This is a genomic window from Microbacterium hydrocarbonoxydans (assembly GCF_011752045.1).
Taxonomy (GTDB): Bacteria; Actinomycetota; Actinomycetes; order Actinomycetales; family Microbacteriaceae; genus Microbacterium.
Genome location: NZ_JAAKXW010000001.1, coordinates 1,130,958 through 1,186,625, shown reverse-complemented (window position 1 = coordinate 1,186,625; position 55,668 = coordinate 1,130,958). Strand labels below are relative to the sequence as shown.

Below are 55,668 nucleotides of genomic sequence, written 5' to 3'. Positions count from 1 at the left end.
AGGCGGTGCGGATACGCCCGCTCAGGGCCACGACCACCACAACGGATGCCCCGATCACCACGACGATCAGGATCAGAAGGATCGGGTCGATGAGGAGCATCGCCACGAGGGCTCCGAGGAAGAGGATCGCATTGCCGACGGCATCCGCCAGGCCCTGGGTGAGCACGGCGTACAGAAGCGTCGTGTCCGTGCCGACCCGGGAGACGAGGTCGCCGGTGCGGCGCGCGTCGAACTCGCTGATCGGCAGGTGCAGGATGCGGGCGATGAGCTTGCGGCGGCTGCTTCGGACCACGGCCGTGCCGGTGCGCTGGAGCAGATAGTGCTGGTATCCCGAGATGATCGACGACACGACGACGAAGCCGATGAGCAGCCAGACGAGGACGCCGAAGGTGCCGTCGGACTGCACGGCCTCGATCACCCGTCCGACCAGGAGCGGCTGGACCAGGGAGGTCGCGGCGCCGAACACGCTGAGTACGGCGACCACGATGAGCGTGCGCCTGTGCTCGAAGAGGAAGGGGAGGAGCTGGCGGAAGGTGGCGCGCGGGCCGTCCTGGGGCGCGCTGCGACCGCGCCGGCGTGACGTCGCCGTGCTGGACATGCTGAACCTCGCTCTGTTCGATGGGGTACTACGACCGTACTTCCTGGGACGGGGGATTCTTTGCGCGGGCTGAGTGCCGAGAGGCCCGCCGCCCCTGTACGCACGGGATCCCCGTCTCAGGGATATGAGACGGGGATCCCGTGCTGTGTTCAGCGTGCGATGGTCACGCGGTCGGCGCCGGCGGTGCCGGGGGTGCCGGCGGGGTCGGCGGCGCTGCCGGTGGAGCGGCCGGGGCAGTGGGCGCCGCCGGTTCCGTCCGCGCCGCGTCCGCGGCGACTGTGCTCATCTCGGACTCCATCGTGCCGAGCCATTTCTCCCACCGCGACCGCATCGGTGCGATGAGGCCGCCGCCGATGCCCACCACGGCGATGCCGACGACGGCCGCGAGCACGGCGATGAGGATCGGCATGGTGACGGTGACCGCGATGCCGATCTGGTTGAGGGCGGCGATGACGCCCATCGCGATGATCGAGATCGTCACGATCCGCGTCAGCACCGCGCCGAAGCGGAACTTCGCGAGCGCCGGACGCATGATGTCGGCGACGAAGTTCGCGATCGCGGCGACGATGACCACGATCACGATCGCGACGAACACGCGCGGCAGCCAGCCGATGATCTCCTCGACGATGCCGGACACCGGGTTGCTCGGCCCGAACGCGCCGAGCGCCAGCAGCAGGGCGATCAGCAGGATGAAGTAATAGACCAGCTTGACGACGAGCGTCAGCGGATCGATCCCCGTCGGGGCGAGCAGCCTCGAGATGCCTGCTCTGTCGAGCAGACGCTGGAAGCCGATCTTCTTGAACAGGAATTCGAGCGCCTTGGCGACGCTCTTCGCGATGAGCCATCCGATCAGCAGGATGACGAGGAACACGAGCAGTTGCAGGACGAAGTTCCCGATGCCGGCGAGCATCCCGCCGATACCGAGTCCGAATCCGGACCAGTCCATGATGTACCTCCCCTTTCAACGCCACCGAGGGCTGTCCCCGGTGAGGGTTGACTCCGGTCTAGCGGCAGCCCCGGGCACCGACAACCGGATGCGAACTCGCCGGAAATGGGGTAGAGGGCGTGCCGCAACGGCCGAAGCGCGTCGCGCAGGACGGGTGCCAGACTGAACGGATGCTGTCCGCACCGAAGCCCGTCCCCGGCGACCGCGTCGCCGTCCTCTCGCCGGCTTTCGCCGCTCCCGCCGTCGCGCCGGAGCTGCACGAGCAGGCGCTGCGACGCCTTCGGGAGGGCACCGGCCTGATCCCGGTGGAGTACCCGACCACGCGCCGGCTGGATGCGAGCCCGGAGGAGCGTGCGGCCGACGTGAACGCGGCGTTCGCGGATCCGGGCATCCGGGCGGTCATCGCGACGATCGGCGGGGACGATCAGGTCCTGGTCGTCCCTCATCTCGACGACGCCCTCGCGGTGGCCGACCCGAAGCCCTTCTGCGGATACAGCGACAACACCAACATCCTGAACTGGCTCTGGGGTCTCGGCATCCGCTCCTTCCACGGCGGATCGACGGCGGTGCATCTCGGCCCCGGTCCGGCCGTCGACGACATCCACCTCCGCTCTCTGCGCGCGGCGCTGCTCACGGGCGGTGAGCTCGAGATCGCCGAACCCGGGGAATCGGAGGATGTCGGGAAGCGCTGGGCCGACCCGCGGGCGCTGACCGAGTACGGCGACCGCGTCGGCACGGAGGAGTGGACCTGGTCCGGTCCGGGGACGCGAGTCGAGGGGGCCACCTGGGGCGGCTGCCTCGAGGTGATCGACGGCCTCGCCTTCGTCGGCCGGCTGCCGGAGGCGTCCGCGCTCGAGGGCGGCATACTCCTCATCGAGACCAGCGAAGAGCGGCCGCCCGCCGGCTGGGTCGCGCGGTGGCTGCGCGGGCTGGGGGAGCGCGGCATCCTGGGTGCCGTCGCGGGAGTCGTGGTCGCGCGTCCGCCGGTCGGCGACTTCGAGTTCCACCCGTCGCCGGCCGAGGCGCGGGCGCTCCGCGAGGCGCAGCGCGACGCCGTGATCGACGTGGTCGGCCGCTACAACCCGGATGCCGTCGTCTGCGTCGGCGTGCCCTTCGGACACACCCGCCCGCAGTGGATCCTGCCGTACGGCGGCTCGATGACCCTCGACGCGCGGAGCAGGACGATCACGGCCGACTACCGCTGACGACGACGGCCGCACCCGGCGGATGCGGCCGTCGTCCAGGGCGCGGGCTACAGCTCGACCGCCGCGGCGAGGCCGAGGTCCTCCTCGTAGTCGTGATCCTTCGTCTCCGGTGTCAGGATCAGCGCGACGAAGGTCGGCACGCCCATCACGGAGAGGTAGAGGCCGACGAGCCAGGGCGAGCCGTTCTCGCCCAGCGACCACAGCCAGACCGCGATGAGCGGGGCGACCGCCGCGCCGAGGATGGACGAGACGTTGTACGCGATCGCCGATCCGGAGTAGCGCACGTTCGTCGGGAACAGCTCGGGCAGCAGTGCGCCCATGGGCCCGAAGGTGGCGCCCATGAGCATGAACCCGAACACCAGGAACGCCTGCACGAGCGCGCCGGTGAACTTCGGGTCGAGCGCCGGCAGCAGGAACGCGTTGAACGTGAGGCCGAACACGATGATGAGGCCGGTGACCCACAGCAGCAGCTTGCGCCGGCCGACCGTGTCGGCGATGGGCCCGGAGAGCATCGTGAAGACGCCGAAGAACACGACGCCGATGATCTGCATCAGCACGAAGTCGGTGTAGCCGAAGCCGAGGCCGGGGTAGAAGGCCGCCGCGAACGCGGCCGCATCGAACTCCTTGCCCGTCGCCTCGGCGGCGGCCTGGGCGGCGGCGGATGCCGTCTCCAAGGATGCGGCCTTCGTGCCGTAGGCGAGTGTGAAGTTCGTCATCAGGTAGAAGAGCACGTACGTCGCCAGCATGATGAACGTGCCGAGGATCAGCTGCTTCCAGTGGTGGCGGAACACCGTGGCGAGCGGCAGCCTGCGGATGACGCCCTTCTGCTCGGCCTTCTTGAAGGTGTCGGACTCGACGAGCTTCAGCCGGACCCAGAGGCCGATCACGACCATGACGGCGGAGAACAGGAACGGGATCCGCCAGCCCCAGGAGAGGAACGCCTCCGACTTCAGCGCCGGGTTCTCCGCGTGCGGCAGCAGCCAGTTGATCGCGAGGAAGAGGAAGTTCGCGATGATGAAGCCGAGCGGGGCGCCCAGCTGCGGGAAGGTTCCGTACCAGGCTCGCTTGCCCTTCGGCGCGTTCTCCGTCGCCACCAGCGCGGCGCCGGACCATTCGCCGCCGAGCGCGAAACCCTGGGCGAGCCGGAGGATCAGCAGCAGGAGAGCGGCGACCCAGCCGATCTGCTGGTACGTGGGCAGCACGCCGATGAGGAACGTCGCGATGCCCATCGTCAGCAGGGAGGCGACGAGCGTCGCCTTGCGGCCGAACCGGTCGCCGAAGTGCCCGAACACCATGGCGCCGACAGGGCGGGCCACCATGGCCGCGCCGAACACGCCGAACGAAGCGAGCAGCGAGGTGGTGTCGTTCCCGGTCGGGAAGAACAGCACGGGGAAGACGAGGACGGCCGCCGTGGCGTAGGCGTAGAAGTCGTAGAACTCGATCGTCGTGCCGACGAGGCTCGCCGTGATGACGCGCGAGCGGGGGTTCGCGGGCGCGGTTGAAGTACTCAAGATGCTCCTCCGATCATCGCTCCGAGCGGAGCACGTGGGAGTTTACGCCTCCCTGAGCGTTTCCTGTGCGAAGCACGGCGTCGCGTCACTCCTCGGTGGCGCCCAGTGCCGGAGCGGAGACGAAGGCCGCGATCGGCTCGAGCAGGTGCGCGAGCTCGAGCACGACGATCTCGTTCGTCCCCTGCCTGGTGGCGGGCGCCGGCACGCACAGCGTGCGCTGCGGGCCGTTGCGCCAGTAGCGGCCGAGGAAGAAGCCGTTGACGAAGGCATAGCCCTTGGTCCAGGCGGACGTGTCCAGGAACAGATCGGCGGGGGAGTCGAGGTCGAACTCGGCGGTCCACGCCGACGGGCCGTTCTCTGCCGTGCCGAACACCTCGGAGGCGGCGATCGCGGCCACGTCGAGCGGCGTCGAGCGCCATCCGGTCAGCGGCGCGCCGTCGAGACGGGGGACGCCGATCAGCCCCTTCTCCTCGCCGAGCCGGTGGTCGTAGTTCACGCGGCCCTGATCCTCGACGAGGATGCTGAGCACGCGCCCGGCGGGGAGGGCGATCGCGCGGTTGTGGCGTGTCCGGGCGAGCGTGCCCACGTGCTGGCCGTCGACGCTCACCCACGCGAGGTCGCGGACCTCGTCGACGATGAGGAGGCCCCCGGCGGAATCGGGGAGGTCCACGTCGTAGCGCACCAGCGCGCTCAGGTGCCCGAGCTCGTCGAAGGTCCGCGGCCGCTCGCCGGGCTCGCCCGTGGCGGCGGCATCCGTCCACGTCCCGGCCCGGCGCAGGGGAACCGTGAGCTCCGGCGCAGGGGAGGCGGGCGCAGGCACCTCTGCGGGAACCGGTGCGTATCTGGAGATGACCTCGCGGAAGGCGTGGAACTTCGCCGTCGGATTCCCGGCTTCGTCGAGCGGGGCGTCGTAGTCGTAGGAGGTGACCAGTGGCAGGTAGCGGCCCTTGTCGTTCGCGCCGTTCGTGAGACCGAAGTTCGTGCCGCCGTGGAACATGTAGATGTTCACCGAGGCGCCGGCGGCGAGGAGCGCATCGAGCTCGGAGGCCGCGGCTTCCACGTCCGTGGTGTGGTGCACGCCGCCCCACCAGTCGAACCAGCCGTCCCAGAACTCCGAGCACATCAGGGGGCCGGTCGGCTGATGCTCGCGCAGGGTCGCCAGGCGCTCCAGGCTGCGCGAGCCGAAGGAGCCCGTCTTGTGCAGCGAGGGGAGGCTGCCGTCGGCGAGCATCTGGTGCGTGGGCTGGTCCACCGTGGTGAGCGGCACGGTGATGCCGGCCTCCCTGGTCACCCGCACCAGCTCCTCGAGGTACGCCTTGTCGGCGCCGTACGCGCCGTACTCGTTCTCGATCTGCACGAGGACCACGGGACCCCCGCTGTCGATCTGACGCGGCGAGACGATCTCGTAGACGCGCCGCAGATAATCGGAGACGTCGGCGAGGAAGGACGGCTTCGAAGAGCGCAGCGCGTGCTCGCCGCCGGTGAGCCAGACGGGCAGGCCCCCGTTGTGCCACTCGGCGCAGATGTAGGGACCGGGGCGCACGATCGCGTCCATGCCCTCCGCGTGCACGAGATCGAGGAACCGCCCGAGGTCGTTCCACCCCGTCGCGTCCCACTCGCCGCGCCGGGGCTCGTGGGCGTTCCACGCCACGTACGTCTCGATCGTGTTCAGGCCCATCAGGCGCGCCTTGCGGATGCGGTCCTGCCACAGGTCCGGATGCACGCGGAAGTAGTGGATGGCGCCGGAGATCACGCGGTGCGGCTCGCCGTCGCGGAGGAAGTCGGTGTCGCCGATGGAGAAGGAGGTCACGGGAGTGGTGCTTTCGTGCGAGGCGGGTGCGCCGGGGCCTGCGAAGAGGACCCGGCGCACCCTGTCGGGGGATTACTTGTTGACGGCGAAGCCCTGGTCGTCGCCGTACGAGACGAGCGCGTCCTGCCAGGCCGTGAGGCCCTCGTTCAGGTCGGTGCCGTTCTGGTACGACTGGCCGACGGTGTCGCCGAAGATGCTGTTGGCGTACACCTGGTAGGGCAGGTAGCTCCAGCCCTCGACGACGTCGTCGGCCGCAGCGGCGAGGACCTCGTTGATCTTCTGCCCGCCGAAGTACTCCGGCGCATCGGCGAGGAAGTCCTCGCTGGAGAGCTCGGCAGTGGTCGAGGGGAAGCCGCCCGACTCGAGGAAGATCGAGATGCTCTCCTCGGAGTTGTTCAGCCACCACAGGAAGCCGGCGGCCAGGGCGGGGTTCTCGCTCTGCTTCGTCACGGCCTGGCCGCCGCCGCCGTTCTCGGCGCTCGCCGGAGTGCCGTCGTACGTGGGCATCGGGGCGACGCGCCAGTCGCCGGCCCCGTCAGGAGCGCCGGTGATCAGGTTGCCCGGCATCCACGCGCCGATCACGAGCGTAGCGAGGCTGCCGTCGCCGAGCGCGGTGAACCACTCGTCGCTCCAGCTGCCGTAGGGGGCGAGCAGGTCCTCCTCGACGAGGCGGTTCCAGTTCTCGGTCCACTTCTGCGAGCCGGCATCCTGCAGGTCGATCGTGACCTCGGTGCCATCCGTGGTGAACGGCTGGCCGCCGGCCTGCCAGATCATCGACGTCGCGAAGCCGGCGTCTCCGGTGTCGTTGGTGATGTACGCGTCCGGGTTCGCGGCGTGGATGGCCTTCGCGGCCTCGTAGTACTCGTCCCAGGTGGTCGGGACGGCGACCCCGGCGGCGTCGAAGACGGCCTTGTTGTAGAACAGTGCCATGGGTCCGGAGTCCTGCGGCAGGCCGTAGATCGCGTCGCCGTCGGTGACCGAGTTCCACGTCGACGCCGTGTAATCGTCCTCGAAGTCGGCGAAGCCGAACTGGGAGAGGTCGGCGAACGCGTCGGTCAGTGCGAACTGCGGGAAGGCGTAGTACTCGATCTGCACGACGTCGGGTGCGCCGGATCCGGCCTTGATCGCGTTCTGGAGCTTGGTGTACTCCTCGTTGTTCGTGCCGGCGTTGACCAGGTTCACGGTGACGTTCGGGTACGCCTTCTCGAACGCCGCGACCTGTGCCTCGGCGGACGGGGTCCACGACCAGTAGGTGATCTCGCCGCCCTTCTCGAGCGCCGCCTCGACGGAGTCGAACGTGCCGTCGCCGGTCGCGCCGCCGCCCGCATCGCCGCCGGTGCTGCATCCGGCCAGCGCGATCGCGGCCGCGGTGCCGGCTGCCAGGGCGGCGAGGGCGCGCCGCGCGGCAGGGGAGGGAAGGTGCTTCATTGCTGTGTCCTTTCGGGTGGGCCGGTCCGACGTCGGACCGAGGAGGTGGGGCTGAGGGGCGGGACTACTGCTTGACGCTGCCCGCGGTGAGACCCGACTGCCAGAAGCGCTGCAGGAGCAGGAACGCGGCGACGATCGGGATGATGGTGAGGAGCGAGCCCATGATCACGAGGTTGTAGATCGGCTGGGATCCGGCCCCGATCGCCTGGGCGCTCCACTGGTTGAGGCCGACGGTGAGGGGGTACCAGTCGGGCTCCGACAGCATGATCAGCGGGAGGAAGTAGTTGTTCCAGGTCGCGACCACGGTGAAGAGGGCGACGGTCACGATGCCCGGGGCGAGGAGCCTCATCGAGATCGTGAAGAAGGTGCGGAACTCGCCGGCGCCGTCGATGCGCGCAGCCTCCAGGAGCTCGGTGGGCACCGACTCGGTGGCGAACACCCAGATCAGGTACAGGCCGAACGGGCTGATCAGCGACGGGATGATCACCGCCCACGGCGTGTTCGTGAGCCCCAGCTCGCTGAACAGCAGGAAGGTCGGCACGGCGAGGGCGGTGCCGGGGACCGCGACCGCTCCGAGCACGACGGCGAAGACCGCGCGGCGGCCGGGGAAGCTGTACTTGGCGAGTCCGTAACCGGCCATCGTGGCCAGCAGCGTCGCCCCGCCGGCGCCGACGACCACGTACAGGAGGGTGTTGCCGAGCCAGCGCAGGAAGATGCCGTCCCGGTAGGTGAACGTGGCGACGAGGTTGTCGAAGAAGGCGAAGTCGTCGGCGAACCAGAGGCCGAACGAGCCGAACAGGCCGGACTGCGTCTTGGTCGAGGCGAACAGCAGCCACGCCAGCGGCACGAGCGTGTACAGGGCGTACGCGATCATGACGATCAGCAGGATCTTCGACTTCCGGGGGTTCAGCGGGTCGTGCCGCCGCGGGGAGCGGGCGAGGGGCAGTGCCATGTCAGCGCACCTCCGTCTTCGAGCCGCGCAGCTGCACGACGTAGGCGATGACCGCGGTGATGACGCCCATGATGATGGCGATCGTGGCGGCGTAGTTGAACTGCTGCCCGGCGAACGAGAGGTTGTACGCGTACATGTTGGGCGTGAAGAAGGTCGTGATCACGTTCGGCGCCAGCGGGCGCAGGATGTTCGGCTCGTTGAACAGCTGGAAGCTGCCGATGATCGAGAAGATCGTGGCGATCACCAGCGCGCCGCGGACGGACGGGATCTTGATGGAGAAGATCGTGCGCCAGGCGCCGGCGCCGTCGAGCGACGCCGCCTCGTACATCTCGGTCGGGATGGTCTTCAGCGAGGAGTAGAAGATCAGCATGTTGTAGCCGACGAACTCCCACGTGACGATGTTGCCGATGGAGACGAGCATCCACTCCCGGGCGAACGGCGTGAGGACCTCGACGCCGAGGAGGTCGTTGATGTTCGCGGTGAGGCCGAACTGGTCGCCGTAGATGTAGCCCCACATCAGCACGGCCACGACCGCGGGCACGGCGTAGGGCAGGAAGATCAGGATGCGGAAGAAGGATGCTCCGCGCAGGCGTGCGCTGTCGAGGGCGAGCGCCGCGCCGAGGGCGAGGGCGAGCATGATCGGCACCTGCACGACGAGGAACAGGAGGACGCGGCCGAACGCCTCCCAGAACTGCGGATCGGTCAGGGCGCGCACGTAGTTGTCGAGCCCCACGAACGAGGTGCCGCCGATCAGCCGCTCCTGGAAGAAGCTGAGGTACAGGGCATACGCGAGCGGGGTCAGGAACACCAGGGCGAACACGACCATGAACGGGCCGACGAACGCCCAGCCCTTCCAGTCGCGCTTGTCGCGGCGTCGGATGCCGGCGGCTCCGAGTGCTGCGGTCGTTTCAGTCGTCATCGACGAGGCCTTCTCCTTCGGGCGCATCGGGTGCTGCGGACGGGTTCTCCCGACGCTCTGCGCCGTGTGTCAACGTCAACATACGCGATCGGCTGATACTGTGTCAACGTCAACACATGAATGGTGGTCGAACGTGACTTCGGAACCGACGGCAGAGGCGCCGAACCGGCGCAGAGAGCCCTCCATGGAGGATGTCGCACGCGAGGCGGGGGTCTCCGGGCAGACCGTCTCGCGCGTCGTCAACGCCCGCGGCTACGTCGGCGCAGCGACGAGGGCGCGCGTCGAGGACGCGATGCAGCGCCTGGGCTATCGGCCCAACAGCGCCGCACGCGCCCTGCGCTCGGGGCGCTTCCGCACGATCGGCGTGGTGATGTTCTCGTTCAGCTCCTACGGCAACCAGCGCACGCTCGATGCGATCGCCGTCAGGGCCTCGCAGCTCGGCTACGCCCTCACCCTCATCCCTGTCGCCTCCAGCGCGCGCGAGACCGTGGCCGGTGCGTTCCGCCGGCTGGAGGAGCACGCGGTCGACGGCATCATCATCGTCATCGAGGCGCACCAGCTCGACGAGGCGGACATCGAGATCCCGGATGCACTCCCGGTCGTGTTCGTCGACTCGAACCGGGGCGCCGAGCTGCCCTTCGTGGACACGGATCAGGCGCAGGGGGCACGGCTGGCCACCGAGCACCTGCTGGACCTCGGACACGACACGGTCTGGCACATCGCCGGACCCGCGAAGTCGTACTCGGCCGAGCGGCGACGCGACGCCTGGCGGGCCACCCTCGAGTCGCGCGGACGCGTCGTCCCGGAGGCGGTGCAGGGGGACTGGAGTGCGGAATCCGGCTACCGGGCCGGTCTGCTCCTGCGGGAGCGCGACGACGTCACGGCCGTGTTCGCCGCGAACGACCAGATGGCGATCGGGGTCTTGCGTGCGTTCCGCGAGGCGGGGCTCGACGTGCCGGGGGACGTGAGCCTCATCGGCTTCGACGGACTTCCCGAGGCCGCGCAGCTGTGGCCGCCGCTCACGACCGTGCAGCAGCATCCGGAGCGGGTGGGCGCGCTCGCCGTGGATGCGCTGCTCGCCGAACTCGACGAGGGCGAGCGGCTGCAGACGCCGCTGGTCGGCACGGAGCTCATCGTCCGCGGCAGCACGGCACCGCCGCGGACGCGCTGAGAGTCAGCGCCAGATGACGGCGATGCCCGCGTTCACGAGCGTGAGGATGCCGACGAGCCAGAAGACGGCCGGTGCGACGGTCTCACCGCGCTTCTGCCGGGCGGACCCGATGCCGAGCATCGCCCCGATCGCGAGAAGCACGACGAGCTTGGTGCCGATCTTGGCGTAGTTCATCTCGGCGCCCTCGGCCAGGCCCCACGGGGCTGCGAGGATGAGCCCCGCCAGGCCTGCGATCGCGAGGCCGTAGTCCATGATCTTCACGAACCGGCGGTCGCCCGCGAACGCCTGGTAGGCCCACGCTCCGAAGAGGGTGCCGAAGCCGATGAGGTGGACGAACACGACGATGTGGCGCAGAGTCTCCATGTCCCTCACCGTAACCCGTGCGGCATCATGCCGCCACGCAGGTCAGCCTCAGCCGCGCAGGTCCCGGATGACGAGAGCGGTCCGCAGCGCGGCATCCGCAGCCTCGGCCCCCTTGTCCTCCTTGGACCCCTCGAGACCGGCGCGGTCCAGCCCCTGCTGCTCGTCGTCGAGTGTGAGCACGCCGAAGCCGACGGGCTTGCCGGCGTCGAGGGAGACACGCGTGAGACCGTCCGTCGTCGCCGCCGAGACGTACTCGAAGTGCGGGGTGCCGCCTCGGATGATGACGCCCAGGGCGACGACCGCGTCCGCGCCGCCGGCGAAGGCGGCCTGCGCCGCGACGGCCAGCTCGAACGAGCCCGGCACGCGCACGAGCCGGTGGGTCGCCTGAGCGGCGTTCAGCACCCGCTCGGCACCGGCGATCAGCCCGTTCGAGATGGTCTCGTGCCAGGTGCCGGCGATGATGACGACGTTCAGGCCGCGTCCGTCGATGTTGCCGGTTTCGGGTGCTCCTGCGCCGCTCATGCGTCGTCCTTTCCGTCGGCGAGAGCCTCGGCGAGCTCCGCCTCTCCGATGATGTGGCCCATGCGGTCACGCTTGGTCTCGAGGTACTGGTGGTTGTTCGGGCCGACGCCCACGATCAGCGGCACCTGCTCGACGACGTCGAGGCCGAGCTCGCGCAGCTGGTTCACCTTGTCGGTGTTGTTCGTCAGCAGACGCACCTTCGAGATGCCCAGGTCGGCCAGGATCCCGGCGGCGGCCGCGTACTCGCGGGCGTCTGCGGGGAGCCCGAGAGCGAGGTTGGCGTCGACGGTGTCGAGCCCCTCCTCCTGCAGGCTGTATGCCCGCAGCTTGTTGATGAGTCCGATGCCGCGGCCCTCGTGACCGCGCATGTAGACGACCACGCCGCCCTCGTCCTCGATCGCCTTCAGCGCGGCATCCAGCTGGGGGCCGCATTCGCATTTCAGCGAGCCGAAGGCCTCGCCGGTGAGGCATTCGGAGTGCACGCGCACGAGTGCGGTCTCTCCGGGCTCACCGGACACGACGGCGATGTGATCGGTCCCGCTGATGCGGTCCTTGTAGGCGAGGAAGCGGAACGTGCCGTGCGTCGTCGGCACCGTGGCGTCGGCGCGCAGGCTCACCCGGCGGTTCGCCTTCGCCGCGGACGTGTCCTGCGGGTCGATCTCGTTCAGGTGCGCGATGAGCTGCTCGATGGTGATCACCGGCACGCCGTCGCGGGCGCCGAGCTCGAGGAGACCCGGCATCCGCATCATGCTGCCGTCCTCGGCGACGACCTCGGCGATCGCGCCTACGGGGCGGAGCCCGGCGAGCCGCATCAGCTCGACGGCGGCCTCGGTGTGGCCGCTGCGCTCGCGCACGCCGCCGTCGACGGCGCGGAGGGGGAGCACATGGCCGGGCCGGATGAGGTCGCCCGCGCTCGACGCCGGGTTCGCCAGCACGTTGAGGGTGTGCGCCCGGTCGGCCGCGCTGATGCCGGTCGTGACGCCCTCGGCCGCGTCGACGCTCACGGTGTACGCGGTGGAGCGGGCGTCCTCGCTGGCGGCGACCATCGGCTGGAGATTGAGGCTGTCGGCGAGATCTGTCGGCATCGGCGCGCAGATGAAGCCCGACGACCAGCGCACGGTCCAGGCGACCCATTCCGGGGTGGCGAGCTCGGCGGAGAGGATGACATCGCCCTCGTTCTCGCGGTTCTCGTCGTCCGCGACGAGGACGGGGCGACCGGCGCGCAGCGCCTCGAGGGCCTCGGGGATGGTGGAAAGGCTCACAGCGAGCCTCCTTCCGGTGCAGCCCGGAAGGCGAGCAGGCGCTCGACGTGACGGGCGAGGATGTCGGTCTCCAGGTTCACACGATCGCCGACGGCGCGCGAGCCCAGGGTGGTGGCGGCCAGGGTCTCCGGGATCAGGGACACCTCGAACCACGGCTCCGCCTCGGCCGGCGCGCTCACGGCGCTCACGGTGAGGGAGGTGCCGTCCACCGAGATCGAGCCCTTGTCGACGACGAGCGGTGCGAGGTCCGCAGGGAGGCTGACCCGCAGCACGCTCCACTCGGCGCCGGGTCGCACCTCGAGCACGACGCCGACGCCGTCGACGTGGCCCTGCACGATGTGTCCGCCCAGGCGCGCGCCGACCGGCATCGCCTTCTCGATGTTCACGCGGGTGCCGACGGTCGTACCGCCGATCGCGGCCACGTCGAGGGTCTGCTTCATCACATCGGCGTCGAAGCTCTCCGCAGTGGAGCCGACGACGGTCAGGCACACGCCCGACACTGCGATGGACTCTCCGTGCACGGCATCCGATGCCGCCTTCGGCGCGCGCACGGTCAGCCGCCAGCCGTCCCCGGCGGGGCTGATCGCGGTGATCTCGCCGATCTCCTCGATGATTCCGGTGAACATCAGGCTCCTTCTTCCAGAGGGGTCGCGGGGTGCGCGATCGCGAGCAGGTCCGCTCCGAGCGGCAGCCACTCGTCGACGACGAGACGGCGGGCGGCGTCGATGGACGGCACTCCGATGTCGGTGAGCGCCAGCTTCGAGCCGCCGAGCAGCACGGGCGCGATGTAGGCGAGGACGCGGTCGGCGAGGCCGGAGGCGAGGAACGCGCTGGCGAGAGTCGGGCCGCCCTCGACGAACACGCGCTGGATGCCGCGGGCGTGCAGCGCGGCGACGACGGCGTGCAGGTCGCGAGTGTCGTAGAAGAGCGGGGCGTGCGGATGCCGGTGCACGGCCGCGTCCTCGGGGACCGGCCGGGAGCCGATGACGACGGGGACCGGCTGGTGCGGGTACAGGCCGTCGCCGTCGCGCGCCGTCAGCGCGGGGTCGTCGGCGAGGACGGTGCCGGTGCCGACGACGATCGCGTCCGCCTCGGCGCGGCGGCGGTGCACGTCGGAGCGGGCGACGGGGCCGGTGATCCACTGGCTGGTGCCGTCCTCGGCGGCTGCGCGGCCGTCGAGGCTCTGCGCCCACTTCACGGTGATGTGCGGCCGGCCCAGCCGCTGGGCGGTGAGCCAGCCGTCGATGAGGGCGTGCGCGGCATCCGCCTGCTCGCCGGAGTCGACGCTCACGCCCGCGTCGCGCAGGCGCTCCGCGCCGCCGCCGGACACGGCGCCGGGATCGTCCAGCGCGTAGACGACACGGGCGACGCCCGCTTCGATGAGCGCGACGGCGCAGGGTCCGGTGCGGCCGGTGTGGTTGCACGGCTCGAGGGTGACGACGGCGGTCGCACCGCGCGCCGCGCCCGGGGCGAGTTTCGAGAGCGCGTCGACCTCGGCGTGCGGCGTGCCGGCGCCATGATGCCATCCCTCGGCGAGGATCTCGCCGTCGGGGGAGAGGATGACGGCACCCACCTGCGGGTTCACGCCGCGGGGGCCGTGGGCCGCGAGTTCGAGCGCGCGGGCCATCGCCCGGCGCTCCGTCTCGTTCACTGCCATCCGTCGTCCTCCTCTGAGGCTCCGGGGTCCCGCTCGATGCGAGGGGTGGGCAGAACGCGCGCGCGGCGGCGCACCGTGCTGCCTCCCTTCCGGACTAGCGAGATCACTCCCGCATCACCGTCGGTTCCGGATTTCCACCGGATCGGCATCTCGGAGAACCGAGACGCTCGCGGACTGTCACCGCCGGTTCGGATTCACACCGACCCCGGAGCACGTTGATGCTCTGAGTGTACTCAACAGCTCCGACGTGGATTCATTCCACGACATGCAGCGGAACGTTCATACGCCGGACGGCCCCGCTCAATCGCTATGGGTCGATGTGAATCGACAAGGTGATCTGCTCGTCATATACACCGCGAACCTGAGCCACGACGTTCGGGTCGCTCCCGACGAAGCGAATCATGAAGTGCTTCGATATGGGCTCCGAGTCGGATTCATAGTCACCGAATCCGCCCTGGACGGAGTTCACGACGAACCCTGCGGAGACGAGGGCGTCCATCCATCTCTCTGCGACTGCGGCGAACTGGTCGTATCCGGCTTCATCCTCCATGGCGAAGCCATACACCTGCTGTCCGCCGTCTGCGTGGCACAGCTCCGTGACCTCGAAGGGAAGGGGCGGGATCTTGTTCTCCGTCCACTCGGGCGGATACGCGTCCACGAGCTCCTGACCGGGCACGCAGAGCATTGTGGGATCGGCTCCATCGACAGACGATCCGTCCACGGGTGCGGCGCCGGCGGACGGCTCGATGTGCGCGGGTGTCTCGACGGCGACATCGGCCGTGTGACTGCTGCACCCGGACAGGAGCGCGGCGGCAAGTGCCGCGCCCGCCAACCCGCGGGGTCTCCGCATGGCTCCTCCTGACAACGAACGCATGGGCGCTTCGCCGAGATCCTGTGCGAACGCAGTCGCGATCATTTCAGCAGCCGGGACAGCCGGCGATCGGCGAGCGGCTTGCCGCCGGTCTGGCAGGTCGGGCAGTACTCCAGGGAGCGGTCGGCGAAGAAGACGCTGCGCACGGTGTCGCCGCAGACGGGGCAGGCTTCGCCGCGTCGGGCATGCACCTGGAAGCCGGCGCGCTTGGCATCCTTCAGATCCGCCGGGGGCTTGCCGGATGCCGCGGCCACGGCATCCGTCAGGGTCGTCCGCATCGCTTGGTACAGGCGGTCGATGTCGTCGGCACCGAGCGCGCCGGCGATGGTGTAGGGAGACATCTTCGCGGCGTGCAGGATCTCGTCGGAGTAGGCGTTGCCGATGCCGGCGATCACGCCCTGGTCCCGCAGCAGCCCCTTGATCTGCATGCGCCGGCCCTCGAGCAGGCCGGCGAAGACGTCGCGGGTGAACCCCGGCTCCAGCGGGTCTGGCCCGAGGCGCGCGATGCCCGGCACCTCCTGCGGATCGCGGACGACGTAGACGGCGAGGGATTTCTTCGTGCCCGCCTCGGTGAGGTCGAAGCCGCTGCCGTCGTCGAGGGCGATGCGCAGGGCGATCGGCGACTTCCCCGGCTTGATGAGGGTGGTCGGGAGCGCGTTGAACCAGCGCAGCCAGCCCGCCTTGGCCAGGTGGAAGACGAGGTGCAGCTCCGCGCCGCAGGACAGCACGACGAACTTGCCGAGCCGGGCGGCCCCGGTGATCTCGGCGCCCTGGAGGGCATGGATGGGTGGATCGTACGTCTTCAGCGCCGAGATCGCGGCCACGGTGGCACGCGTGATCGTGCGCCCGACGGCGCGCTCGGCGAGGAAGGTGCTCAGCCCCTGGACCTCCGGCATCTCCGGCATATGCCCATCCTGACACCGGCGTCCGACGCTGTCATCCGACGATTAACCCACGCCCTCGTCTCGGAAACACCAGACGAACCGCCGCGGACACGGTGTGTCGGCGGGCGACACGCCATGCGGGAGCTGTGTCATCTCCGTTCTCCGAAAGGCGCCACGAGGAACGAGCACCGGTCAGGACAGCACCGGCCAATCGACCGGGGACCGGTCATCGGTCGAGAGGAGGCCTGCCATCCAGCCGTCGTCACGGCCGCGCTCGCTCGTCAGCGCCTGGCGTTGCAGGCCCTCGTAGCGGAATCCCAGGGCGCGGGCGGTGCGGGCCGACGGCACGTTGCCGACCACAGCCTGCCAGCGGATGCGTGCAAGCCCGAGCTCGCGGAAGCCCCAGTCGACCACGGCCGCGGCCGCCTCGGTGATGTAGCCGTTGCCGCGCGCCGGCTCTGCGACCCAGTAGCCGAGCTCGGCGTGGCCCCCGGAGGGATGCGTGACGATGTGGTGGAGGCCGATGGAGGCCACCAGCTCCTCGTCACGGTACGCGCACCAGATCGCCTGACTGCCGTCCGCCCACCACTCGCCGATCAGGCGGATGTAGCCCTCGGCGTGCTCGCGCGTGTACGGGCTCGGGACCGTCGTCCAGCGGGGGATCTCCGGGTCCTGGCAGGCCCGCTCGATCGCCTCGGCATCCGTCTCGGCGGGCGCCCGCAGGACGAGTCGTTCGGTGGTGAGGGTGACCGGTTCCATCCCGGCATCCTATGCGCGCCGCCCCGTCGAGGCCGTCGCGCACTGCGTGGCAACAGGCGATCACGCCGGAACAGGCCGATCTCCCGACCGTTCGCCTGTTCTCGCGCGTTCGCCTGTTCACGCGTGACCGTTCGGCGACGAATGACGGCGGCCGTCCCGGTGTCGGATGCCGCGACTAGGCTTGTCCGGTGACTGTTCCGGGGATTCTGCGCGCCTTGGAAGAGGCGTCTCTGTACCGTGACGCCCTCAGCTGGGCGCATACCGACGCCGACCTCGGACTGGTCGACGGGCTCGACGCCCCCGCACTCGCCGGTCTGCTGGAACGACGGGCCGCAGCGGGCCATCCGGCTGCCGCGCTCGCCGTCGTCCCGACCGGGCGCCGCGCCGAGTCCCTCGCGCTGGCCCTCGGCGCCTACATGCCCGACGCGGAGGTGCTCACCTTCCCCGCCTGGGAGACGCTCCCGCACGAGCGGCTGAGCCCCAGCCCCGACACCGTCGGCCTCCGGCTGCAGACCCTGCGCCGCATCGCCGAATGGCCAGGCGACCACCCGCTCGTCGTGGTCGCCTCCGTCCGCGCCGCCCTGCAGCCGATCGCCGGCAACCTGGGCGAGATCGCCCCGCTGGAGCTCGCGGTCGGCAGCCGCGGGCACGAGCTCGACGCCGTCGCCGAGCAGCTCGTCGAGCGCGCCTACTCACGCGTCGACATGGTCTCCCGTCGCGGCGAGTTCGCCGTGCGCGGCGGCATCCTCGACGTCTTCCCGCCGATCTCAGAGCACCCCTACCGCGTCGAGTTCTTCGGCGATGAGATCGATCAGATCCGCGCCTTCTCGGTCGCCGATCAGCGATCGCTGCCGGGCGACGTCGGCGGAGTCGACCTCCCTCCGAGCCGCGAGCTCCTGCTCACCCCCGACGTCCGCGACAGGGCGAGAGCGCTGATCGCCGGATTCCCGGCCATCGCCGGGATGCTGGAGAAGATGGCCGAGGGCATCCCGGTCGAGGGCATGGAGTCGCTGCTGCCCGCGGTCGCCGGCCCGCTGAAGTCGCTCGCCGAGTATCTTCCGGCAGGGAGCGCCGTCGCGGTCGTCGACCCGGAGCGCTCCACCGCCCGCGCCATCACCCTCGGCGACACCAACCGCGAGTTCCTGGACGCGGCGTGGAGCGCGGCGACGTCCGGGGCCTCGGCGCCGATCGATCTCGGGGCCGGCGACTTCCTCACCATTGCGCAGCTCCGCGAGGTCGTGCACGACCGCGGCGGCGTCTGGTGGCGGCTGAGCCCGTTCTCCATCGGCGAGACGGATGCCGAGAGGATCGAGGCCGCGACCGTCATCCCGTCCTTCCACGGCAACGTCGACGGCGCGATCGCGTTCGTCGGCGCCAAGGTCGCCGACGGCTGGCGGGTCGTCGTGATCGCCGCGGGCGCCGGACTCGTCGACCGGGCGCGGGATGTGCTCTCCGATCGCGGCGTCGCGGCCCGCATCGTGGAGTCGCTGACGGATGCTCCGGCTCCCGGGGTCGCGACCCTCGTCACCGGCTCGGTCGAAGCCGGCTTCCAGGTGCCGGAGGCGAAGCTCGCCGTCCTCACCGACAACGAGTTCTACGGCCGAACCATCGGCGGCGACCAGCGCGTGGTCAAGAAGCTCGCCTCGCGGCGCAAGAACGTCGTCGATCCGCTGCAGCTCAAGCAGGGCGACTTCGTCGTGCACGCCACCCACGGCATCGGCCGGTTCGTGGAGATGACGCAGCGCGAGGTGTCCACCGGCGGGCGCAACGCCACGAAGTCCGTGCGCGACTACCTCGTCCTGGAGTACGCGCCCTCCAAGCGCGGCTACCCCGGCGACAAGCTCTTCGTGCCCACCGATCAGCTCGACCTGCTCTCGAAGTACGTCGGCGGCGAGGCGCCGACGCTGTCGAAGATGGGCGGCAGCGACTGGGCGGCCGCGAAGGGCAAGGCGCGCAAGGCGGTGCGCGACATCGCCGTCGAGCTCGTGAAACTGTACTCGGCGCGGATGAGCGCCAAGGGGCACGCCTTCGGCCCGGACACGCCATGGCAGCGCGAGCTGGAGGAGGCGTTCCCGTTCGCGGAGACCCACGACCAGCTGCAGACCATCGACGAGATCAAGGCCGACATGGAGCGGCCCATCCCGATGGACCGCCTGCTCTCCGGCGACGTCGGCTTCGGCAAGACCGAGGTGGCCGTGCGCGCCGCCTTCAAGGCGATCCAGGACGGCAAGCAGGTCGCGATGCTCGTGCCGACCACGCTGCTCGTGAAACAGCACCTGGAGACGTTCACCGAGCGGTTCGCCGGCTTCCCGGTGAAGGTCCGTCCGCTGTCGCGCTTCCAGACCGACAAGGAGGCGCGCCTCACGCTGCAGGGGCTGCTCGAGGGCTCCGTCGACATGGTCATCGGCACGCACCGCATCCTCACCGACCAGGTGATGTTCAAGGATCTCGGCCTGATGATCATCGACGAGGAGCAGCGCTTCGGCGTCGAGCACAAGGACGCGCTGAAGAAGATGAAGACGAACGTCGACATCCTCGCCATGAGCGCCACGCCGATCCCGCGCACGCTGGAGATGGCCGTCACCGGCATCCGGGAGATGTCGACCCTGGCGACCCCGCCGGAGGACCGGCATCCGATCCTCTCCTTCGTCGGACCGCGCAGCGACAAGCAGATCGCGGCCGCGATCCGCCGCGAGATCCTCCGCGAGGGCCAGGTGTTCTTCGTGCACAACCGGGTGCAGTCGATCCAGCGGGTCGCCGCCGAGCTCGCGGAGCTGGTCCCGGAGGCGCGGATCGCCGTCGCCCACGGGCAGATGGGGGAGCACCAGCTCGAGCAGGTCGTCGACGACTTCTGGGAGCGCAAGTTCGACGTGCTCGTCTCCACGACGATCATCGAGACCGGACTCGACATCTCGAACGCGAACACGATCATCATCGACCGCGCCGACAAGTACGGGCTCAGCCAGCTGCACCAGCTCCGCGGGCGGGTCGGGCGCGGCCGCGAGCGCGCGTACGCGTACTTCCTCTACGACGACACGAAGCCGCTCAGCGAGACCGCCGCCGACCGGCTGCAGACCATCGCGGTGAACAACGACCTCGGCTCCGGCATGCAGGTGGCTCTGAAGGACCTCGAGCTGCGCGGCGCGGGCAACCTCCTCGGCGCTGAGCAGGCCGGCCACATCGCCGGCGTGGGCTTCGACCTCTACCTGCGGATGATCGGCGAGGCCGTCGCGACGTTCCGCGGCGAGGACGTCGAGACCGGCCAGGAGCTGCGGCTCGAGCTGCCCCTGGACGCGCGGATCCCCGAGGACTACATCGACAGCGAGCGGCTGCGGCTGGAGGCGTACCAGAAGCTGTCCGCCGCCTCCGCCGCGACGGCGAAGGACGACGCGATCGACCTCGTGATCGAGGAGCTCGCCGACCGCTACGGCACGCCGCCGGAGGAGGTCGCGGGGCTCGTCGCCATCGCCCGCCTGCGCCGCCGCGCCGCGCGGGCGGGGCTGACGGATGTCGTGGCGATGGGCTCCAACCTGCGGATCGCGCCGGCGCGCCTGGAGGACTCCATCAAGGTCCGGCTGCAGCGGCTCTACCCGAAGGCGAAGCTCGTCGCCGGGGGAGAGGCTCTCGTGGTGCCGATGCCGACCGTGCCCGCGGCCGTCGGCGTGGGCGTCGAACCCCTTCCGGACGGGCAGCTGCTCGAATGGGTCGGACAGCTGTTCACGGCGATCTTCCCCGAGCCGATCAAGGCGGAGTGACCTCGTCAACCCCCTCCGCATCGGGCGCGCGCGTCCCTAAGGTCGGGGTATGTCGGAACTCGAACGCGAAGAACTCATCGAACTGGAGCGGCGCGGGTGGGACGCGCTCTGCGAGAGCCGTGGCGGAGTTTTCTACCGCGATCTGATGTCTCCGGATGCCGTGATGGTGCTGGTCGACGGTTCGGTGCTCGGCCGCGAGGAGATCGCCGCATCGCTGGACGGCGTGCCGCGATGGACGTCGTACGAGATCGCCGAGGCCGGGCGCATCCCCGTCGACGACAGGTCGTCGGCGCTCGTCTACCGCGCTCGCGCCTTCCGTGACGGTCAGGCGCCCTTCGAGGCGCTCATGACGAGCGTGTACACCGTGGTCGGAGGCCGCGTGCGGCTCGCGCTCCACCAGCAGACGGCCGTCTCCACGTAGCCCACACGAGCTCGATCGTCAACGGGGTGTCCTCCGCTCGCGCATCGGGCTGACGCTGGGGGCATGTGGACGCTGCTGATCATCCTCCTGATCGTCTGGGCAGGGCTCTCCGTCCTCGGGTTCCTCGTGAAGGGCATGCTGTGGCTGGCGATCCTGGGTGCCGTGCTGTTCGTCGGCACGGTGGTCTTCGGCATGCTGCGCCGAGGAAGCACGACGAGGGAGTGACTCCGTCGGCGGCAGGGAGGAGAAGCAGCGCTCCGCACCCGGCCGAGAGGCCGGACTCCGCGGCGACACGCCGTCTCGATCCCCAGCGGGCGGCATCCCCAGCGCCGGGAGTCCGGCTTCTCGTACGGCCTGAGAGGAGCTCCGCGGAGTTGCCGCACGGAAACGCGGGCCTCAGCCGAGCGAGAATCCGCCGTCGCTGGTGAGCACCTGTCCGACGACCCAGGAGCCGGCATCCGTGCACAGCCAGGCGATCAGCCGGGCCGGGTCGTCCGGGCGTCCGACCCTTCCGAACGGCGTCGTCGGCAGCCACTCGTCGAACTCCGTGAGGTCGCGATCGGTGGCGCCGGCGTCGAGGTATCCGGTGTTCACAGGTCCTGGGTTGACGGTGTTCAGCACCAGTCCGACCTCGAGCAGCTCCGCGGCGACCGTGCGCGTGATGCCGGCGAGAGCGGCCTTGCTGGTGGCGTAGGCCGCCTCGCCCCGCATCGGGCCATGTCCCTGACCGGACGTCATCCAGATCACGTGTCCTGTCGGGCGCTCGAACGGGCCGAACCCGTCCCCTCGATCGCCCGGCCGCCGCGGGGAGGCCTCGGCGGCACCGAGCTGGTCGCGCCGGCGGCGGGCGAAGCCCGCCGTGAGCAGCAGCGAGGCCCGTGCGTTGGCCTGCCAGTGGGCGTCGAGCCGGTCGGCGGACATGTCGAAGATGCTGCCGTCGTGGCCGCTCATCGCCTGATTGCAGACGAGGATGTCGAGCGTCCCGGTGAGGGCGGATGCCGCATCCAGCAGCGGCTCGATCGTCGAATGGTCGCGCAGATCGGCGTGGGCGTCACCCGTCAGGGCACCGGGGACGAGGTGCTCGGCGAGGCCGTCGCGCACGGCGTCGAGGTCATCGCCTCCCCACGGCTGGTCGAGGTCGTGCGGGCGGTAGTGATGCAGGAAGACGTTCGCGCCGAGCGCCGCCAGGCGGCCGGCGGTCGCGAAGCCGATTCCGCGGAGCCGGGAGACCCCGGTGACGAGAGCGGTACGGCCGAGCAGGGGAAGATCGGGGGAGGAGTGCATGCGGAGGTCCTTCGGTGAGAGAGCCGCGTACGCCCGAAGGGCGCCATGCGGCGTGGATCGGAGTCGTCTCACCGGGATTGCATGAAGGCAGACTAGCACCCGAGCCTGGTTCGGACGTGGCGCGACGGATGCCGGGCGCAACGGCATCCGCGGGTCTAGTCTGGCGTCATGTTCTACGAGCACCTCGGGGCTCGGCCCCGGATCCATGACACCGCCGTCATCGCTCCCACCGCCGTGATATCCGGCGATGTCGAGATCGGGGCGAACTGCCAGGTGCTGCACGGCGCCGTGATCACCGCGGAGGGCGGGCCGATCACGCTCGGCGAGCACGTCATCGTGATGGAGAACGCGCTCATCCGCGCCACCGCCGCGAACGCCGTGCACATCGGGGCGCACACGCTGATCGGCACGCTCGCGAGCATCGCCGGAGCGACCGTCGGCGAAGAGGTGTTCTTCGCCTCCGGCGCGCGCATCTTCAATGGCGCCCTGGTCGGGGACCGGTGCGAGGTGCGCGTGAACGCGATCGTGCACCGCCGCGCGGTGCTGCCGGAGGGCACCGTCGTGCCGATCGGCTGGGTCGCCGTCGGGGATCCGGTGCAGCTGCTGTCGCCCGATCGCGATGAGGAGATCGCGGCCGCGCAGCCGGAACTCGACTTCCCCGGTCATGTCTTCGGCGTGGACCGGGACACCCCCGACCTCATGGTGCAGCTGACCGAGCGCTACGGCAGCTCCCTCGCGCGGCACGCCGACGACCACGAGGTGCCGCGCTGACGGCATCCGCGCTGACCGCATCCGCGCTGGAGGCGTCCGCGTCGCCCGGCGTGCACGCGGGCTTCCGCCGTTCGCGCGACAGCATCCGGCACGCGCCGCAGAGATAGTCGGCGCGCCTGCAGGAAAGTACAGCGCTCGTCTTCTCGGGGATCTGCTGCGCATGCGGCGAGAAGCGGCGCGAGGCCATCCTCGCGCGGGCCGCGACGTGCGCGGCGCGCCGGCGCGGCGACAGCTGCGGTGCGGAGTGCATCCGTCCCACAACCTACGAATCCGATTTATTTCGAGTGCGTTTCACACGCGTTTCGAATCGATATTGCCTCTCGACCTTTCGAATCGTGGGCCACATAATGATGCTCAGCGTCGGACGAACCCGTGCTCCGACCCCGGTCCTCCATGAAGGAGTGCGCATGACGGTGATCTCCAAGACCAAACCGCTCGCCCAGGGCGGGGGAGCCCTGCGACGGAACCTCGGCCTCTGGGCCATCGTCGGCCTCGGCCTCGGCTACATGACGCCGACGGTCGTGTTCGACACCTTCGGCATGGTCGCGCGAGACACCGGCGACGCCGTCCCCGCCGCGTACCTGGTCGCCCTCGTCGTGATGGTGTTCACGGCGATCAGCTACGGGAAGATCTCCACGGCGTTCCCGAGCGCCGGCTCCGCCTACACCTACGTGCGCGAGTCGATCCACCCCAATCTCGGCTTCATGGTCGGCTGGACCTCCCTGATCGACTACATCCTGCTGCCGATGGTGAACTGCCTCATCATCCGCAGCTACCTCGAGGCGCTCTTCCCCGAAGTGCCAGGGTGGATCTGGGTCGTGATCTACTGCGCCGTGGTCACCAGCATCATCTATCTGACGATGCGCGGCACCTCGAACGTGAACATGCTCCTCCTGGTCTTCTCGATCGTCGTCATGGCGGTGTTCGTCGTCCTGGTCGTGGCGCAGCTGATGCGCGGCGAGGGTGCGGCGACGGTGGCCTCTGCGGCGCCGTTCGTGCACGACGGCGTCACCCTCGCGGCGGTGCTGATGGGCGCCACCATCGTGTGCTTCTCGTTCATCGGCTTCGATGCGGTGACGATGTACGCGGAGGAGGCGAAGGACCCGAAGACCGTGCCGAAGGCGATCCTGCTCACCGTGCTGATCGGCGGCGCGATCTTCATCGTCTCCTCGTACCTGACCCAGCTGCGCTTCCCCGACTGGAACGAGTTCGCCCCCGGCGGCGACATGCAGTTCGTGGAGGACTCGACCCTGCCGATCATCGGCGGCCTGGTCGGCGGAGACGTGCTGATGGCCGTCCTGACCGCTGCGGGCTTCTGCGCCACCCTCGCCTCCGGGCTCGCCTCGCACGCATCGGTCTCGCGGATGCTTCTGGTGATGGGGCGCAACAACGTGCTGCCGCAGAAGGCCTTCGGGTACATCAACCCGCGCACCCACACCCCGACCTTCAACATCGTGCTGGTCGGTGCCGTCTCGCTGCTCGCCATCCCGTTCAGCCTCGAGCTCATCGCCGCGTGGATCAACTACGGGGCGCTGATCGCGTTCACGTTCGTCAACATCTCGGTCATCGCCTGGTTCGCCGTCCGCAAAGGCCTGCGCCGCACGCCGGGGCAGATCATCGCGTACATCGTGATGCCGGGGATCGGCATGCTGCTCACCGGCCTGCTGTGGGCGAACCTCCACCAGGACGCCCTCGTCGGCGGCCTGACCTGGACGGCGCTCGGCCTGGTCTACCTGGCCGTGATCACCCGCGGGTTCCGGCGCAGGGTGGTCGCCTTCGACGAGAACCAGGCGGTCACCGGCTACAACAAGGTCGTCGAGGAGCCCGCCGGCGAGTGACGCAGACCGCTCGCTCACGGAAACGCGCTTCGATCGCAGGGAACCCGAGGATTCCTGCGATCGAAGCGCGTCCGTGCGATCGAGCTCGTCGTCCGCTCACGCGTGTCGCGGTCAGATGACACCCTGGGCGAGCATCGCCGCGGCGACCCGCTCGAAGCCGGCGATGTTCGCACCGGCCACGTAGTCGCCCCCGACCCCGTAGCGCTCGGCGGCCTCGAACGCGGCGCCGTGGATGTCGGCCATGATCTCGCGGAGCTTGTTCTCGCTCGCGTCGAAGCTCCAGCGCTGGCGCGAGGCGTTCTGGCTCATCTCCAGCGCGGAGGTCGCGACGCCGCCCGCGTTGGCGGCCTTGCCCGGTGCGAACAGCACGCCCGCCTTCTGGAAGGCGTCGACCGCTTCGGGGACGCAGGGCATGTTGGCACCCTCCGACACGGCGCGCACGCCGTTCGCGACGAGCGCCTCGGCGTCCGCGTGGCTCACCTCGTTCTGGGTCGCGGAAGGGACGGCGATGTCGACCGGGACCTCCCAGACGCTGCCGCTCCCGACGAACCGGGCGCCGGGCCGGCGGTTCGCGTACTCGACGATGCGGGCGCGCTCGACCTCCTTGATCTGACGGAGCAGATCGACGTCGATGCCGGCGTCGTCGACGACGTAACCCGAGGAGTCGGATGCCGTCACGGCGGTGGCGCCGAGCTGGGTGGCCTTCTGGATGGCGTAGATCGCGACGTTGCCGGAGCCGGAGATGCCGACCCGCTTCCCGTCGAGGGAGTCGCCGTGCACGGCGAGCATCTCCTGGGCGAAGAAGACCGCGCCGTAGCCGGTCGCCTCGGTGCGCACCTCCGCGCCGCCCCAGCCGGTGCCCTTGCCGGTGAACATGCCGGACTCGTGGCGGTTGGTGATCTTGCGGTACTGGCCGAACAGGAAGCCGATCTCGCGGCCGCCGACGCCGATGTCGCCCGCGGGGACGTCGGTGTGCTCGCCGAGGTGACGGTACAGCTCGTTCATGAACGACTGGCAGAAGCGCATGATCTCGGCATCCGAGCGGCCGTGCGGGTCGAAGTCGGAGCCGCCCTTGCCGCCGCCGATCCCCTGGCCGGTGAGCGCGTTCTTGAAGATCTGCTCGAACCCGAGGAACTTGATGATCGACAAGTTCACGGACGGGTGGAAGCGGAGTCCGCCCTTGTACGGCCCGAGCACGGACGAGAACTGGATGCGGTATCCGCGGTTGACCTGCAGCCGGCCGGCGTCGTCGACCCACGGCACCCGGAACAGGATCTGCCGCTCCGGCTCGACGAGCCGCTCGAGGATGCCGCCGTCGACGTACTCCGGGTGCCGTTCGAGCACCGGGGCGATCGAATGCAGCACCTCGTGCACGGCCTGCTGGAACTCCGGCTCGTGCGGGCTCCGCGACAGCACGGTGTCGAACACGGGCTGGACGGACGGGGCGAGCGGATGGAAGTCGACGGAGGAGGAAGCGGTCACGCGAAAGACTTTCTGATGGGGGATTCTCGAGTGCGTGCGATCGTGTCGCGTGAGGCGTCGCCGGGTCGGGCGGAGCTTTTCACACTACTGGAACCTCCGTCGTGAGAACTTTCACGCTGCGGGAAAGCGCTGGTCACCCGGTGTTCTGCAGGCCGGCGGCGACGCCGCTGACCGACAGCAGGAGCAGGCGGCGCTGCTCGTCATCGGCGCCGGAGCCGGCCGGGGACTCCGAACGCAGCGCGCGCAGCGCCCGCAGCTGCAGCAGGGACAGCGCGTCCACGTACGGGGTGCGCAGCTGCACAGCCCGCTGCAGGATCGGCTTGTTCTCCAGCAGACGCGCGCCGCCGGTGAGGCGGATCACCCACTCCCGGGTGAGGGCGAGCTCATCGAGGACGAGCTGCGCGAGGTCGTCGCGGTCTCCGAGGGCGAGATACTGCCGGGCGATGCGCTCGTCGGTCTTCGCCAGGCTCATGGCGACGTTGTCGATCAGGGTGCGCAGCAGCGGCCACTCGCGGTAGGCCTCCGCCAGCAGCTCCTCGTCGCCGACCGCGGCGAGGGCCGTGCCCAGTCCGAACCAGCCCGCGAGGTTGATGCGGGCCTGCGTCCAGGCGAACACCCACGGGATGGCCCTGAGATCCTCCAGGGACTCGACGGAGAGCCCGCGGCGAGCCGGGCGCGATCCGAGGGCGAGCAGGCCGATCTCCTCCAGCGGGGTGACGGTGGCGAACCAGGGGGCGAAGCCGTCGGCCTTCACCAGGGAGAAGAAGCGCTCGCGCGAGGCGGCGTCCATGACGCCGGCGATGTCCGCGAACCGCGTGGCCGCATCGCTCGTGCGCTTCTCGACCGTCGGCGACGAGGCGAGCAGCGTGGCCGCGGCGACCTGGTCGATGTGGCGCATCGCGATCGCCGGCTCGCCGTAGCGGGCGAAGATGACCTCGCCCTGCTCGGTGAGCTTGAAGCGTCCGTCGACGGAGTGCGGCGGCTGCGCCAGGATCGCCGAGTTGGCCGGGCCGCCGCCGCGGCCGAGGGCGCCGCCGCGGCCGTGGAACAGGGTCAGCTCGATGCCGGCATCCTGCGCCCACTGCGCGATCTTCTCCTGGGCCTCGTAGAGCGCGAGGTTCGCGGCGACGGGGCCGACGTCCTTCGACGAGTCCGAGTAGCCGAGCATCACCTCGAGCCGGTTGCCGGTCGCGGCCATCCGCTTCCGGAACTCCGGGAAGGCGACCGCCTCTGCGAGGATGCCGGGCGCCGCCTGCAGGTCGGCGAAGGTCTCGAAGAGGGGGACCACGTCGAGCACGGGGGCGTCGTCGCCGAGTGCGTGCCGGGCGAGCCTGTACACGGCGGCGAGATCGGCGGCCGACTGGGTGAACGACACCACGTACCGGCCGGCGGCGCGGAGGCCGAGATCGCGCTGGATGTCCGCAATGGCGCGGAACACCTCCAGGACCTCCTCCGTCTGCGCGCTCAGCGCCGCGCCGCTCTCCAGCTCGGCGAGCGCCTTGGCGTGCACCTGCGAGTGCTGGCGCACCTCCAGCTCGGTGAGGTGGAATCCGTAGGTCTCCACCTGCCAGATCAGATGCTGCACGCCGCCGAAGGCGTGACGGCGGGCGCCGGAGTCCGCCAGCGACGCCTGCACCGTGCGGAGATCCGCGAGCAGCTCCTCGGGCGCAGAGTAGCGGAGCGCGCCGCCGCGGCGGGTGTCCGCGACGCGGCGGGCGACGGCGAGCAGCACGCGGCGGTGCGGCTCGCCGGGGGAGCGGGCTGCGAGCTCTGACGCATCCTCCGGATCCGCGGCCGCGAACGCCTCCCACAGGGCCGTCACTGCCGCGCTCGGCGGGGTGTCCTCGGCATCCAGGGTGAGCGTGCGGCCGATGCGGCCGATCGAGCGCTCCAGCCCGCGCAGCACGTGCTCCGAGGCGATCTGCGACGCCTCGCGGGTGACGGATGCCGTGACGAACGGGTTGCCGTCGCGGTCGCCGCCCACCCAGGAGCCGATGCGCACGAAGGCGGGGACGACGGGGGCCGAGGCACCCGACTCCTCGCCGCGCAGCGCGTCGTCGATGCGGCGGTACACGTGCGGAACGGTCGTGAACAGCGTCTCGTCGAAGACGCCCATCACCGTGCGCACCTCGTCGGTCGGGGACGGCTTCTGCGCACGCAGGGGCGCAGTGCGCCAGAGGACGTCGATCTCCTCGAGCATCCGGCGGCGGGCGCGGTGCTCCTCGGCGCCGCCGTCGCTCGACGCGTCGTGCTGGGTCAGCAGCTCGGAGAGGCGGCGGATGCTCGAGGAGACCGCCCGGCGGCGCGCCTCCGTGGGGTGCGCGGTGAAGACCGGGTGGAAGCGGAGACCGTCGAGGCGGCGGCGCGCCTCGTCCTCGCCGACCTCGCCGGTCAGACGCGCGAACGCGGAGGCGACGGTGTCCGCGGCGTCCTCGCGGCCCGGCTGCCCGGCGCGCTCGCGCAGGACTCGCACCCGCTGGTGCTCCTCGGCGAGGTTCACCAGGTGGAAGTAGCACGTGAACGCACGCGCGACCTCGTCGGCACGGGAGATGCTGAACGACTCGGCGATCGCCGCAGCGCGCTCGAACGCGTCCGGGCTCTCCTCGTCGTAGGCCTGGATGGTGGCGAGGCGCAGGCGCTCGACGTCCTGGAAGAGGTCGTCGCCGCCGGCCTCGCGGAGCACCTGGCCGAGCAGGGCTCCGAGCATCCTCACGTCGGAGCGCATCGCCTCGGGGATGCCCTGGCCGGCTTCGAATCGGCCGATGATGCGGATGGCCGAGGTGTCGGTGGGTTCGGTGAAGGAGTGTGCGGGGGTCACGGTTCGAGAGTAGCCCGGCAGCGAATCCTCACATGACCGACCTGTTTCCGCGGCGTAACAAACCGGGCGCCGCCTACGATGGGGTGGATGCGCATCTCGGCCAACCCCCTCCGCGGTCAGCAGTTCCCCGCCGTCCTCCTGCTCCTCGCAGCGGGCCTCGGACTCCTGCTGGCCAACCTCCCGACCCACGACGCGCTGGCCTCGCTCCTCGACTTCCACATCGCGGTGCCCGGCACCGATCTCGACCTCTCCGTGGCGCACTGGGTCTCCGACGGCCTGCTCGCCGTCTTCTTCCTCGTGGTCGCGATCGAGCTGCGCCACGAGCTGACCCACGGCGAGCTCGACTCCGTGAGCAAGGCCGTGCAGCCGGCGATCGCCGCCGCGGGCGGCATCCTGGTCCCGATCGCCGCCTACCTGCTCATCGCCGGGCCGGCGGCGGGCACGGCGGAGACCGCCGCCGGCTGGCCGGTGCCGACCGCGACCGACATCGCCTTCGCCCTCGGCGTCCTCGCGATGTTCGGGCGAGGGCTGCCCTCGGGCGTGCGCGTGTTCCTCCTCGCGCTCGCGATCCTCGACGACATCGTCGGCATCGTCTTCATCGCCGTGCTCTTCGCGCACGACGTGCAGTGGCTGCTGTTCGGCCTCGCCGTCGTCGCCGTCGCCGTGTTCTGGGCGCTGAGCCGGCTCCTGCACGCCAAGGGCCACCCCCTGATCGCCGTCGCGATGGCGGTCGTCGGCGTCGTCTCCTGGGGACTCGTCGCAGCCTCCGGCGTCCACGCCACCATCGCCGGCGTCATGCTCGGCCTGGTCATGGCACCCGTTCCGGCGGGGCGCGTGCGGCACGCGCTGGAGCCGACCGTCAACGGGTTCATCCTGCCGGTCTTCGCCTTCGTCGCCGCCTTCGTGGTGATCCCGGCGGTGTCGCCGTCTGCGCTGTCGCCCGCGTTCTGGGCGATCGTCGTGGCGCTCCCGGTCGGCAAGATCGTCGGGATCTCGCTGTTCGGCTGGGCGGCCATGCGCATCCGGCCGCAGGGCGCCCCGCCCGCGCTGCCCTTCGCAGACCTCGTGGCAGCAGGGGCGCTCGGCGGCATCGGCTTCACCGTCTCTCTGCTGCTCGCGAACCTCGCCTTCGCGAGCGACGCCGGCATCCGCGACCAGGCCATCCTCGGCGTCCTCGTCGGATCGCTGATCGCCCTCGCCCTCTCCGGCGTCATCGTGTCGCTGCGGGCCGGGTGGTATCGCCGCGTCGCATCCGCGGCATCCTGAACCGTCCGCCGAAGGAGGCACGATGACGCACGCCGAGCCCGACCCGCTGCGGGCCGCCGCCGAGACAATGCGCGCGGTCAGGGCGCGCTGCGTCTGGTCGCAGCGCATCACCCACCGCGACCTCGTGCCGTATCTCATCGAGGAGTCGCACGAGGTCATCGACGCCGTGGAGAGCGGCACCCGCGCCGACCTCCGCGAGGAGCTCGGCGACCTGCTCTGGCAGGTGCTGTTCCATTCCGCGATCGCGGCGCAGGACCCCGACGACCCGTTCGACATCGACGACGTCGCGAAGACGCTCACGGAGAAGATGGTGCGGCGGCACCCGCATGTCTTCGCGGATGCCGTCGCGACCACGCCCGAGGAGGTGCTGGTGCACTGGAACGCGGCGAAGGCCGCGGAGAAGCGCACCCGTCGCAGCGTGCTCGACGGCGTGCCCCCGGGGATGCCGGCCCTGGCGCGCGCGCAGAAGCTCGCCGGCCGTGCCGCCGGCGTGGGCGTGCACCCTGCCGCCTCGGTGCCAGGGCCGCCGGCATCCGAGGCGGAGCTCGGGGAAGCGCTGCTCGCTCTCGTCGGGACGGCGCACACCAACGGCTGGGACGCCGAGCGCGCGCTGCGCGAGCGGCTGCGGACGCTGGAGGACGAGGTCCGCGCGTCCGAATCACGGGACTGATCCCGCTCCCGGGCCTTTCGGGAGGCCTGCGGGGGATTCGAAACCGGGGTAGGCGACCTGGAAGGATGGAGGCGTGGCTACTGTGAACCCGCCGCGCGGCATGCGCGACATCCTCCCCGCCGACAAGGCCCGCCGTGAGCGCGTCCTCTCCGTCATCCGCGAGCGCTACCGCGCGCACGGCTTCGACGAGATCGAGACGCCCGCGCTGGAGGAGTACTCCCGGCTGCATGCGGGCATCGGCGGCGACAACGAGAAGCTCGCCTACAACGTCCTGCGTCGCGGCCTGGATGCCGAGGCGATCCGGGATGCCGCGGCGGACCCCGCCGCGCTGGCCGACCTGGGCCTGCGCTACGACCTGACCGTGCCGCTCGCCCGGTTCTACGCGAGCAACCGCGGGCAGCTCCCCGGCGTCTTCCGCGCGATCCAGATCGGACCCGTGTGGCGCGCCGAGCGGCCGCAGAAGGGACGCTACCGCCAGTTCGTGCAGTGCGACATCGACATCATGGGCGACGACTCCGCACGCGCCGAGGCCGAGCTCATGGTCGCGTCGCTGGACGCGCTGGATGCTCTCGGCCTCGAGGGGGCGACGGTGCGCATCAACGACCGTCGGGTGCTCGACTGGATGCTCGAGTCGTTCGGGTTCGCACTCGAGGAGCGTCCGGGGGTGCTGATCACGATCGACAAGCTCGACAAGATCGGCCCCGACGGCGTCGCGGCGGAGCTGCGCGAGCGCGGCGCGGCGGCTGCGGCCGTCGACGCCTTCGAGGCCTTCCTGCGCCGCCCGCAGACGATGGAGTACAACCCCTACGGCGAGCGGCAGATCCGCAAGGCGCTGCCCGAGGGTGCGCCGGAGGAGATCGTCGGTCACCTCGTCGGCATCGGCGAGGCCGTCGCGGCGGGCCGTGGCGTCACCGACATCCCGCTCGTCTTCGACCCGTTCCTCGTGCGCGGCATGGGCTACTACACCGGCACCATCTTCGAGCTCGCGCACCCGTCGGTCGACTACTCGCTCGGCGGCGGCGGACGCTACGACGGCATGATCGGCCGCTTCCTCGGCCAGCAGGTCCCCGCCGTCGGCTTCTCGCTCGGCTTCGAGCGCATCGTCGACCTCGTCACGGCCGGCGCCGACGACGACGCCGAGGCGGTCGTGCTCATCCACGACGCCGACGTCCCGGTCGCCGAGCTCGTCACGCACAAGGCGCGGCTCATCGCCGGCGGGGCGCGGGTGCGCCTGGAACGCCGCACGAAGAACCTCAAGGCGCTGCTCGAGCGCTCCGCAGCCGACGGCTACACCGCCTTCGCGACGGTGTCGGCGGGTGCCGCAGAGCCGGAGCTCAAGCCGCTCGGCTGAGCGGCGCCTGCTCGCGTGAGCGGACCATCCTGACGCCGTTCACCGGCGGTTCACGACGATCGGGTCGAATCGGCGTATGAGCCGGATCCGTCTCCTCGCCGCGATCGGGGTGGGCGCTGTCGCATCCGCCGCCGGCATCCGGGTCGTGCTGCGCCACCAGGCGGCGATCGCCCGACGGCGGATCGGCAAGCCGCTGGGGGAGGAATCCCTCGACGCGGACCGCGTGTGGCGGCGGGCGCTGGACGGTCCGGCGATCGAGCTGCTCGTGCTCGGCGACTCGCTCGCGGCCGGACTCGGCGCCGAGCGACGCAAGGAGACGCTCGGCGGACGGCTCGCAAAGAGCCTCGCCCGGCGTCAGCACCGGCCGGTGCGGCTGCGCACGGCGGCGGTCGTCGGCTCGGAGTCGCCCGATCTGGCCGCTCAGCTGGATGCCCTGCCGCCGGAGTACCGTCCGGATGCCGCGGTCATCGTGGTCGGCGGGAACGACGTCACGCACCGGATCCCCGTCTCCGTGTCCGTGCAGCATCTCGAGGAGGCGATCACCAGGCTCCGCGCCCGCGGGGCCGAGGTCGTCGTCGGCACCTGTCCTGACCTCGGCGCCCTGCGGCCGGTGCCGCAGCCGCTGCGGCGTCTGATCTCCAGCCTCTCCCGGCGGCTGGGCGAGGCGCAGGCGGAGGCCGCCGCGCGAGCGGGAGCTCATGCGGTCGACCTCCGTCGCGCCGTCGGCTCGATGTTCTTCGACGACCCGGAGGCGATGTTCAGCCTGGACAGGTTCCACCCGAGCCCGCTCGGCTACCGGCGCACCGCCGAGGCGCTGCTTCCCGCCGTCGAGAGGGCGCTCGCGGTCAGGCCCCGGCTGGTGCGGCGCTGAAGGAGGCCGCCCACTCGGCGACCCGGCGGGCGCTCTCCTCCTCGGAGATGTCCTCGATCCTCGTCATCAGCGACCAGCGCACCCCGAACGGGTCGCGGATGCTGGCGAAGCGGTCTCCGGACACGAAATCGCTCGGCGCCTCGCGGACCGTCGCCCCGGCGGCGACGGCCCGCTCGACGACCGTGTCGACGTCGGAGACGTACAGGCCCATCGAGTAGCAGTCCTCCTCGCCCTGGGGCGCGGGCACGAGGTGGTACTCGGGATTCGGCTCGCCGAGCTGGAGGTGCCCGAGCCCGAAGTCGAGATCGGCGTGCGCGACGACGTCGCCGAACTCGGTGACGTCGATCACGCGGGCGCCGAAGACGTCGCGGTAGAAGGCGATCGCGTCCTTCGCGCGCGGGATCGCCAGGAACGGGGTGAGGGCGGTCGCGCCGTGCGGGCGGCCGTCCGTGGTGTGCGCGCCGGTCACGCCGGCTCTGCTCTGATCTGTCATGCCGTCAGGCTAGGAGCGGGTGGACGCCGGTCGCTTGAAGATCCGCGACAGCCTCGCGAGCGATGTCCCTGCCGGTGCGTAGCCTGGGGCGATGGTCGACCCCACCCGCGGCATCCTCTACCCGGCACGACTGCCGCAGTTCCACCGGCTGCCCGCGGCGAGGGAGGCCGCCGAGCTTGCGGCGTGGTTCTGGATCCCCGAGTGGGACGTCGCGCCGGGTCACACCTCGCGGCAGGAGGTCGTCGGCTATCCCGCGTTGAACCTCGTCGTCGAGCCCGGTGCCGTCACCCTCTCCGGGGCGACCACCCGGATGTCGCACCGCGACCTCCGCGGCACGAGCTGGGCGGTGGGCGCGCTGCTGCGCCCGGCGGCTGTCGCAGCGCTCGTCGAGGCGCCCGCCGGACTCGTGGACGGGGAGCGTGAACTCGACGAGCCCGGCCTGCGCGCCGCCGTGACCGCAGCGATGGGGAGCGGGGCGGGGCATCGGGAGCGGGCGGTCCGCGCCTTCTCCGACTGGCTCGTCGCGCGCACCGGGCCCGTGGGCGATGCCGCGCGGCAGGCCAACGCGCTCGTCGACGCGCTGCTGGGGGACGGCGCCGCGGACACCCCGGAGGAGGCGGCGGCACGGCTGGCCGTGTCCGTGCGTACGCTGCAGCGCCTCGCCCACCGTCACGTGGGCGTGGCCCCCGCCGCGATGATCCGCCGCCGCCGGCTCCAGGAGGCCGCCGAGCGTCTCCGCCTCGATCCGTCGACCGACCTCGCCACGCTCGCCGCGGAGACGGGATACGCGGACCACGCGCACCTCACCCGCGACTTCCGCGCCGTGCTCGGCATCGCCCCGACCACCTACCGCTCGGATGCGGCGAGCTGATCAGTCCCGCGCGAGTCGCAGTCGCAGCATCCGGTAGCCCACTCCGAGGAGGACGACCCCGGTGCCGATCGCGGCGGAGAGGACGGGCAGGGTGTTCACGAGCACGAGGCAGCCGAGCGCGCCGATCACCTGCAGCGCGCGCGGGTATCGGCGCGCCGGCGCCCCCTGACGGAAGGCCGAGGCGTTCGCGATCAGGTAGTACAGCAGCACGCCGAAGGAGGAGAACCCGATCGCGCCGCGGAGGTCGGCCAGCAGCACGATGCCGATCACGATCGTCGCCACCACGATCTCGGCCCGGCGCGGCACCTGCCAGCGGTCGTCCACCTTCGCCAGGAACCGCGGGAGATCGGCCTCGCGCGCCATCGCGAGGGACGTCCGGCCGATGCCCGTGAGCAGGGCCAGCAGGGCGCCGAGAGACGCCGTCGCCGCGGCGATCCGGACCACGGGGGCGAGCGGCGCCCAGCCGGCCTGGGCGACGAGGTGCGCCAGGGGAGCGGTGCCGGCATCCGCCCCGAGCACGAGCAGCACGCTCACCGCGACCAGCGCGTAGACGAGCACGGCGCCGGCGAGGGCGAGCACGATCGCCCTCGGGATGCAGCGGGCGGGATCGACCACCTCCTCGCCCATGGTCGCGATGCGCGCGTACCCGGCGAACGCGAAGAACAGCAGCCCTGCTCCCTGCAGCACGCCGTACGCGGTCGCGTCGGGGAGAGGTTCGGGGGTGGCGCCGGGCGCGGCGGTGAGCCCCGCGGCGACCACCACGGCGAGTCCCAGCAGCGACACGACGACGAGGATGCGCGTGAGCAGCGCGGTGCGGGTGACGCCGAAGCAGTTCACCGTCGCCAGGGCCGCCACCGCGGCGACGGCGACGGGCACCTGCCAGCCGGCGGGGGCGGCGTACGCGGCGAAGGTCATCGCCATGGCAGCGCAGCTCGCGATCTTGCCGATCACGAAGCACCATCCGGCGATGAAGCCCCACCACGGCCCGATCTCGGCGCGGGCGTACGCGTACGTGCCGCCGGCGACCGGATGCACAGCGGCGAGCTGCGCGGAGGAGGTGGCGTTGCAGTACGCGACGAGGGCGGCGATCGCGAGCGCGACGAGCAGACCGCTCCCGGCGGCGTCGAGCGCCGGCTCCCAGACGGAGAAGACGCCGGCGCCGACCATCGAGCCGAGGCCGATGGCGACGGCGTCACGGAGGCTCAGGCGGCGCGCGAGGGGCATCCCGTCATCGTGCCACGGCGGAGTGAACGGCGCGTGTCGTCAGGTGTCGCGCGCCGCGGTGACGCGCTTCTTCTCCCTGACGTAGACCTCGCGGCGCACTCTCGCGACGACGTCGCCGTGGCGGTCGGTGATCTCCGTCTCGAACCACTCCAGGACCTTCGCCCCGCCGTGGGCACGCTCGCGGATGTCCGCGGCGCGCTCCTTCGGCACGGAGAACTCCGCCGTGAGGACTCCGCGACCCGGCTTGAGGAACTCGATCTCGCCACGCGTGTCCCAGACGACGTAATCCCGGCCGAGCTGATGCATCACCAGCATGAAGAAGTACGGATCGGTCATCGCAGACATCGACCCGCCGAAGGCGGTCTTCACGTAATTGCGGGTGAACACGTTCACGTGCAGTTCGACGGTCGCATGCGTCCAGTCGGGGCTGAATCGGCGAACCCGGATGCCGCTGAAGAGATTCGGGATCCAGAGGCTCATGCCCACGGCGAGGCGACGGGGAGTGATGCGCATGCAGCCAGTGTGCGACATCCGGCCGGACCCGACGAAGACGGCTGGAGGGTTGTTACAATTGTTCTAGTTCGTCTAGAATTAGTAGACATAGAGGGAGGTCCGGAGATGCTGATCAGAGTCGACGTCGACAGTCCGCGACCGCTGTACGACCAGGTCGCGGCATCCGTCCGTGCGGACATCCTGCTCGGGGAGCTCTCGCCAGGGGATCGCCTTCCCGCGGCGCGCGAGGTCGCCGAGGCGCTCGACATCAATCAGCACACCGTGCTGCACGCCTATCAGCGCCTGCGCGACGAGGGCCTCGTCGACCTCCGCCGCGGGCGCGGTGCCGTGATCTCCGCCTCCGCCGCACCGCTCGCGGAGCTCGCCCACGACATCGACCGCCTTGTGCGTCGCGCCGCGAGTCTCGGCGTCTCAGCGGACACGCTCGCAGGCATCGTGCAGTCCCACCGTGACGGCATCGTCCCTGGCCGTCCCGACCCTGAGGAGGTCTCGACATGACGACCCACGATCTCACCCGCACCCCGCCGGCGCTGCTGCGCCGGGCCCGGCTCACCTTCGTCATCCTCGCCGTCGCCGTTCCGGTGCTTCTCACCGTGATCGGCGTCGGCGTGATCCTCTCCTGGCTCCCGGAGCTCCCGGAGATCGTCGTCACGCACTGGGGCGTCGCGGGCGCGGACCGCACGGGCCCCGCCTCGATGTATCTCTGGCTGCTGATCGGCACCGGTCTCGGTCTCCCGTGGCTGATGGCCGTCACCACCCTCGCCGCCGTCGGCACGCACTGGGGCGGGGCGGCTCGCCTGATGGGATCGCTCGCCGTCGGCCTGTCCGCACTGTCCCTCGTGATGAACGTCGGCTCCCTCGGCATCCAACGCGGCATCGGCGATCCGGCCGACGTGCCGGGCGTCGGCGGCATCGTGGCCCTGGCCTTCGCCGCGCTGCTCTTCATCGGCGCGATCGGCTGGCTCGTGCAGCCGCGGGTGGAGGCCGATCCCGGTCGCACGCTGGAGGCGCGGCATGCCGTGCGCGTGGCGGACGGGGAGCGGGTCGTCTGGCTCGGCTCGACCACGATGCCGCGCGCGGCTCTCGCGGCCGTCGTCCTCCTGCTGCTCGCGCTCGTCGTGCTCGCGGCGTACATGCTGCTCACCGGGGTGGAGGGCGGCGGGATCGTGGCGATCGTCGTCATCGTCGTCGCCGCCGCGCTGGCCACCGCCGCGTCGTTCCGGGTGCGGATCACCCCGGAGGGCTTCTCCGCTCGGTCGCTCGCCGGCTGGCCGCGCGTGTTCATCCCGACCTCCGAGATCGTCTCGGCACGGGCGGTCGACGTCTCACCGTTCGGAGAGTTCGGCGGCTGGGGCTGGCGGGTGGCCGTCGACGGCCGCACCGGCATCATCATGCGGCGCGGAGCCGCCGTCGAGGTGTCGCGACGAGAGCGGAAGCCGTTCATCGTGACGATCGACGGCGCGGAGGAGGCCGCGGCCCTGCTGCAGGCCTACGTCGAACGCGGTCGAACCGACGGCGGCGAGAGGAGCCAGTCGTGAGCGCCCGCGTGAGATGGACCGCCGTCATCCTGTTCTGCCTCCTCTCCTGCGGTCTCGCCTGGCTCGTCTGCCTTCCGCTCTGGCTCGGCGACGGCCTCGCCGAGCCGAGCTCGGCGCTCCTCCTGCCGGCGATGATGTCCACCCCGGCGGTGGCGGCGATCATCGTGAGCCTCGTGACCGGAGTCCCCGCGCGAGGAGAGCGGGCGCGGTTCCTGGGCCTCTGGCCGCTTCGTCCCGCCAGGCGGGTCGTGTGGCTCATGGTCGCGGGCTGGCTCGCGCCGCCCCTGCTCGTCGGAGTCAGCATCCTCGTCGCCGCGGCGCTCGGATTCGTGCAGCTCGATCCGTCGTTCGCGGGATTCGGAGCCGAGGTCGAGAAGGCGCTCCCGGACGACGCCCCGATGCCGCCGATCGGGCTGATCGTGCTCGCGCAGATCCTCACGATCCCGCTCGGCGCCCTGTTCAACTCCGTCCTCGCGTTCGGAGAGGAGCTGGGATGGCGCGGCTGGCTGCTTCCGGCGCTCCGGCCGCTCGGCACCTGGCCGGCGCTGCTGCTCAGCGGGGCGGTCTGGGGCGTCTGGCACAGCCCGGTGATCCTCCTCGGGTACAACTTCGACCGGACGGATCTCACCGGTGTGCTGTTCATGATCGGCGGCTGCGTGGCCTGGGGTGTGCTGCTGGGCTGGCTGCGGCTGCGCTCGGCATCCGTGTGGCCGGCCGTCCTCGCCCACGGGGCGCTGAACGCCTCCGGCGGGCTCATCGTGATCTTCGCGGCGGCGAAGCCCGACCTCGCGCTCGCCGGCCCGCTCGGCCTCGCCGGATGGGTCGTGCTCGCGGCGGTCGTCCTGGTGCTCGTGCTGACCGGCCAGTTCCGAGACCAGCCAGAGCTCAGCGGCGCTCCGGTGCGCCTGCTCTCGCCGCCGCGCAGCTGACCTGCGCCCTTGACGCTCCGGCGGGCGCGGGGTTGGCTGAGGACATGGACTCCACACCAGCGGCCTGGGCCGACGCCGACGCCTTTCTCGCCGACACCCTCGTCGGACACGACCCCGCGCTCGAGGCCACGCTCGAGGCGCAGCGCGATGCAGGCCTGCCCGCCATCGAGGTCGCCCCGGTCGCGGGCAAGCTGCTGAACCTCCTCGCCCGCCTCAGCGGCGCCCGTCGGGTACTCGAGATCGGCACCCTGGGCGGCTACTCGACGATCTGGCTGGCGCGCGCCGTGGGCGACGGCGGACGCGTGGTCACGGTCGAAGCGGAGGCCGCGAACGCGGCGATCGCACGGAGGAGCATCGACGCGGCCGGAGTCGGAGAACGCGTGGAGATCCGCATCGGACGCGGTGCCGACGTGCTGCCGACCCTGGTCGGCGGCTTCGACCTCGTGTTCATCGACGCCGACAAGGAGTCGAACACGGTCTACCTCGACTGGGCGGCGAAGCTCGGACACCCCGGCACGGTCGTCGTGCTCGACAACATCGGGCGCGAGGGGGAGATCGTCCGCGACGACGCGACGGACTCCAAGGTGATCGGCACGCGGGACGGCCTGCGGATGCTGGGGGAGGACCCGCGCTTCGACGCGACCGCCCTCCAGACGGTCGGCGTCAAGGGCTGGGACGGCGTCGCGATCGCCCTCGTCGTCTGAGCACCGTCATCCCCTCGGGCGCGGCCGGCGGGCGGGCTAGACTGGGCGCGGATCGACGTCGCTCCACCACACCCTTTCCCTGAGCAAGGAGCACATCTGTGGCACTGATCGAGGCTGTAGGCGCACGCGAGATTCTGGACTCGCGCGGAAACCCGACCGTCGAGGTGGAGGTGCTCCTCGATGACGGCGTCGTCCAGCGTGCGGCCGTCCCGTCCGGCGCGTCCACCGGCGCCTTCGAGGCGTACGAGCTGCGCGACGGCGACAAGAGCCGCTATGGGGGCAAGGGCGTCCTGAAGGCCGTCGAGGCCGTCATCGACGAGCTGGGGCCGGCGATCGAGGGCGTGGAGGCGAGCGAGCAGCGCATCGTCGACGAGATCCTCATCGAGACCGACGGCACCGAGAACAAGCAGCGCACCGGCGCCAACGCGATCCTCGGCGTCAGCCTCGCGGTCGCGAAGGCCGCGGCCGACTCGGCCGACCTGCCGCTGTTCCGCTACCTCGGCGGCCCGAACGCGCACGTGCTGCCCGTTCCGCTGTTCAACGTCATCAACGGCGGCGAGCACGCGGACAACGGCATCGACATGCAGGAGTTCTTCCTCGCGCCGATCGGCGCCGAGACCTACTCCGAGGCGCTCCGCTGGGGCGTGGAGACCTATCACGTGCTGCGCGCCGAGCTGAAGGCGGCGGGATACGCGACCGGCCTCGGTGACGAGGGCGGCTTCGCCCCCGACCTGCCCAGCAACCGCGAGGGCCTCGACTTCCTCGTCAAGGCGATCGAGAAGGCCGGCTTCAAGCCCGGCACCGAGATCGCGCTCGGCCTCGACGTCGCCGCGACCGAGTTCTTCAACGACGGCGTGTACCGCCTCGACAACAAGGACTGGTCGGCCCCCGAGCTCATCGAGTACTACCAGGGCCTGGTCAGCGACTTCCCGATCGTCACGATCGAGGATGCTCTCGCCGAGGACGACTGGGACAACTGGAAGCTCCTCACCGAGGCGCTCGGCTCCAAGGTCCAGCTGGTCGGCGACGACCTGTTCGTCACCAACCCGCAGCGCCTCGCCGACGGCATCCAGCGCGGCGTCGCCAACTCGCTGCTCGTCAAGGTCAACCAGATCGGCACGCTCACCGAGACGTTCGACGCGGTCAGCCTCGCACAGCGCTCCGGCTACACCGCGATGCTCTCGCACCGCTCGGGCGAGACCGAGGACACCACGATCGCCGACCTCGTCGTCGCGACGAACTCGGGTCAGATCAAGGCGGGTGCGCCTGCTCGCAGCGAGCGCGTCGCGAAGTACAATCAGCTTCTGCGCATCGAGGAGGAGCTGGGCGACGCCGCGGTGTTCGCCGGTCGCTCCGCGTTCCCCCGCTACCAGGGCTGAGCGCAGCTGAAGACTGCTTGACACCGCTCTCCGAGCGGGCACGACGGAGGAGGAGCCGTGGCACGACGACCGGCTCCTCCTTCGGCGTCTCCGGGCGCGTCCTCCGCTCGCCCGTCCGGCGCCACCGGGCGGAAGGGTGCGACGCCCGCCGCGAAGTCCCGTGCGAGGGGCGCGGTCTCTCCCCGCGCGACCTCGCGCGGCGCCGCGGCACAGCGCGTCGACGTGCGCGAATGGGCCTCCGGCATCCGCCTCTCGGCGTTCTCGGTGATCATGCTGTCCCTCGTCATCCTGGGTGCCTGGGTGCTCGTGCCGACGCTGGGCACGTTCATCGATCAGCGGCAGAAGATCGCCGCGCTCGAGGCCTCCATCCAGGTGTCGGAAGACGAGATCGCGGCCCTGGAGCACGAGCGCGAACGCTGGCGCGACCCCGCCTACATCACGACGCAGGCCCGCGAGCGGCTCTACTACGTCAAGCCCGGCGAGGTCGTCTACTTGATAGACAACGACCTCGATCCGGCCGCCCTCCCGCGAGAGCAGGAGCCGGTGAGCGACACGCTCGAGGAGAGGCCGGCGGACTGGATGCCGCAGCTGCTGCGCACCCTCACCGCAGCCGGCCTCAGCCAGACCGCCGCCGTCGCACGCTGACACCGCCGCTCGCTCGTTCCGAGCATCCTCCCGGCCGCCTCCCGTACGCTGGGAGGGTGACCACGCCGCCATTCCCCGCGCCCACGACCGCCGAGCTCGCCGTGGTGTCGGCCCAGCTGGGGCGGCCCGCTCGCGGCGTCGTCGGCATCGCCGCGCGCTGCGTGTGCGGGAACCCCACGGTGGTCGCGACGACGCCGCGCCTTCCCGACGGCACGCCGTTCCCCACGTTCTACTACCTCACGCATCCTGCGGCGACCGCGGCGATGTCCACGCTCGAGGCGACGCAGGTGATGCCCGAGCTGGCCGCCCTGCTCGCCGACGACGAGGACGTCGCCGCCGCGTACCTCGCGGCGCACGAGGCGTATCTGGCGGACCGGGCGCAGTTCGGCGAGGTGAGCGAGATCGACGGCATCTCCGCGGGCGGCATGCCCACCCGCGTCAAGTGCCTGCACGCGCTCGCAGGCCACGCGCTCGCCGCCGGCCCCGGTGTGAACCCCATCGGCGACGAGGCGCTCGCGCGATCCGCATGGACGCCGGCGGAATGCCGCTGCGATGACCCGGGCGCCGCCCTGCGCGACGTCGAGGCGTCGACGGCATGACCCGGAAGCGGATGCTGCGCGGGGCGGTCGCTGCGGCGGCGGCCGTGGCATCCGTCCTGCTCCTCGGTGCGGCGGCCACGCCGGCGCCGGTCCCCGACGACCCCGCCGACCCGGTGCGGGCGGCCGAGTACTGGCTCGACGGGGCCGGCATCCGCGAGGCCTGGCAGACGACCCGCGGGGAGGGCGTCACGATCGCCGTCATCGACACGGGCATCGGCAAGGTCCCGGGGACGTTCGACGGCGCGGTGGTCGGCGGCACCGACGTCTCCGGCTCCGGCACCCCTGACGGGCGGACGCCGCTCGGCGCGGTGGACGGCGACCACGGCTCCTGGGTGGCCTCCCTCGCGGCCGGTCGCGGGGCGGCAGACGGGAAGGGCATGATCGGCGTCGCCCCCGAGGCAGACCTCCTTTCGATCTCGGTCGGCTTCGGCGCCGCGGCGGCGGTGCCGTTCACGGAGCAGATCGCCAAGGCCATGCGGTGGGCGGTCGACAACGGCGCCGACATCATCAACCTCTCGTTCACCACCAATACGCTGGACTGGGACCGCAGCTGGGACGAGGCGTTCCTCTACGCCTTCGAGCACGACGTCGTGGTCGTCGTCGCCGCCGGCAACAGGGGGAGCGGCACCAGCATCATCGGCGCCCCCGCGACCATCCCCGGCGTCCTCACGGTCGGCGGCGTCGACCAGACCGGGACGGCGAGCGTCGAGGCGTCGACCCAGGGCATCACCATCGGCATCGCCGCCCCCAGCGAGGGCCTGATCGGCGTGTCCGCCGACGGAACCGTCGTGTCGTGGCGGGGAACAAGCGGAGCGGCGCCGATCGTCTCCGGCATCGCGGCCCTGGTGCGCTCCGCGCATCCCGATCTGAGCGCGGCGAACGTCATCAACCGCATCATCAAGACCGCGATCCCGGTGGAAGGGGCGTCGCAGGTGCCCGACCCGCTGTACGGATACGGCCTCGTCGACGCCCAGGCCGCGGTCACCGCCGACGTGCCGACCGTCGACAAGAACCCGATGGGGGACCTCGCGGAGTGGATCCGGCTGTACCGCAAAGCGGAGACCGTGCCGCAGCCCGAGCCGACCGTGACACCGGTCGCCGTGCCGCCGCTGCCGGATGCGGACGCACCGTCCGAGCCGGGGTCGCCGCTCCTTCCCAGCGCCGATTCACTGCTGTACGGTACCCTCCCGCTCATCGCGGTCACAGTCCCTGGTATCCTGGTAGCGCTTGGCGTCACCGCAGCTGCCCGGCGCATCCGATCGGCGCGCGCTCGCACGCCAAATCCCTGACTCCCGAGGAGTTGTCTCCCTGTGCCTCAGAACAGCACTGTGCCCAAGATCCTGATCGTCGGTGGAGGCTACGCGGGCTTCTACACGGCGTGGAAGCTCGAGAAGCACCTTCGCAAGGGTGAGGCGGAGGTGACCATGGTCGATCCGCTGCCCTACATGACCTACCAGCCGTTCCTCCCCGAGGTCGCGGCCGGCTCCATCGAGGCGCGCCACTCGGTCGTCGCCCACCGTCGCCACCTCAAGCGCACCCACGTCGTCACGGCGAAGGTCACCGGCATCGACCACGCCAACAAGGTCGCCACGATCACCCCGCCGCTGGGCGACCCGTACGAATTCGCCTACGACCACATCGTCGTCACGGCCGGCGCCGTGTCCCGTACCTTCCCGATCCCGGGCATCGCGGACAACGCGATCGGCCTGAAGACGATCGAGGAGGCCGTCGCGATCCGCGACCGCCTGATGTCGAACTTCGACAAGGCGGCGTCCATCCCGGCCGGTCCCGAGCGCGACCGTCTGCTCTCCGTCGTCGTGGTCGGCGGCGGCTTCGCCGGCATCGAGGTCTTCGCAGAGCTCCGCTCGCTCGCCTCGGCGCTCGTCGGCAAGTACCCGCAGCTGAGCTTCGACGACACGCACTTCCACCTCATCGAGGCGATGGGCCGCATCATGCCCGAGGTCTCGCTGAAGACCAGCGAGTGGGTGCTGAAGGACCTCGCCAAGCGCGGCGCCTACGTCCACCTCGACACCCAGGTCACCGGCGCCATCGACGGAAACGTCGAGCTCTCCACCGGCGAGGTCATCCCGACCGACCTGATCGTGTGGACCGCCGGCGTCATGGCGAACCCGACCGTCGTCCGCGGCGGCGACCTCCCCGTCGAGGAGCGCGGCCGCATCCAGACCCGTGCTGACCTGCGCGTGGGCACCGCCGACGAGATCGTCGAGGGCGCCTGGGCCGCCGGTGACGTCTCGGCCGTTCCGGACCTCTCCGGCGGCGGTGTCGGCGGCTACTGCGTGCCGAACGCGCAGCACGCCGTGCGTCAGGCCAAGCTCCTCGCGAAGAACCTCGTCGCCGTGCTGCGCGGTGAGGAGCCGAAGGAGTACTTCCACAAGAACCTCGGCGCCGTGGCCGGCCTCGGCCTCTACAACGGCGTGTTCCAGTCCGGCAAGATCGCGCTCAAGGGATTCGTCGCCTGGGTCGCGCACCGCGGCTACCATGGTCTCGCGATGCCGTCGTGGGAGCGCAAGCTCCGCGTCGTCTGGGGCTGGGTGAACAACCTCTTCCTCGGTCGTGACCTCGTGAACCTGCAGACCGTGCAGAACCCGCGCTACGTGTTCGAGGAGTTCGCCTCCCGTCCGCGTCCGGCAGCGGATGTCGCGCCTGCGGCGCCGAAGACCGGTGCGGTCAAGGTCGAGGCCGCCAAGGCCGAGGCCGAGCCGGCCGCGAAGGCTCCGGCGAAGAAGGCCCCGGCGAAGAAGAAGGCCGAGACGGCCGCCGCCAAGTGAGCGTGTGACATGCGAACGCCCCGATCCCACCAGGGATCGGGGCGTTCTGCATCGGACGTGCCCCCGCTGGGACTCGAACCCAGACTGAAGCGATTTTAAGTCGCCTGCCTCTGCCATTGGGCTACGGGGGCCTGCTCAGAAGCCTAGCGACGGAACGGGTGTGCGACGGGGTCCCGGTAATCCTGAATCGGAGTCCGGGGAGGTCGTAGGGTGGGGGAGTGCTCGACCTCACCGCCGAACTGAGCTCCGCCGCGCGGGGCGTCGCCCCCGAATGGGAGGACCCCGCCCGCTACTGGCCTCGGCTCTCCGCTGCCACCGGGCACCTTCCCGCGCCGGTCGCGGTGATCGACCTCGACGCGCTCCGGTACAACGCCATGGACCTGCTGGTCAGGGCCGGCGGGCTGCCGATCCGCGTCGCCTCCAAGTCCGTGCGGGTGCGGGCCGTGCTCGACGCCGTGCTGCGGCTGCCCGGATTCCGCGGCATCCTCGCGTTCACGCTCGCCGAGGCTCTCTGGCTCGCCGACACCCACGATGACGTCGTCGTCGGCTATCCGACGGTCGACCGCGTGAGCCTTCAGCGACTGCTCGACGACCCGCAGGCGGCAGCGCGCATCACGCTCATGGTCGACGATCCCGCGCACCTCGACATCGTCGACAGCATCGCCCCCGCGGGGAGCCGTCCGGAGATCCGTGTGGCGATCGACGCCGACGCCTCGCTCCGCTCCGCCGCTCTGGGGCACATCGGCGTCCGCCGCTCGGCGCTGTTCAGCCCCGGCGAGGTCGCCGCCTTCGCGCGCAGGATCGTCCGCAGGCCCGGATTCCGTCTTGTCGGCCTGCAGATGTATGAAGCGCAGATCGCCGGTCAGGGTGACGACGCCGGCCCCGATGCGCCGCTGATCCGGCTGGTCCAGGCGCGCTCCCGGGAAGAGCTGCGCGAGCGCCGTGCCGCGATCGTGAGTGCTCTGTCCGACGTCGCCCCTCTGGAGTTCCTGAACGGCGGCGGCACCGGTTCGCTGGAGTTCACCGGAAGCGACGAGTCGCTCACCGAGGCGAGCGCCGGCAGCGGCCTGCTCGGCGGGCACCTCTTCGACGGCTATCGCTCCTTCCGCCCCGCTCCGGCGGCGGCCTTCGCGTTCGACGTCGTCCGCCGCCCGGCCGCGGACATCGCGACCGTCCTCGGCGGAGGCTGGATCGCGTCCGGCCCGGCGCTCGCCTCCCGGCAGCCGCTGCCCGTATGGCCGGAGGGGCTGCGCACCCTGCCGCGGGAGGCCGCAGGTGAGGTGCAGACGCCGCTGCAGGGGAGGGCGGCCCGGGGCCTCGGCGTCGGCGACCGGGTCTGGTTCCGGCACGCCAAGAGCGGGGAGCCCGCCGAGCGCGTCGAAAGCTACCGGCTCGTCTCCGGTGACGAGATCATCGACGAGCTGCCCACCTACCGCGGGGAAGGGAAGACGTTCCTGTGACGAGAATCGGAGGCACCTGGGAGAACTGGGGGCGGACGGCCCGCGTCAAGCCGATCCGCGTGGAGCGGCCGCGCACGCCGGAGGGTGTGCAGCGGGCCGTGAAGGCCGCGGTCACCCACGGCCTGACAGTCAAGGCGGTCGGCGCCGGACACAGCTTCACGGGCATCGCCGTCGCGCCCGGCGTGCTCCTGGAGCTCGACGACCTGCAGGGTCTGGTGTCGGCGGATGCCGTGACCGGCCGTGCCACCCTCCTCGCCGGCACCCGGCTGCACCGCATACCCGGGCTGCTCGCGCCCTACGGACTCGCCATGGAGAACCTCGGCGACATCGACCGGCAGTCGATCTCCGGGGCGATCTCGACCGGCACGCACGGAACCGGCGCGAGGTTCGGCGGACTCGCCACGCAGGTCGTCGGCGTGACGATGATCACCGCGGAGGGGGAGTTCCTCCGGATCGACGAGGCACAGCACAGCGAACTGCTGCCGGCCGCGGCCCTCGGACTCGGCGCCCTCGGCGTCATCGTCGAGGTGACGCTGCAGTGCGTCCCCGCCTTCGTGATGCAGGCGGTCGACGAGCCGGCCCCGCTCGAAGACGTGCTCGCAACGCTCGAACATCGTGTGGCGGCATCCGATCATTTCGAGTTCTACTGGTTCCCGCACACGGAAGTCGCGCTCACCAAGAGGCAGACCCGCCTTCCGGAGTCGGTAAGGCGGGAGCCGCTGCCCGTGGTGGGGAAGTGGATCGACGAGACGCTCCTGTCGAACGGCGTCTACCGCGTGGTCTGCGCCGCGGGGCGGGCGGTGCCGGCGATCACGCCGCCGTTCAGCCGTCTCGCGGTGAAGCTCACCGGCGACCGGCGGTACACGGACCTGTCTCATCGCGTGCTCACCCAGAGCCGCACCGTGCGGTTCCGCGAGATGGAGTACGCGCTGCCGGTCGAGGAGGTCGTCCCCGCGTTCCGCGAGCTCCAGGCGCTCATCGCACGGCGCGGATGGCGGATCGAGTTCCCTGTCGAGGTGCGGTTCGCCGCCGAGGACGACCGGTGGCTCTCCACCGCCCACGGCCGTGCGAGCGGATACATCGCCGTCCATCGCTACTGGCGGGCGGACCCGACCGAGTACTTCGAGGCGGTCGAGCGGATCATGCTCGAGCACGGCGGTCGCCCGCACTGGGGCAAGCTGCACACGCTGACGGCCGAGCAGCTGCGGGAGCGATACCCGCGCTTCGACGAGTTCACGGCCCTCCGGGATCGCCTCGATCCCGAGCGTCGCTTCTCGAACACCCATCTCGAGCGGGTCCTCGGCAGTTGAGCCGCCCCTCCTCGCGACGGGCGCGCCATACCCAGTCGACGCGCAGACTGCGCCGATAGGATGAGAGAAACACGAGGAAGGGTGGGCCTCTGATGGAATGGCTCGTGCCGGTACTGATCGTCGTCGGAGTGATCCTGCTCATCGGCATCTACCTCTGGGCGACGTACAACTCGCTGGTGCAGCTGAACGTCCGCGTCGACGAGGCATGGAGCGGCATCACGGTGCAGCTGAAGAGACGAGCCGACCTCATCCCGAACCTCATCGAGACCGTCAAGGGCTACGCCTCGCACGAGAAGGCCGTCTTCGAGAACGTCACGCGCGCCCGCGCGGAGACCCTCTCCGCGAGCGGCCCGGGTGAGGCAGGCATCGCCGAGGGGCACCTGCAGCAGGCGCTGCGCAGTCTCTTCGCCGTCGCCGAGGCGTACCCGCAGCTGCAGGCGAGCCAGAACTTCCTCCAGCTGCAGCACTCGCTGGTCGACACCGAGGACAAGATCCAGGCCGCGCGCAGGTTCTACAACGGCGGGGTGCGCGAGCTGAACACCAAGATCAAGGTGTTCCCCAACAACCTCTTCGCCAAGGGGCTGGGGTTCACCGAGCGCGAGTTCTTCGAGGTCGCCGACAGCGGCGCGATCTCCGAACCTCCCCGCGTGCAGTTCTGACCGCGAGGGCCCGATGCATGAGCATCGGGCCCTCTGCATGTCCGGGACCCTCTCAGGCTGCGCTCTCGCGCGCGTGCACGTGCCGGCGCACGGGCACCGCGCCGAGACCGTGGAGGGCGGCGTGGACGGCATCCGCCGCGGTGCCCCAGCCCGACACCGAGACGTGCTCGAGGCCCTGCCAGGTGGCGGCGAGAGCCAGCTCGGCGGCGATCCGGCCGGCATCCTCCGGCCGCGCCTGAGGCTCCCACCACGCCGACTGCACCTGCAGGGTCGACGCCGCGCGGTCGGCCTTGAGGTCGACGCGGGAGACGATCCGGTCGCCGACCAGCACGGGCAGCGAGTAGTAGCCGTAGCGGCGCTTCTCGGCGGGGACGTAGATCTCGATCCGGTAGTCGAGGTCGAAGGCGCGGAGCGCCCGCTCGCGGAACCACACGACGGGGTCGAACGGGGTGAGCAGGGCCGCGGCGTCCAGCTTCCTCGGGAGCACCGCATCGCGGTGGCGCCAGGCCGCCAGCGGCCGGCCGCCCCGCTCCCAGCCGCGCACCTGCACGGGCAGCAGCTCGCCGTCGTCCTCGAGCTCGGAGATCGCCTGCGACACCGCGGCCCGATCGCGGATGCGGTAGTAGTCCGCGAGGTCGGACGGGGTCGCCACCCCCGAAGAACGGGCCGCACGGCGCACCAGCTCGCGGATGGCGTCGGGCACGGCGATCTCCCGGGACAGGATGTCCGCCGGGACGACCTGCTCGGCGAGTGCGTAGGTGCGCTCGAATCCCTTGCGACCGCTGATCGCGACCTCGCCGGTGCGCCACATGTGCTCCAGGGCGACCTTCACGTCGTCCCAGTCCCACCAGGTGCCGCGCTCGCGAGGAGCGTCCGCCCTGATGTCCGCCGGCCGGAGCGGCCCGCGTGCGCGGAGCTCGTCGCGGACCCAGGCGAGCGTGCGCTCATTGCTCGCCGCCCAGGACCCGGCCTTCTCCAGCCGCCTGCGGAAGTACTCGCGCCGGAACTCCCACAGCGGCCAGTCCTCGATCGGCATGAAGGTCGCCTCGTGCGCGAGGTACTCGACGTAGTGCGTCGTCCTGGACAGGAAGAGACGGTCCAGGAGCGCCGGGTCGTAGACCCCGAGCCGGGAGAACAGCGGCATGTAGTGCGAGCGGGCGAAGACGTTCACCGAGTCGATCTGGAGCACTCCCAGACGGTCCATCACCCGGTGCACGTGGCGGGAGGAGACGGCGGCAGGGCGGGCACGGGAGAAGCCCTGCGCGGCCAGGGCCATGCGTCGTGCCTGGGCGGCGCTGAGAACATCGGTCACCCGGCCAGGCTAGCGCCGGCCACGGACACCGCTCCGCGTCACGCGTGCCGGAGCGTTCCCGCGCTCGTTCTAGACTTGGGCGATGAGCGAAGAGCAGCGTCCACGGCTGAGGGATCTCTTCCGCCCTCGCCCCCCATCGACCGAACGCACGGTGATCACGGAAGCGGACGAGGCGATACCGCTCCCGCTGCGGATCACCGCCGGCTACGCCTGGCGGCTGCTGCTCATCGCCGCGGCGGTCGCCGGCATCATCTGGATCGTCATCCAGCTCAAGCTCCTCGTGATCCCCCTCATGGTCGGCATCCTCATCACGGCCCTGCTCTGGCCGGCCTTCGAGTGGATGCTGCGCCACCGCTTCCCGCGCTGGGCCGCGGTCGCCATCTCGATCGTCGGCACCCTCGCGATCGTGACGGTGCTGCTCTGGCTCGTCGTCTGGCAGGTGCGTGCACAGCTGCCCGATGTCCAGGCGCGCAGCATGCAGGCGGTGGAGGAGTTCCGGCAGTTCCTCCTCGACGGTCCGCTGCACCTCAGCGAGAAGCAGATCCAGGACTACATCGATCAGGGACTCGCGATCCTCGACGAGCAGGCGCAGCTCCTGTGGAACGGCGCGCTGGCGGTCGGCAGCACCGCCGCGCACGTCGTCACCGGCGCCGTTCTGTCGCTGTTCATCCTCATCTGCCTCCTCGCCGACGGCGCGGGCATCTGGCGGTGGGCGCTGCGGCTGTTCCCTCGCGCCGCCCGTCCGGCCGCCGACGGCGCCGCACGCAACGGCTGGCAGACGATCGTCAACTACGCCAGGACGCAGCTTCTGGTCGCCGCGATCGACGCGATCGGCATCGGCGTCGGTGCGGCCCTGCTGGGCGTGCCCCTGGCGATCCCGGTCGCCGTGCTGGTCTTCCTCGGCTCGTTCGTCCCCATCGTCGGCGCCGTCGTGACCGGCGCGTTCGCCGTGCTGCTCGCCCTCGTCTACAACGGCCCCTGGATCGCACTGGCGATGCTCGCCGTGGTGCTGGCCGTGCAGCAGATCGAGGGCCACATCCTGCAGCCGATCCTCATGGGCTCCGCGGTCAAGGTGCACCCGCTCGCCGTGGTGCTCGTCGTCGCCGGCGGATCGATGATCGGCGGCATCCCCGGGGCGCTGTTCGCGGTGCCCCTCGCCGCGTTCGCGAACGTCGCGGCCGTCACCGTCAGCACCGGGTCCTGGCGCACCGGCGACCAGCCCGACGCCGACCTCATCTGGAGCACAGTCCCGCGGCAGCGGGCACGGAGGAATCGATGAACGCAGTACCCGGCCTGGCCGAGTTCGAGCACGCGGCCGAGAGCCTGGCAGAGGTGATCGAGCACACGCCGACCCTTCCGTCGCGCGCGGTGTCGGCGTTCCTCGGAGCGCCGGTGCTGCTGAAGATGGAGAACCTCCAGCGCACCGGCTCGTTCAAGATCCGCGGCGCCGCGTACCGGCTGTCGCGCCTGAGCCCGGAGGAGCGCGCCCGCGGCGTGGTCGCCGCCTCCGCAGGCAACCATGCGCAGGGTGTCGCCCTCGCCGCTCAGGCGCTCGGCATCCCGGCCACGATCTTCATGCCGCTGGGCGTGCCGGTCCCGAAGCTCCTGGCGACCCGCGGGTACGGCGCCGAAGTCGTGCTGGAGGGGGAGACCGTGGCGACCTCGCTGCGCCTCGCCGCCGAGTTCGCCGAGCGCACCGGCGCCGTGCTGATCCATCCGTTCGACCACCGCGACGTGGTGATCGGCCAGGGCACCCTCGGACTGGAGCTGCTGGACGACGCTCCCGAGGTCGACACCATCGTGCTCGGCATCGGCGGCGGCGGGCTCATCGCGGGCGTGGCGGCAGCGGTCAAGGCGCGTGCCGCGCAGCTCGGCCGCACGATCCGCATCATCGGCGTCCAGGCGGAGAACGCCGCGGCCATGCCCCCGTCGCTGGAGGCCGGTCACCCGGTGGACATCGAGACCAGGCCCACGATCGCCGACGGCATCCTCGTCGCCCGTCCCGGAGCCGTGCCGTTCGAGATCATCAAGGATCTCGTCGACGAGGTCGTCACCGTCTCCGACGACGACCTCGCCCGCGCGATCCTCATCCTCCTGGAGCAGGCGAAGGTCGTCGCCGAGCCCGCAGGCGCCGCCGGGGTGGCGGCGATCATGGCAGGCAAGGTGAAGGCCACCGGGCCGACCATGGCGGTCATCTCCGGTGGCAACATCGACCCGCTGCTGCTGCAGCGCGTCGTCTCGCACGGTCTCGCCGCCTCCGGCCGCTACCTCACCATCCGCATCCCGCTTCCCGACCGGCCCGGCCAGCTCGCACGCGTCTCCGAGCTCATCGCCGAGGCGGGCGCGAACGTCATCGAGGCCATGCACACGCGTCACGGGCACGGCCTGCAGATCACGGAGGTCATCCTCGAGCTCAGCGTCGAGACGCGTGGCGCCGAGCACTCGGAGCTCACGCTGGAGACGCTCAGGCGCGCCGGCTTCGAGCCGATCGTCGTCCCGGACTAGAAGCCAGGGCAGACGAAGAGGCCCCGTCCGATCGGACGGGGCCTCTTCGCATGAGCCGGAGCCGGATCAGCCGGTGTACGTCTCCACGTTCACGATCTCCACGGAGATCGAGCGGCCGTTCGGCGCCTCGTACGAGGACTTCTCGCCCACCTTGAGGCCGAGGATCGCCTGGCCGAGCGGGCTCGCCTCGCTGTAGACGTCGAGGTCGCTGCCCGCGGCGATCTCACGGCTGCCGAGGAGGAACACCTCTTCGCCGCCCGCAACGATCGCGGTCACGACCGTGCCCGGCTCGACGATGCCGCGGCTCGCGGGCGCCTCGCCGACCTTGGCCGTCTTCAGCAGGCCCTCGAGGGTGCGGATGCGGGCCTCCTGCTTGCCCTGCTCGTCCTTCGCGGCGTGATAGCCGCCGTTCTCCTTGAGGTCGCCCTCCTCGCGGGCGGCCTCGATGCGCTTGGCGATCTCGTCGCGTCCGGTGGTGGACAGGTGCTCCAGCTCGGCGACGAGCCGGTCGTACGCTTCCTGCGTGAGGAAGGGAACCTGAGCGTCAGTAGACATGACGGAGCTCCTTCGTTCGGTATCCCTCCGGCGTTCAGCGGGGGATATGCCAAGACGCCCCGGCACGGTGCCAGGGCGTCGTCTTGTCTGCGACGAGTCTAGGCGACCCAGCAGGCGTTCACCAAACCTGTGGTCGCCGCGGCCACCGTCGGGACGGTGACGGAGAGGGCCTGGGAGTGGCTGTCTCCGGCCGGGATCTCGACGAGCTTCCAGCCGACGACGCCGAACTCCTCGTCGAGCGCCTCGACGATGCAGACGACGTCCTTGCCCTGGACGCCGGTGATCTGGAAGCGCACATCGACGGTGTGCTCGTCGACGAGGTCGAAGCCCAGATCGTCCGCGTCCACGGAGTTCATCTGGTTCGTCACGATCATCCACCCGAAGGCGGCCACGGCGAGGACGGCGACGGCGATCGCGATGATCCACGGAGCCCGCCGCCGACGGGTGCGGCCATAGCGTTCGTCGAGCTCTTGTGCGGTCGTCACGGGGCGGGTCTTCCGGTCGTTAGGCTGGTGATTCCAGGTTAAGCCACCTGCGGATGAAAGGCCGACTCATGCTCGCTCTGACCGAGACCCCGATGCCGACGCCCACGATGACCGTGGCACCGGAGCTCGTCACGCCCGGCTTCGTCGGGTTCGCGGCGGTCGTGATCCTGCTCATCGCGGTGATCCTGCTGATCCTGGACATGAACCGCCGCATCCGCCGGGTCCGCTACCGCGAGGAGGTGCGGGAGGAGCTGGATGCCGAAGAGGCCGCCCGCGCCGCAGACGAGGCCACCGAGGCGGATGCCGGCCTGCCGATCGTGCGCGAGGGCGACGACGACCCGACGAAGGCCTGAGCCCGCCGCGCTCAGGCGCCGAGCGAGGGGGACAGCGGGGCCAGCGCGATGAGCAGGCAAGCCGTCCAGTGGCACAGGAACGCGAGCACCGTGCACACGTGGAAGATCTCGTGGAATCCGAAGCGCCCCGGCCACGGGTTCGGCCTCTTCATGGCGTAGACGACCGCTCCGGCGGTGTACAGCAGTCCGCCCACGATGACGAGGATCATCATGGCCACGTTCGCATGCAGCAGGTCGGCCATGTACATCACCGCGGCCCAGCCGAGCAGCAGGTACAGGGCGACGTAGAGCCAGCGCGGGGCGTTGATCCAGAAGACGCGGAACAGGATGCCGAGCAGCGCCCCGCTCCAGACCAGGATGAGCAGCAGTGCGCCCTTGCCGGGCGGGAGGGCGAGGACCGCGAGCGGCGTGTACGTCCCGGCGATCAGCAGCAGGATGTTCGCGTGGTCGATCCGCTTCAGGATGACCTTGACCTTCGGGCTCCAGTCGAAGCGGTGGTAGAGCGCCGAGTTGCCGAAGAGGAGCAGCGACGTCGCCATGAACACCGCGGCGGCCCACTTGGCCGCCCCGCCCTGGGCGAAGACGATGAGGAGCACACCGGCGGCGATCGCCACGGGGAAGGTGCCCGCGTGGATCCAGCCTCGCCAGGTCGGCCGGATGTCGGTGCCGGCGTCGTGCTGCGCCTCGGCCATGAGCGGAAGCTCGGGGACGTCGGAGGGCGAGGGGTCGGGTGTGCTCACGTGCTCACTCTAGGCGCGGCGGCATGCCGCATGACGTACATACCCTCAGCATCCGCACACGGCGGCCGGCCGCGCGGCGCGGTAGCGTAGGGAGGTGATGTCACGCGAGGGTCAGGGGCGAGGGCCGCTGTACCGTCTCTACAGCAACCGGCTCCGCCGCCACCTGGATCCGGCGACCGTGCCGCACCACGTCGCGATGATGATCGACGGAAACCGCCGCTGGGCGCGGCAGCTCGGCTACACGACGCCGGCGGAGGGGCATCGGGCCGGGGCCGCCAAGATGCGCGAGTTCCTGGGCTGGTGCGACGAGCTCGGCATCGGGGTCGTCTCGCTGTACCTGCTCTCGGCCGACAACCTCCGCAAGCGCGACTCCGCCGAGCTCGCCGACCTCATCGAGATCATCGCCGAGCTCGCAGAGGCCCTGTCGCGCGAAGGGAACTGGCGTGTGCAGCACGTCGGGCGCAGCGACATCCTCCCCGCCGAGCTCGCACGCGTCCTCGCGGATGCCGAGGAGCGCACGCGCGACCACACCGGCCTGCACGTGAACCTCGCCGTCGGCTACGGGGGCCGCAACGAGATCGTCGACGCGGTGCGCAGCATCATCGTGAAGCACGAGGCCTCGGGCGGCACGATGGAGGACCTGGCCGCCCAGCTCACCCCGGAGATGATCGGGGAGCACCTGTACACCGGCGGCCAGCCCGACCCCGACCTCGTCATCCGCACCAGCGGCGAGCAGCGCCTCAGCGACTTCCTCCTCTGGCAGAGCGCCCACAGCGAGTTCTACTTCGTCGAGGCGCTCGGCCCCGACCTCCGCCAGGTCGACTTCCTCCGCGCGATCCGCGACTACGCCGACCGGGACCGGCGCTTCGGGCGCTGACCCCGCCCTCATCGATGCGGGCGCCGTGCCAGGATGAAGCGGTGAGCACTTTCGACGACTATCTCGCCACCTTCGACAGCGAGCCGGGATACCTGAACTGGGCCGCGTTCGGCCCGCTCTCGCCGTCCGTGCGCGAGGAGGTCTTCGCCGACGCCGACCTTCTCGGCAGCGGACGCCCCTCGTCGCTCGCCCTCGTGGGCGAGCGCATCGGCCAGGCGCAGGAGCTCGTCGCCGAGCTGCTCGGCGCCGAGGCCGTCGAGGTCACGGTGCAGCCGTCGTCGACGCACGGTCTCGCGCAGGCCCTGTACGGACTCAGCGGCGCCGTCATCGCCGGTACGGGGGA

General features: G+C 70.8%; 54 protein-coding genes, 1 tRNA gene and 1 riboswitch (2 of these 56 running past the window's edge). Of the genes, 29 read left to right on the top strand and 26 right to left on the bottom strand.

What is annotated here, in order from left to right:
- A protein-coding gene (locus G6G98_RS05630) for an ABC transporter ATP-binding protein (protein ID WP_067350065.1) crosses the window boundary here: on the bottom strand, positions 1 to 598 show its 5' portion. The gene continues 1,298 nt to the left of window position 1, outside the view; 598 of the gene's 1,896 nt are visible here — the first part of the coding sequence; its start codon is at positions 596 to 598; its stop codon lies off the left edge, out of view.
- 163 nt (positions 599 to 761) lie between these two features.
- The gene (locus G6G98_RS05625) at positions 762 to 1,544 is read right to left on the bottom strand and encodes a mechanosensitive ion channel family protein (protein ID WP_067350068.1); all 783 of its coding nucleotides are present in this window, start codon (positions 1,542 to 1,544) and stop codon (positions 762 to 764) included.
- A 170-nt stretch (positions 1,545 to 1,714) separates the two neighbouring features.
- Between G6G98_RS05625 and G6G98_RS05620 the strand changes: the two genes are divergently transcribed.
- A complete protein-coding gene (locus G6G98_RS05620) occupies positions 1,715 to 2,749 on the top strand; it encodes a S66 family peptidase (RefSeq protein ID WP_067350071.1) in 1,035 nt (344 codons plus the stop codon).
- 47 nt (positions 2,750 to 2,796) lie between these two features.
- On the opposite strand, the gene G6G98_RS05615 is transcribed toward G6G98_RS05620, so the two are convergent.
- The 5 genes from G6G98_RS05615 to G6G98_RS05595 all read right to left on the bottom strand — a co-directional run bounded on the left by G6G98_RS05615 (position 2,797) and on the right by G6G98_RS05595 (position 9,369).
- Positions 2,797 to 4,260: an MFS transporter gene (locus G6G98_RS05615; protein ID WP_164233321.1), complete on the bottom strand. Its 1,464-nt coding sequence runs from the start codon at positions 4,258 to 4,260 to the stop codon at positions 2,797 to 2,799.
- A gap of 85 nt (positions 4,261 to 4,345) precedes the next feature.
- Positions 4,346 to 6,070, bottom strand: coding sequence for a glycoside hydrolase family 35 protein (locus G6G98_RS05610; RefSeq protein ID WP_164233323.1), 1,725 nt, complete (start codon positions 6,068 to 6,070; stop codon positions 4,346 to 4,348).
- 72 nt (positions 6,071 to 6,142) lie between these two features.
- A complete protein-coding gene (locus G6G98_RS05605; RefSeq protein WP_164233325.1) occupies positions 6,143 to 7,498 on the bottom strand; it encodes an ABC transporter substrate-binding protein in 1,356 nt (451 codons plus the stop codon).
- A 64-nt stretch (positions 7,499 to 7,562) separates the two neighbouring features.
- Positions 7,563 to 8,450 (bottom strand): carbohydrate ABC transporter permease, encoded by an 888-nt coding sequence (locus G6G98_RS05600; protein WP_166706064.1) that lies wholly within the window; start codon positions 8,448 to 8,450, stop codon positions 7,563 to 7,565.
- Position 8,451: 1 nt separating this feature from the next.
- Positions 8,452 to 9,369, bottom strand: a complete 918-nt coding sequence (locus tag G6G98_RS05595) for a carbohydrate ABC transporter permease (protein WP_164233327.1) — start codon at positions 9,367 to 9,369, stop codon at positions 8,452 to 8,454.
- A 184-nt stretch (positions 9,370 to 9,553) separates the two neighbouring features.
- On the opposite strand from G6G98_RS05595, the gene G6G98_RS05590 reads away from it, so the two are divergent.
- The gene (locus tag G6G98_RS05590; protein WP_164233329.1) at positions 9,554 to 10,540 is read left to right on the top strand and encodes a LacI family DNA-binding transcriptional regulator; all 987 of its coding nucleotides are present in this window, start codon (positions 9,554 to 9,556) and stop codon (positions 10,538 to 10,540) included.
- A 3-nt stretch (positions 10,541 to 10,543) separates the two neighbouring features.
- Here the strand turns inward: G6G98_RS05590 and G6G98_RS05585 are convergent, their stop codons facing one another.
- The 8 genes from G6G98_RS05585 to G6G98_RS05550 all read right to left on the bottom strand — a co-directional run bounded on the left by G6G98_RS05585 (position 10,544) and on the right by G6G98_RS05550 (position 16,858).
- Positions 10,544 to 10,903 carry a Fe-S protein gene (locus G6G98_RS05585; RefSeq protein WP_067350094.1) on the bottom strand — a complete coding sequence of 120 codons (360 nt, stop codon included), beginning with the start codon at positions 10,901 to 10,903 and terminating at the stop codon, positions 10,544 to 10,546.
- Positions 10,904 to 10,951: 48 nt separating this feature from the next.
- Complete coding sequence (gene ribH / locus G6G98_RS05580) at positions 10,952 to 11,425, bottom strand: 6,7-dimethyl-8-ribityllumazine synthase (protein ID WP_164233332.1); 474 nt, start codon at positions 11,423 to 11,425, stop codon at positions 10,952 to 10,954.
- Positions 11,422 to 12,687 (bottom strand): GTP cyclohydrolase II, encoded by a 1,266-nt coding sequence (gene ribA, locus G6G98_RS05575; RefSeq protein ID WP_164233334.1) that lies wholly within the window; start codon positions 12,685 to 12,687, stop codon positions 11,422 to 11,424. Before ribA ends, ribH begins: the two co-directional genes overlap by 4 nt.
- Positions 12,684 to 13,313, bottom strand: a complete 630-nt coding sequence (locus G6G98_RS05570; protein WP_164233336.1) for a riboflavin synthase — start codon at positions 13,311 to 13,313, stop codon at positions 12,684 to 12,686. The genes ribA and G6G98_RS05570 overlap by 4 nt, the downstream gene beginning before the upstream one ends.
- Complete coding sequence (ribD, locus tag G6G98_RS05565) at positions 13,313 to 14,344, bottom strand: bifunctional diaminohydroxyphosphoribosylaminopyrimidine deaminase/5-amino-6-(5-phosphoribosylamino)uracil reductase RibD (protein WP_164233337.1); 1,032 nt, start codon at positions 14,342 to 14,344, stop codon at positions 13,313 to 13,315. Before ribD ends, G6G98_RS05570 begins: the two co-directional genes overlap by 1 nt.
- Positions 14,345 to 14,416: 72 nt before the next feature.
- A riboswitch (FMN riboswitch) is annotated at positions 14,417 to 14,561 on the bottom strand.
- A gap of 90 nt (positions 14,562 to 14,651) precedes the next feature.
- Positions 14,652 to 15,194: a hypothetical protein gene (locus tag G6G98_RS05560; RefSeq protein ID WP_164233340.1), complete on the bottom strand. Its 543-nt coding sequence runs from the start codon at positions 15,192 to 15,194 to the stop codon at positions 14,652 to 14,654.
- A 62-nt stretch (positions 15,195 to 15,256) separates the two neighbouring features.
- Complete coding sequence (locus G6G98_RS05555; protein WP_164233342.1) at positions 15,257 to 16,120, bottom strand: Fpg/Nei family DNA glycosylase; 864 nt, start codon at positions 16,118 to 16,120, stop codon at positions 15,257 to 15,259.
- Positions 16,121 to 16,291: 171 nt separating this feature from the next.
- Positions 16,292 to 16,858, bottom strand: a complete 567-nt coding sequence (locus G6G98_RS05550; protein ID WP_164233344.1) for a GNAT family N-acetyltransferase — start codon at positions 16,856 to 16,858, stop codon at positions 16,292 to 16,294.
- A 188-nt stretch (positions 16,859 to 17,046) separates the two neighbouring features.
- Between G6G98_RS05550 and mfd the strand changes: the two genes are divergently transcribed.
- The 3 genes from mfd to G6G98_RS05535 all read left to right on the top strand — a co-directional run bounded on the left by mfd (position 17,047) and on the right by G6G98_RS05535 (position 21,259).
- Positions 17,047 to 20,613 carry a transcription-repair coupling factor gene (mfd, locus tag G6G98_RS05545; RefSeq protein ID WP_164233346.1) on the top strand — a complete coding sequence of 1,189 codons (3,567 nt, stop codon included), beginning with the start codon at positions 17,047 to 17,049 and terminating at the stop codon, positions 20,611 to 20,613.
- Between the two features lie 49 nt (positions 20,614 to 20,662).
- Complete coding sequence (locus G6G98_RS05540) at positions 20,663 to 21,034, top strand: DUF4440 domain-containing protein (protein WP_164233348.1); 372 nt, start codon at positions 20,663 to 20,665, stop codon at positions 21,032 to 21,034.
- Between the two features lie 63 nt (positions 21,035 to 21,097).
- Positions 21,098 to 21,259, top strand: coding sequence for a hypothetical protein (locus tag G6G98_RS05535; protein ID WP_166706062.1), 162 nt, complete (start codon positions 21,098 to 21,100; stop codon positions 21,257 to 21,259).
- A gap of 171 nt (positions 21,260 to 21,430) precedes the next feature.
- Here the strand turns inward: G6G98_RS05535 and G6G98_RS05530 are convergent, their stop codons facing one another.
- Complete coding sequence (locus G6G98_RS05530; protein ID WP_164233350.1) at positions 21,431 to 22,318, bottom strand: SDR family oxidoreductase; 888 nt, start codon at positions 22,316 to 22,318, stop codon at positions 21,431 to 21,433.
- Positions 22,319 to 22,486: 168 nt separating this feature from the next.
- Between G6G98_RS05530 and G6G98_RS05525 the strand changes: the two genes are divergently transcribed.
- Together G6G98_RS05525 and G6G98_RS05520 are read left to right on the top strand one after the other, a co-directional pair.
- The gene (locus tag G6G98_RS05525) at positions 22,487 to 23,089 is read left to right on the top strand and encodes a gamma carbonic anhydrase family protein (protein WP_164233352.1); all 603 of its coding nucleotides are present in this window, start codon (positions 22,487 to 22,489) and stop codon (positions 23,087 to 23,089) included.
- A gap of 407 nt (positions 23,090 to 23,496) precedes the next feature.
- Positions 23,497 to 24,927, top strand: a complete 1,431-nt coding sequence (locus G6G98_RS05520) for an APC family permease (RefSeq protein ID WP_084788216.1) — start codon at positions 23,497 to 23,499, stop codon at positions 24,925 to 24,927.
- A gap of 111 nt (positions 24,928 to 25,038) precedes the next feature.
- Here the strand turns inward: G6G98_RS05520 and gdhA are convergent, their stop codons facing one another.
- On the bottom strand, positions 25,039 to 26,409 hold the full coding sequence (gdhA, locus tag G6G98_RS05515) for an NADP-specific glutamate dehydrogenase (protein ID WP_067350135.1): 1,371 nt from the start codon (positions 26,407 to 26,409) through the stop codon (positions 25,039 to 25,041).
- A 133-nt stretch (positions 26,410 to 26,542) separates the two neighbouring features.
- Entirely contained in the window at positions 26,543 to 29,227 is a 2,685-nt protein-coding gene (locus G6G98_RS05510) for a phosphoenolpyruvate carboxylase (protein WP_067350138.1), read from the bottom strand.
- Positions 29,228 to 29,314: 87 nt separating this feature from the next.
- Here G6G98_RS05510 and G6G98_RS05505 point away from each other — a divergent pair, with 87 nt between their 5' ends.
- The 4 genes from G6G98_RS05505 (at position 29,315) to G6G98_RS05490 (ending at position 33,385) form a co-directional block, all read left to right on the top strand.
- A complete protein-coding gene (locus tag G6G98_RS05505; protein WP_164233353.1) occupies positions 29,315 to 30,493 on the top strand; it encodes a Na+/H+ antiporter NhaA in 1,179 nt (392 codons plus the stop codon).
- A 22-nt stretch (positions 30,494 to 30,515) separates the two neighbouring features.
- Complete coding sequence (locus G6G98_RS05500; RefSeq protein WP_067350144.1) at positions 30,516 to 31,163, top strand: MazG family protein; 648 nt, start codon at positions 30,516 to 30,518, stop codon at positions 31,161 to 31,163.
- Positions 31,164 to 31,263: 100 nt separating this feature from the next.
- Positions 31,264 to 32,514, top strand: coding sequence for a histidine--tRNA ligase (hisS, locus tag G6G98_RS05495; protein WP_067350147.1), 1,251 nt, complete (start codon positions 31,264 to 31,266; stop codon positions 32,512 to 32,514).
- 76 nt (positions 32,515 to 32,590) lie between these two features.
- Positions 32,591 to 33,385, top strand: a complete 795-nt coding sequence (locus tag G6G98_RS05490; RefSeq protein WP_164233355.1) for an SGNH/GDSL hydrolase family protein — start codon at positions 32,591 to 32,593, stop codon at positions 33,383 to 33,385.
- On the opposite strand, the gene G6G98_RS05485 is transcribed toward G6G98_RS05490, so the two are convergent.
- Complete coding sequence (locus G6G98_RS05485) at positions 33,360 to 33,878, bottom strand: VOC family protein (RefSeq protein WP_067350153.1); 519 nt, start codon at positions 33,876 to 33,878, stop codon at positions 33,360 to 33,362. The genes G6G98_RS05490 and G6G98_RS05485 overlap by 26 nt on opposite strands.
- Before the next feature lie 91 nt (positions 33,879 to 33,969).
- Between G6G98_RS05485 and G6G98_RS05480 the strand changes: the two genes are divergently transcribed.
- A complete protein-coding gene (locus G6G98_RS05480; RefSeq protein ID WP_164233357.1) occupies positions 33,970 to 34,749 on the top strand; it encodes an AraC family transcriptional regulator in 780 nt (259 codons plus the stop codon).
- On the opposite strand, the gene G6G98_RS05475 is transcribed toward G6G98_RS05480, so the two are convergent.
- Positions 34,750 to 35,973, bottom strand: coding sequence for an APC family permease (locus G6G98_RS05475; protein WP_067350161.1), 1,224 nt, complete (start codon positions 35,971 to 35,973; stop codon positions 34,750 to 34,752). It lies immediately after the preceding gene.
- A gap of 39 nt (positions 35,974 to 36,012) precedes the next feature.
- Positions 36,013 to 36,486 (bottom strand): DUF4442 domain-containing protein, encoded by a 474-nt coding sequence (locus G6G98_RS05470; RefSeq protein ID WP_164233359.1) that lies wholly within the window; start codon positions 36,484 to 36,486, stop codon positions 36,013 to 36,015.
- A gap of 105 nt (positions 36,487 to 36,591) precedes the next feature.
- On the opposite strand from G6G98_RS05470, the gene G6G98_RS05465 reads away from it, so the two are divergent.
- The 9 genes from G6G98_RS05465 to G6G98_RS05425 all read left to right on the top strand — a co-directional run bounded on the left by G6G98_RS05465 (position 36,592) and on the right by G6G98_RS05425 (position 45,069).
- A complete protein-coding gene (locus G6G98_RS05465) occupies positions 36,592 to 36,984 on the top strand; it encodes a GntR family transcriptional regulator (protein WP_164233361.1) in 393 nt (130 codons plus the stop codon).
- Complete coding sequence (locus G6G98_RS05460; protein ID WP_164233362.1) at positions 36,981 to 38,024, top strand: DUF1648 domain-containing protein; 1,044 nt, start codon at positions 36,981 to 36,983, stop codon at positions 38,022 to 38,024. Before G6G98_RS05465 ends, G6G98_RS05460 begins: the two co-directional genes overlap by 4 nt.
- On the top strand, positions 38,021 to 38,953 hold the full coding sequence (locus tag G6G98_RS05455) for a CPBP family intramembrane glutamic endopeptidase (RefSeq protein ID WP_164233364.1): 933 nt from the start codon (positions 38,021 to 38,023) through the stop codon (positions 38,951 to 38,953). Before G6G98_RS05460 ends, G6G98_RS05455 begins: the two co-directional genes overlap by 4 nt.
- 44 nt (positions 38,954 to 38,997) lie before the next feature.
- Positions 38,998 to 39,657 (top strand): O-methyltransferase, encoded by a 660-nt coding sequence (locus tag G6G98_RS05450; RefSeq protein WP_164233366.1) that lies wholly within the window; start codon positions 38,998 to 39,000, stop codon positions 39,655 to 39,657.
- Between the two features lie 98 nt (positions 39,658 to 39,755).
- Positions 39,756 to 41,036, top strand: a complete 1,281-nt coding sequence (gene eno, locus G6G98_RS05445) for a phosphopyruvate hydratase (RefSeq protein ID WP_067350181.1) — start codon at positions 39,756 to 39,758, stop codon at positions 41,034 to 41,036.
- A 57-nt stretch (positions 41,037 to 41,093) separates the two neighbouring features.
- Positions 41,094 to 41,681 (top strand): FtsB family cell division protein, encoded by a 588-nt coding sequence (locus tag G6G98_RS17045; RefSeq protein WP_208321425.1) that lies wholly within the window; start codon positions 41,094 to 41,096, stop codon positions 41,679 to 41,681.
- A gap of 56 nt (positions 41,682 to 41,737) precedes the next feature.
- A complete protein-coding gene (locus tag G6G98_RS05435; RefSeq protein ID WP_067350185.1) occupies positions 41,738 to 42,280 on the top strand; it encodes a DUF501 domain-containing protein in 543 nt (180 codons plus the stop codon).
- On the top strand, positions 42,277 to 43,569 hold the full coding sequence (locus tag G6G98_RS05430) for a S8 family serine peptidase (RefSeq protein ID WP_164233368.1): 1,293 nt from the start codon (positions 42,277 to 42,279) through the stop codon (positions 43,567 to 43,569). Before G6G98_RS05435 ends, G6G98_RS05430 begins: the two co-directional genes overlap by 4 nt.
- Positions 43,570 to 43,608: 39 nt before the next feature.
- Complete coding sequence (locus G6G98_RS05425) at positions 43,609 to 45,069, top strand: NAD(P)/FAD-dependent oxidoreductase (protein WP_164233370.1); 1,461 nt, start codon at positions 43,609 to 43,611, stop codon at positions 45,067 to 45,069.
- A gap of 58 nt (positions 45,070 to 45,127) precedes the next feature.
- On the opposite strand, the gene G6G98_RS05420 is transcribed toward G6G98_RS05425, so the two are convergent.
- Positions 45,128 to 45,200 (bottom strand) — tRNA-Leu (locus G6G98_RS05420).
- Positions 45,201 to 45,287: 87 nt separating this feature from the next.
- Here G6G98_RS05420 and G6G98_RS05415 point away from each other — a divergent pair.
- The 3 genes from G6G98_RS05415 (at position 45,288) to G6G98_RS05405 (ending at position 48,498) form a co-directional block, all read left to right on the top strand.
- Complete coding sequence (locus tag G6G98_RS05415) at positions 45,288 to 46,529, top strand: alanine racemase (protein ID WP_164233372.1); 1,242 nt, start codon at positions 45,288 to 45,290, stop codon at positions 46,527 to 46,529.
- Positions 46,526 to 47,839 carry a D-arabinono-1,4-lactone oxidase gene (locus tag G6G98_RS05410; RefSeq protein ID WP_164233374.1) on the top strand — a complete coding sequence of 438 codons (1,314 nt, stop codon included), beginning with the start codon at positions 46,526 to 46,528 and terminating at the stop codon, positions 47,837 to 47,839. Before G6G98_RS05415 ends, G6G98_RS05410 begins: the two co-directional genes overlap by 4 nt.
- Before the next feature lie 92 nt (positions 47,840 to 47,931).
- Positions 47,932 to 48,498: a LemA family protein gene (locus G6G98_RS05405; RefSeq protein ID WP_067350200.1), complete on the top strand. Its 567-nt coding sequence runs from the start codon at positions 47,932 to 47,934 to the stop codon at positions 48,496 to 48,498.
- A gap of 52 nt (positions 48,499 to 48,550) precedes the next feature.
- Here the strand turns inward: G6G98_RS05405 and G6G98_RS05400 are convergent, their stop codons facing one another.
- Complete coding sequence (locus tag G6G98_RS05400; protein ID WP_164233376.1) at positions 48,551 to 49,810, bottom strand: winged helix-turn-helix domain-containing protein; 1,260 nt, start codon at positions 49,808 to 49,810, stop codon at positions 48,551 to 48,553.
- Positions 49,811 to 49,892: 82 nt separating this feature from the next.
- Between G6G98_RS05400 and G6G98_RS05395 the strand changes: the two genes are divergently transcribed.
- Together G6G98_RS05395 and ilvA are read left to right on the top strand one after the other, a co-directional pair.
- Entirely contained in the window at positions 49,893 to 51,089 is a 1,197-nt protein-coding gene (locus G6G98_RS05395) for an AI-2E family transporter (RefSeq protein WP_084788218.1), read from the top strand.
- On the top strand, positions 51,086 to 52,315 hold the full coding sequence (ilvA, locus tag G6G98_RS05390; protein WP_067350207.1) for a threonine ammonia-lyase: 1,230 nt from the start codon (positions 51,086 to 51,088) through the stop codon (positions 52,313 to 52,315). Before G6G98_RS05395 ends, ilvA begins: the two co-directional genes overlap by 4 nt.
- 66 nt (positions 52,316 to 52,381) lie before the next feature.
- Here ilvA and greA read toward each other — a convergent pair whose 3' ends face one another.
- Positions 52,382 to 52,870, bottom strand: coding sequence for a transcription elongation factor GreA (greA, locus tag G6G98_RS05385; protein ID WP_067350209.1), 489 nt, complete (start codon positions 52,868 to 52,870; stop codon positions 52,382 to 52,384).
- A 98-nt stretch (positions 52,871 to 52,968) separates the two neighbouring features.
- Positions 52,969 to 53,355 (bottom strand): DUF4307 domain-containing protein, encoded by a 387-nt coding sequence (locus G6G98_RS05380; protein ID WP_067350213.1) that lies wholly within the window; start codon positions 53,353 to 53,355, stop codon positions 52,969 to 52,971.
- A 68-nt stretch (positions 53,356 to 53,423) separates the two neighbouring features.
- Between G6G98_RS05380 and G6G98_RS05375 the strand changes: the two genes are divergently transcribed.
- Positions 53,424 to 53,708: a hypothetical protein gene (locus G6G98_RS05375; protein WP_067350216.1), complete on the top strand. Its 285-nt coding sequence runs from the start codon at positions 53,424 to 53,426 to the stop codon at positions 53,706 to 53,708.
- A gap of 11 nt (positions 53,709 to 53,719) precedes the next feature.
- Here G6G98_RS05375 and trhA read toward each other — a convergent pair whose 3' ends face one another.
- On the bottom strand, positions 53,720 to 54,400 hold the full coding sequence (gene trhA, locus G6G98_RS05370; protein WP_067350219.1) for a PAQR family membrane homeostasis protein TrhA: 681 nt from the start codon (positions 54,398 to 54,400) through the stop codon (positions 53,720 to 53,722).
- A gap of 145 nt (positions 54,401 to 54,545) precedes the next feature.
- Here trhA and G6G98_RS05365 point away from each other — a divergent pair, with 145 nt between their 5' ends.
- Both G6G98_RS05365 and G6G98_RS05360 read left to right on the top strand, forming a co-directional pair.
- Entirely contained in the window at positions 54,546 to 55,325 is a 780-nt protein-coding gene (locus G6G98_RS05365) for an isoprenyl transferase (protein WP_067350223.1), read from the top strand.
- Positions 55,326 to 55,366: 41 nt separating this feature from the next.
- Positions 55,367 to 55,668 carry the 5' end (the start) of an aminotransferase class V-fold PLP-dependent enzyme gene (locus tag G6G98_RS05360; RefSeq protein WP_243842012.1) on the top strand. It continues 829 nt past the right edge of the window, so only the first 302 of its 1,131 coding nucleotides appear in the window; its start codon is at positions 55,367 to 55,369; the stop codon falls past the right edge of the window.

What these genes read in the sequence shown, in the direction of transcription:
- G6G98_RS05600 (WP_166706064.1), bottom strand. Translation starts at nt 8,450, where the DNA reads ATGGCACTGCCCCTCGCCCGCTCCCCGCGGCGGCACGACCCGCTGAAC.
- G6G98_RS05490 (WP_164233355.1), top strand. Translation starts at nt 32,591, where the DNA reads ATGAGCCGGATCCGTCTCCTCGCCGCGATCGGGGTGGGCGCTGTCGCA.
- G6G98_RS05530 (WP_164233350.1), bottom strand. Translation starts at nt 22,318, where the DNA reads ATGCACTCCTCCCCCGATCTTCCCCTGCTCGGCCGTACCGCTCTCGTC.
- G6G98_RS05605 (WP_164233325.1), bottom strand. Translation starts at nt 7,498, where the DNA reads ATGAAGCACCTTCCCTCCCCTGCCGCGCGGCGCGCCCTCGCCGCCCTG.
- G6G98_RS05560 (WP_164233340.1), bottom strand. Translation starts at nt 15,194, where the DNA reads ATGCGGAGACCCCGCGGGTTGGCGGGCGCGGCACTTGCCGCCGCGCTC.
- G6G98_RS05460 (WP_164233362.1), top strand. Translation starts at nt 36,981, where the DNA reads ATGACGACCCACGATCTCACCCGCACCCCGCCGGCGCTGCTGCGCCGG.
- hisS (WP_067350147.1), top strand. Translation starts at nt 31,264, where the DNA reads ATGCGCGACATCCTCCCCGCCGACAAGGCCCGCCGTGAGCGCGTCCTC.
- G6G98_RS05485 (WP_067350153.1), bottom strand. Translation starts at nt 33,878, where the DNA reads ATGACAGATCAGAGCAGAGCCGGCGTGACCGGCGCGCACACCACGGAC.
- G6G98_RS05505 (WP_164233353.1), top strand. Translation starts at nt 29,315, where the DNA reads ATGCGCATCTCGGCCAACCCCCTCCGCGGTCAGCAGTTCCCCGCCGTC.
- G6G98_RS05595 (WP_164233327.1), bottom strand. Translation starts at nt 9,369, where the DNA reads ATGACGACTGAAACGACCGCAGCACTCGGAGCCGCCGGCATCCGACGC.
- G6G98_RS05585 (WP_067350094.1), bottom strand. Translation starts at nt 10,903, where the DNA reads ATGGAGACTCTGCGCCACATCGTCGTGTTCGTCCACCTCATCGGCTTC.
- G6G98_RS05470 (WP_164233359.1), bottom strand. Translation starts at nt 36,486, where the DNA reads ATGCGCATCACTCCCCGTCGCCTCGCCGTGGGCATGAGCCTCTGGATC.
- G6G98_RS05550 (WP_164233344.1), bottom strand. Translation starts at nt 16,858, where the DNA reads ATGGAACCGGTCACCCTCACCACCGAACGACTCGTCCTGCGGGCGCCC.
- ilvA (WP_067350207.1), top strand. Translation starts at nt 51,086, where the DNA reads ATGAACGCAGTACCCGGCCTGGCCGAGTTCGAGCACGCGGCCGAGAGC.
- G6G98_RS05405 (WP_067350200.1), top strand. Translation starts at nt 47,932, where the DNA reads ATGGAATGGCTCGTGCCGGTACTGATCGTCGTCGGAGTGATCCTGCTC.
- G6G98_RS05375 (WP_067350216.1), top strand. Translation starts at nt 53,424, where the DNA reads ATGCTCGCTCTGACCGAGACCCCGATGCCGACGCCCACGATGACCGTG.
- G6G98_RS05525 (WP_164233352.1), top strand. Translation starts at nt 22,487, where the DNA reads ATGTTCTACGAGCACCTCGGGGCTCGGCCCCGGATCCATGACACCGCC.
- G6G98_RS05555 (WP_164233342.1), bottom strand. Translation starts at nt 16,120, where the DNA reads ATGCCGGAGATGCCGGAGGTCCAGGGGCTGAGCACCTTCCTCGCCGAG.
- G6G98_RS05520 (WP_084788216.1), top strand. Translation starts at nt 23,497, where the DNA reads ATGACGGTGATCTCCAAGACCAAACCGCTCGCCCAGGGCGGGGGAGCC.
- G6G98_RS05395 (WP_084788218.1), top strand. Translation starts at nt 49,893, where the DNA reads ATGAGCGAAGAGCAGCGTCCACGGCTGAGGGATCTCTTCCGCCCTCGC.
- G6G98_RS05465 (WP_164233361.1), top strand. Translation starts at nt 36,592, where the DNA reads ATGCTGATCAGAGTCGACGTCGACAGTCCGCGACCGCTGTACGACCAG.
- ribD (WP_164233337.1), bottom strand. Translation starts at nt 14,344, where the DNA reads ATGGCAGTGAACGAGACGGAGCGCCGGGCGATGGCCCGCGCGCTCGAA.
- G6G98_RS05480 (WP_164233357.1), top strand. Translation starts at nt 33,970, where the DNA reads ATGGTCGACCCCACCCGCGGCATCCTCTACCCGGCACGACTGCCGCAG.
- G6G98_RS05620 (WP_067350071.1), top strand. Translation starts at nt 1,715, where the DNA reads ATGCTGTCCGCACCGAAGCCCGTCCCCGGCGACCGCGTCGCCGTCCTC.
- G6G98_RS05450 (WP_164233366.1), top strand. Translation starts at nt 38,998, where the DNA reads ATGGACTCCACACCAGCGGCCTGGGCCGACGCCGACGCCTTTCTCGCC.
- G6G98_RS05625 (WP_067350068.1), bottom strand. Translation starts at nt 1,544, where the DNA reads ATGGACTGGTCCGGATTCGGACTCGGTATCGGCGGGATGCTCGCCGGC.
- G6G98_RS05570 (WP_164233336.1), bottom strand. Translation starts at nt 13,313, where the DNA reads ATGTTCACCGGAATCATCGAGGAGATCGGCGAGATCACCGCGATCAGC.
- G6G98_RS05590 (WP_164233329.1), top strand. Translation starts at nt 9,554, where the DNA reads ATGGAGGATGTCGCACGCGAGGCGGGGGTCTCCGGGCAGACCGTCTCG.
- G6G98_RS05535 (WP_166706062.1), top strand. Translation starts at nt 21,098, where the DNA reads ATGTGGACGCTGCTGATCATCCTCCTGATCGTCTGGGCAGGGCTCTCC.
- G6G98_RS05540 (WP_164233348.1), top strand. Translation starts at nt 20,663, where the DNA reads ATGTCGGAACTCGAACGCGAAGAACTCATCGAACTGGAGCGGCGCGGG.
- G6G98_RS05430 (WP_164233368.1), top strand. Translation starts at nt 42,277, where the DNA reads ATGACCCGGAAGCGGATGCTGCGCGGGGCGGTCGCTGCGGCGGCGGCC.
- G6G98_RS05475 (WP_067350161.1), bottom strand. Translation starts at nt 35,973, where the DNA reads ATGCCCCTCGCGCGCCGCCTGAGCCTCCGTGACGCCGTCGCCATCGGC.
- trhA (WP_067350219.1), bottom strand. Translation starts at nt 54,400, where the DNA reads ATGGCCGAGGCGCAGCACGACGCCGGCACCGACATCCGGCCGACCTGG.
- G6G98_RS05500 (WP_067350144.1), top strand. Translation starts at nt 30,516, where the DNA reads ATGACGCACGCCGAGCCCGACCCGCTGCGGGCCGCCGCCGAGACAATG.
- G6G98_RS05365 (WP_067350223.1), top strand. Translation starts at nt 54,546, where the DNA reads ATGTCACGCGAGGGTCAGGGGCGAGGGCCGCTGTACCGTCTCTACAGC.
- ribH (WP_164233332.1), bottom strand. Translation starts at nt 11,425, where the DNA reads ATGAGCGGCGCAGGAGCACCCGAAACCGGCAACATCGACGGACGCGGC.
- greA (WP_067350209.1), bottom strand. Translation starts at nt 52,870, where the DNA reads ATGTCTACTGACGCTCAGGTTCCCTTCCTCACGCAGGAAGCGTACGAC.